The following is a 57,671-nucleotide window of genomic DNA, read 5'->3' as shown; positions in this document are numbered from 1 at the left end:
ACCCACAGATCACCGCGCTGATCGCGGCCTGCGACGACGCGGTGACGCCCCGGTCCATCACCACCCTCCCGGTCGGCCTGACCTGGCCGTCGCCGCCGGGCGTCACGCTGGTCGGCGATGCCGCGCACCTGATGCCGCCGACCGGGCAGGGCGCCAACATGGCGCTGCTCGACGGCGCCCGGCTCGCTCTCGCGCTGGCCGCGCACCCGCACGACCTTCCCACCGCCGTCGAAGAATACGAACGCGAGATGTTCGAACGCACCAGCGCTGCCGCCCGGATGTCCGCGGAAATGAAGGAATTGCTAATGTCACCGGACGCCGCCCAGAAAATGCTCTCATTCTTCCAACCCGGCTGACGATGACCAGACAACAGGCCGCAAAGGCACGCCCTTGTCTACCGGGAGCTGTACGTGCAGCAAGAATGGTTCGCCGATCGCGAACGGATGGCGCGGGCCGGGTTCGGCGACGATCATGCGGTCGCCACCAAGCCCCGGCCCGATCGGCGCGAAGAGCAGGTGCAAGTGCCGTTACCGGCCCCTCTGCCAGCGTCACTCTGCGGACAGTACGGCGTCCCAAAGCCGTGGTACCACCATCTCCGACAGCACGGAATCGGTCGCCGCGAAATTGAGAAGAATGCCGAGATCGGCCTGCGCTAGACCGCGGAACAGGTCCTCCCCGCCGATGGCGGCGCTGGCGTCCAGCTGGCTCCTCTCGCCTTCGGGAATCGCCGCGAGACAAGCGTCCAGCCGATCAAGGGCGCTGAAGGCGAGGACGAACTTGATCCCCGGCAGATCGGGGATCTCCAGCCGGAAGGGACGACTGCTGCCCTCCGGCGGCGTCCATTTGACGACGAGATAGTGGCCGAACTCTCGCATGACCCGATAGCGGTGGAGGATCTCTGCGGCGCCTTCTTGAGAGGTACCGCGCAGGCGGGTCTCAAAGGCGATGCCATGCGCCCACAACCTGAGCGCGGGGAAACCTTCCCGCGTGATCCCCATCCGCTCGTCCTCGGGCCCGAGAGGATTGATCTCGATCGAGCCCAGCCGGTCGTCGAGGCTCGCGAAGAGTTGGTGCCCAGGGACGCCGCCGACATAACCGCCCGCCCCGCCTATCCGGAAGAACCGTACGTGCTCCTTGGCAGTGAAGATGGCCATGTTTCCCTCAAGGACGCCGGCCTGCGGCATAGCCTCGAGCGGCGCGCCCTTGACACCGGCGGCGCGAGCCACTGCAGCGGGAACGTACCAGTCCTGGTGCTCCACGAGGCCGCGGGCCAGGGTGGCCGGCGGTACGGCCGTCCGCTGCCGAATCAGGGTCTCCACAGCGTTCGTCATCGTTACCTCACGCGCGGTCGGCGGCCTGGATGTTTCCTGGCTTACACCCAGATACGACCGTGTTCGGTGATCTCCGGTTCCGCACCCTGACGGAAATCCTCATCGAGCCTCCACCGCGTCTTTCAGGTGAGCTTGATGGTGGTGTCCAGCGAGCCCTCATGAGGAATCCGCAGGACGTGGATGAGGCGTTCGCCGTCGCGGAAGTACGTCGACGCGCCGTGCCGGAGAGTAGCCGGCCGAGCCGTGCCCCAGCGGATGGCGATCACGATGTTCCCACGACGCAGATCAAGGCCCGTGGCGGTTGCGCTCGTGTCGGTGCCGTACGTCGCGCGGGTGCCGTCGGTGAAGGTCACCTTGTCGGTGGGGTGCAGGATCAGGGGGATCTGTTCGGTGGCGGCCGACGTCGCCCGCACTGAGCGGCGTACGGTGGCGTGGTCGATGGTCACGTCGGTTCGGACGCTCGAGCTCGCCGTGTGGTAGCGGATCCCGAACGTACCCTCGCCGTGCGAGTGTTCGCCGGTCCAGGCCGTTCCGCCCGGCACGCCGTCGAAGTACTCGGCGGGCTGGTTAGCCGCAGCGTCCGCGTTGCCGTTGCTCAGCACCGTGGCCCAGCAGCCCTCGTTGCTGTCGTTGACCGAGTGCACCACCATGCCGGCGGTGGGGTGCCACAGGAAGGTCAGGCCGGTACGGGTGCGGGTCGTCGCGCGGGTGCCGAAGTAGCCGCCGAGATAGAGGCCCGGACGCCGGACGTACAGGAAGTCCTGTCCCAGGTCGCTGCGCCGCTCTACGAAGTGAGTCGTCTTCAGGTACGGCAGCTCCGCGACGGCCTTCTTCTTCTCTTTTCTGGTCGGGAACCTCTCGCCGTAGATCGCGTGGGTGAGGATGCGCGGCGAGGTGTCCTGCTTCTGCAGCGGTGGTACCGGCGCCGGGTCGGCCGCCCACGCGGCACGCGCGGCGGCGAGGTCCTCCCGCGCGGTCATGAACGCGCCCAGCGCGGGAACCTCCGGCACGAACAGCGAGTTCAGCGCGGTCCGGTCGGGGTCAGGCCGGACATCGTCGTAGTAAATGCTGCTGGTACGCGTGGACGGGGCGATGTTGGCGATGTAGCCCGAGCCGTCGGGCTCGCGGACCAGGTTGTAGCCGAGCCAGTCGGCGAAGGCACGCGCCATCGACACGAACGTCTTGTCGCCGGTCTGGTGATAGGCGTCGGCCGTCTCGGGCAGCATGACTTCGAAGTTGTAGTTCATGTCCATGCCGCGCTGCTCGATGAAGAACCCGGCGGGGCTCTGACCTGTGCGGGCGAGTCGCGCGATCGCGTCCGTCAGGCGCCGCCGCAGGAACGAGTCGGGGTCGAGGTTCAGCGCGAGGGACGCGCCGGCCAGTCCGGCGGTGGCCTGGTTGGCGTACGCCAGAGGTGTCTGCCAGATCGCGGTGGTGGCGGGATCCAGAAACCAGGTCATGGCGGAGTGCAGAGCCGTCCGGATCTGGACCTGGCGCTCGGGCAGGACGTGGGCCTTCCGCAGGATGCCCAGGGTCTTGCTCAGATACCCCATGGCGAAGCCGGTGGCCGGCATCGAGTGCTCGCTGCTGGAATACTCCGGCCACGAGCCGTCCGCGTGCTGGAGACCCAGGTAGTGGCCGAGGGCGGCGTCCAGGGCGGCGAGCAGCGTGGGGTTGCCGGCGTACGGGTTCCAGCGCCGGGCGTTGGCGTAGAACCAGCTCAGCGTGTGGACGTGCTCCTGGACACGAGCGTTGTACGGCGCGGCGGGCGTACGCCACCAGCCGCCGGCGAAGAAGCCGTCGTCGTCGATGTCGTCGACCATCGGCGCGAGGGTCACCAGGTACGGGGCGTAGCGCTGCTCGGCCGGGGCGAACAGCCTGCGGTTCGGCGCTCCCGGCGGCAGCGGCGGCACGTCCGGCAGGGAGCCCGCCGCCGTGGCGCCCGCACGGCTCGCCGGAAGTGCGGCGAGCAGGGCCGCTCCACCGGCCGCGGCGAGCATGCTGCGGCGGGTCAGGGGGGACGTCGAGGGCAGGGGAGGGTGCGGTTTCACGGAGGATCGACTCCTTGGGGAGGGGGTACTTCCGGGATGCGGTGACGTCGGGTGGTCGAGGCCGGCTATTCGAGGCCGGTGTGCGAGTCGAGGCCGGCTATTTGAGGCCGGTGTGCGACAGGCCTTCGATGAACTGCCGCTGCGCGATCACGAAGACGATGATCACTGGGATGGCCGTGAGCGAGGCCGCGGCCAACTGCACGTTCCACATCGGCCCGCCGTACGAGTCGACGTACTGGGTGAGCGCCTGGGGCAGGGTGAACTTCTCCGGCGAGGAGAGGTAGACGATCGGCTCGAGATAAAGATTCCAGCTCTGCAGGAAGGTGAAGATGGCGACCGCGCCCAGCGCGGGGCGCGCCAGCGGCAGCGCGATCCGCCAGAAGGTGGCCGGCCGGCCCAGCCCGTCGACCTGCGCGGCCTCCTCCAGTTCCTTCGGCAGGACCAGGAAGAACTGGCGCATGATGAAGGTGGCGAGCACGCTCGGCGCACCGAAGATGGGCACCAGGATCAGCGGCCAGTGCGTGTTGGTCAGGCCCCACCGGTGGAACATCTGGAACAGCGGCACGATGGTGACCTCGCTGGGGATCAGCAGGCCGACCAGGATCACGAGGAACAGCGCGTTCGCGCCGCGGAACCGGATGCGCGCGAACGCGTACCCGGCGAGTGAGGAGACCGCCATCGTGCCGATGGTGACGACGATGGCGATGTAGAGGCTGTTGACGTACTGCCGTGCGAACGGCTGGAGGGTGAAGACCTTGCGGTAGGCCCCGGCGTCGATGGTGGAGGGGAACAGCGACGGCGGCGAGGCGAAGATCTGACCGACCGGCTTGAGCGACGAGGTGACCATCCACCAGGTCGGGAAGATGAACGGGACGCACAGCACGCACAGCAGCCCGTACAGCGCGGTCTTACGCCTCATGGAAGACCCACCTCCTCCGAAGGCGCCACTGGAGCAGCGTGAGCAGAAAGACGATCGCGAACAGCAGCACCGCGAGGGCCGACCCATAGCCGAACTGATGGAACTGGAAGGCCTGCTGGTACAGGTAGTAGACGAGCACCGTGGTGGACGTGCCCGGTCCTCCCTGGGTGAGGACCGCGATCTGGGCGAAGACCTGCAGCGAGCCGACCACGGTGATGATCGAGGTGAGCAGCAGTGTCGGGCTGATCAATGGCACGGTGATGGAGCGGAACCGCCGCCAGGCCCCCGCCCCGTCGAGCCGTGCCGCCTCGTACACCGACGCGGGTACGTCCTGGAGGGCCGCGAGGAACAGCACCATGTTGAGGCCCACGTTCTTGAAGACCTGCACCACGATCACGGAGAACATGGCCCCGCCGCCCGTGCGCAGCCAGTTGGGGCCGGTCACGCCGACCACGGACAGCAGGCCGTTGATCCCGCCGTTCTTCTGCAGGAGGAAATTCCACACGATGGTCCACGCCACCAGCGAGACGACCACCGGGGAGAAGAAGAGGACGCGGAAGACCACGGTGCCGCGCAGCCTCTGGTTGAGCAGGACCGCCAGGAGGAGGGCCAGGGTCAGGTTGACCGCGACCAGCCCGGCGGAGAACAGTGCCGTCGCCGTGAGTACTGAGGGCAGCTTGGGGTCCTCGGCCAGCCGGCGGTAGTTGTCCGCGCCGACGAAGTCGAACGTGCCCGCCAGCACGTTCCACTCGTTCAGGCTGTACCAGACCATCATGCCGAGGGGCACCAGGACGAAGATCACGCTGCCGATGAGCTGTGGCGCCACGAACAGGTAGCCGACGAGGTGGTCGCGGCGCCGGGCGGTCCAGAACGGTCCGGCCTTTCGGGTGGCGCTCGGACGGCCGGTGACGGCCGTACGAGCGGGGGTCCGAACCGCCATCACTTGGCCAGCAGCGGCTGGATGGAGCCGCACACCGAGGCCATCACCTTCGGCACGTCGGCCGTCGGCTGCCACAGCGGATCGAGTGAGGCACGCACCGTCTGGGCGATTTCGGCCTCGCCGGTGTGGTTGGGCTTGACCCGTCCCTTCGCGATGCCGTCGATGACGATCTTCTGGAGCTGGTCGGGTTTGAGCAGCGGGTTGCTCTTGGCCAGGGCATCGGCCGTCAGCAGCGGCGTTCGCGGCGGCGGGAAGTACTGCGCGAGCTTGGCGGAGTTGGCCGGGTCGGTGAAGAAGGCCAGGAAGTCCGCAGCCGCGTTCGCGTGCCTGCCCTTCTTCAGCACCCCGATCCCGCCCTGGCCGATGACGTTGTAGGCGCCGTTCGGCCCGGTCGGAAGCGGGACCAGGTCCCAGTGGAACCCCGCGCCCTTGAGGAGGGCGGCCCGGCTGATCTGGGTGATGGTCATGGCGGCGTCGCCGGCGAAGAAGTCCGGCGACGTGCCAGGGCCGGGTATCGCCTTCTGGTCGAAGATCGCCTTGTGCAGGAAGGTCATCGCCTGGACCATCTGGGGCTTGGTGAAGCCGCAGGTCTTCCCGTCCTCGCTCCACGCCTCGGCGCCCCAGCCGCCCCACACGGTGGCCAGGTTGTCCCACGCCTTGTAGTCGAAGTCGCGGACCACCAGGCCCGCCTTGCCGGTCCGCTGGTGCACCGCGGACGCGGCCGCGATCGCCTGGTCCCAGGTCCAGCCTGCGGCGGGGGGCTTCTGGCCGGCCTTCTTGAGCAGGTCGGTGTTGACGAAGACGCCGAAGGGCGACGTGGAGAACGGGTAGGCGTAGAGCGTTCCGTCCTGGCGCCACAGCCGGGTCGGGCCGGCGGCCAGGTCGCCGTACTGGTAGCCGGGGTACTTCTTCAGCGTGTCGTCGAGCGGACGCAGCGCGTGGGAGGCGACGAAGTCGGGCGCCGTGTTCTCCAGGATCCAGGCGAGGTCGGGCGGGTTGCCACCGGCGATCTGCGTGGTCAGCGCGGTGCTGTAGTTCTCCACCGGCAACGGGTCGAACTTTATGGAGACGACGTTCGGGTGAGCCCGGCGGTACTCGTCGGCGATCCCGTTGAACAGCTTGAGATGGTCGGCGTTGGCGGTCCAGACGGTCATGCGCAGCGAGATCTTGCCGTTGTCCTGGCCCGACCCGCCGCCCCCGCAGGCGGTCAGGCCGAGCAGGATCGCGAGCCCGAGGCTCAGCAACCTGGTGATCTTCATTGGGGGGCTCCTTAGTAGCCGGCGATGTCCGGCCAGTGGAGTTCGACTCCCTGGGCCTCGAGGCGGGCCTGGAAGTCGGTGAGCAGGCCGGGATCGTTGCGGACCGCCCTGGGCGTGGTCCCGCGATCCAGGCAGAAGGCGGCCAGCACGCCGGCGGCCTCGCCGATGTTCCATTCGACGGGGTGCAGTCGATAGCAGCCGTTGGTGATGTGCGTGGTGCCGAGGTTCTTGCCGGCGGGGAGCAGGTTCTCGACACGCTGGGGTATGAGCGCGCCGAGGGGGATCTCGAACGGGCTGTTCGCCACGTCGAGGTAGTTGTCGCCGCCTGTCGTGGGATGCAGGTCGATGCGGTACATCCCGATGCCGACCGAGTCGGGGTAGCGCACGGCTCCCTTGTCGCCGCGCACGGCGACCGACAGGTCGTGCTCGACGATGGTGCGTTCGGCCCGGATTCGGCGGCTCTCCCTGATGTACGGTGCCTGCGCCAGCCCGTCGGATGACCCCGTGACGTCACCGCGCAGCCGTAGGCCGGGGAAGCCGGTGCCGCCGTCCGGGCGCGGCGCCTCGGTCTGCAGCCAGTAGAACACGCAGAGGGACAGCTCCCTGACTCCCCGGAGGTGCCGGTCCGCGTCGTCGGTCTCGAAGACCGGGCCGAGGAGGTAGTCGATCAACGGCCAGTTGACCAGCGTGATGTCGCTGGCGTATACCCCCTCGGTGAACAGCCGGCGAGCGGCGATTCTGCGGAAGGTCCACAGGTTCCCGTCCCCGGGGTTGCGCCGCTGATCGGCCCGTACGGCCAGGGGATCGTCGTCCGGGTTGGGGGTGAAGCTCCGCTCGGTGATCTCCAGCGTGCGGGGATGGGGTGAACGCCAGCCGAGCAGGTTGCCGCCCCAGAACGGCGGGGCGTAGTCGCGCCAGAACGCGTAGTTCGGCGGTCGGTCGATGGTGTGGTCGCCCGGCACGTGGTCGATCGCGAAGCACGCGGAGACCGCCTGCATGTTGAGCGGCTGCGCCTTCGCCGGAGCGCTGGGTTCGCCGGTGTCGGACTCCGCCTCGAACCCGGTCACGTACTCGGTACCTGTCAGCGGCAGCAGTTCCCCGGTCTCGGTGGCGTCGAGGATGTACGGCGCGGAGATCGTCGTCTCGCCGCCGCCGTGCCGGTGGGCGACCCGTACCGCCGTCACCCGGTCCCCGTCGGTCTCCGCCGCGACCGGCCGGTACGGCTGCAGCACGAGAAGCCGGCCGCCGCCTCGATAGGGCGCGAGCATCGCCTCCAGCACGGCCACGGCGACGCGCGGCTCATGGCAGAGCGGGCTGACCCAGCCGGCCCCTGGATTGAGCTCACGCCACGCACGGGCACGGTCGGTGAGCGGGAAGTGCTTCCGGTAGAACGCGCGGATTCCGTTCCGCAGCTCCCGGTAGCCGGCGGTGACGCCGAAGCGCTCGACCCACGTGTGCTCGTCCGGGGGAACGGCCTGGCTGGTGAGCTGACCGCCCAGCCAGTCGTACTCCTCGGTGAGGACGACACGTCGTCCCGCGCGCAGCGCGGCGAGAGCCGCCGCGACTCCGCCGAGCCCTCCCCCGACGACCAGCACGTCGGTCTCCATCTCGGCCAACATGGCTCCTTTCACGTCGCGGGGCCGCTGAGCGTCGAGCCCTCGACCGGTTCGCAGGGCAGCAGTCGCTGTACGAGAGGGCCGCCCTCCAGCAGCCCGGTCAGGACCTGGACGGCCTGCCGGCCCATCTCCCGGCGCGGGATACGGAAGCCGGTGAAGTCGATGTCGGTGGGCGCCGGGCGCGTCGGGTCGCCCAGGGTCACGATCGACAGGTCGGCCGGTAGGGAGACGCCACGCCCGAGGGCCTCGTCGGCGATGGCCACCGCGTCGGCGTACTCCTCGGCGAAGACGGCCGTGACCCCCTCCAGGGCGTCGAGCAACTCGGCCGGACCGCCGGCGGTCGGGCGCACGTGCCGTACCGGCAGGTCTCCCGCCGCTTCGAGAAAGCCGCTCATCCGGTCCGCCAAAGACTCGGCTCCTTCGCCATGGCCGAGGTAGGCGAGGCGGGTATGTCCGAGTGCCCTGGCCCGTTCGACGAGGGCGCGGACGGCCGGGCCGTAGTCGGCCCCGACGTACGGCACGGGGCCGCCCGCGTCGTCGCGCCGTCCGACCGAGACGAACGGGAAGTTCTCCGAGACCAGCCGGGCGAGCTCATCGCGGTCCAGAGAACGGCCGAGCAGGATGCAGCCGTCGGCGAGACGAAGGCGGTTGGCCTCGTGGTAGATGCGACGCCGCCCGTCGATGACCGGCACGCTGGTCAGCAGCAGCAGGTCGCAGCCCAGCCTCTCGGCGCACTCCTCGATGCCGACCAGGAACGGATGGTAGAAGTCGGCCGTGGCGCTGGGGAAGACCGGCTCATACGTGAAGACGCCGAGGATCCGGTTGTGCCGGTCCACCAGACGTCGCGCGACGGGATCGGCCACGTATCCGGTCTCACGGATCACCGAGAGCACTCGGTCCCTCGTCTCCGGAGGGATCCGTGTCTCTTCGCTGGACCGGTTGTTGAGCACCAGAGAGACGGTCGTCTGGCTGACCCCCGCGAGCTTCGCGATGTCACGCTGGGTGATGCGTCTCGACGCCGCGTCCGACATCCGATCCCCTCTGCTAATACGTATTAAGCTGGCCTAATCAACGGATCCTGGAGGATGGCGACTGACCGCGTCAAGGGCGCTAATGCGAATTAGCATTCGGATGCGCTATTGACCACCCGATCACTGAGGGTCGAGACTCGCCGGGAACTCGCACTTCGAGCAAGGAGGCCGGCGATGCCCGACGTGCATCTGGACCCCGAATTGGCCGCGGGCCTTTCCGCGGCACCGGTCCGCCCGTTCGACGCGTCCGGGGTCGGGTACGAGGACCTGCCGGCGATCCGGAAGGAGCGCACGGCCCTCGTGGTTCCCGAGGTGTCCGACGAGCGGATCACCATCACCGAGCGCCACGCCCCGGTCCGGCTTCGGATCTACCGCCCCGTCGATCTGCCGGGGATTCTTCCGTGCCTGTACTGGATCCACGGCGGAGGCATGATCATGGGAAGCGTCAAGGCGGACGACGCCCGGCTCGTCGAGTACGCGCTCGCCGTCCCAACCGAGTTCCACCTGTACCCCGGCGCCTGCCACGGCTGGGACTCCCTCGTTCCCGACGCGAAGCTCAGCCGCCGCGCGGTGCGGGAGCGGATCCGGGCCCTGCGCGAGCGCATGGCCCCCTGACTCGGCGCGAGTGTCACCGGGAGGCCTCATGGGCCTGATGATCGCCGGGTAGGCGCCGTGTTACTCGGGACGGCGCCGCCGCGTGAGGTCACAGGTACAGGCCGGGTCGCCCCTCGGTCGTGTCGGGGGCGTCCGCTTCCGGCAGGTCCTCGACGCGGAGGACGCCGATGTCGGTGGCGCTCAGGTCCGTGGCGCCCGGGTCCGTGGTGATGCGCTCGGCCTGGCGGCCGATCGTCGCTTCGAGCAGGTTCCGGATCATACGGCCGTTGCCGAACGACGGGCCGCGTTCCGTACCGCGGAGGCGGCCGGCGATCGCGTCGCGGACGTCCGGTGCGAGGGCGAAGCCCTCCTTCTCCGCCATTGACGCGAAGATCGCCACGAGCTCCTCGTCCGAATAGTCCGGGAACTCCAGTCGTTTCGGAAAGCGCGACGCGAGACCCGGGTTGTCGTCCAGGAACAGATCCATCTCTTCCCCGTAGCCAGCGACGATCACCACGAGGTCGGCACGGTGGTCCTCCATCAGTTTCACCAGCGTGGCGACCGCCTCGTGGCCGAAGTCCCACGGCGACTCACGTGGGGTGAGCGTGTACGCCTCGTCGATGAACAGCACTCCGCCGAGCGCGCGCTCGACCACGCCGGTCACCTTCGCCGCCGTCTGGCCGATGTAACCGGCGACGAGATCGGCGCGCGCGACCTCGACGAGATGACCGGACGACAGCAGGCCGAGATCGGCGTAGACACCGGCGAGTACGCGGGCGACCGACGTCTTGGCGGTTCCGGGCCTGCCGGAGAACACCAGGTGCCGGGCGGGCGCGTTCACCGGCAGGCCGGCGTCCCGGCGCAGGCTCTCGCTCCGGACCTCGGCCACCAGCCGCCGTACCTCCCGCTTGACGTCCGTCAGGCCGATCATCGCGTCGAGTTCGGCGATCGGGTCGACGGGCGGCCCGGTGCGTATGCGGCCGCTCAGTGTGCCGGGGATGTCCTCGGCGCGGAGTTCGGCGGGGTCCGCGTCCGGTACATCGGCCAGGCGGCGGGACTGCAGCGCGGACGCGCGTTCGAGGACGTTGCGCATGAGCCGAGCGTTGCCGAAAGAGCGTCCCCGCGGCTGCCGGCGGATGAGCCCGCGGACCTTGTCCGCGACGCCCTCGCCGAGCCGTAGGCCCGCCTCATCCGCCTGGAGCTCCAGTATCTCGATCAGCTCGTCGTCGCCGTAGTCCGGGAAGCGCACCGTCGTGGGGAAGCGGGAGGCCAGGCCGGGGTTGGCGGACAGGAAGTCGAACATCTCCGCCTCGTACCCGGCGACGACCACGGCGAGGTCGTCGCGGTGGTCGTCCATGAACTTGAGCAGTTCGGTGATCGCCTCGGGGCCGTAGTCCTCGTGGCTGTCCGACCGGGCCAGGGAGTACGCCTCGTCGATGAACAGCACTCCCCCGAGCGCCTGCTCCGCCAGGCGCCGGGTCTTGACCGCGGTCTGGCCGAGGTACTGCCCGACCAGGTCCGAGCGGGTCGCCTCCACCAGGTGGCCCGACGTGAGCAGGCCGAACCGCTTGTAGATGCCCGCGAGCAGTCGTGCCACGTGAGTCTTGCCGGTTCCCGGGTTGCCGGTGAACACCATGTGCCGGGCAGGCGCCACGGCGCGCAGGCCCGCCTCTCGGCGCTTGCGCGCCGCCTCCGCCTGGTCCAGCCAGAGCTCGATCTCCTGCTTGACCTCGCCGAGCCCGATGAGGGCGCGGAGTTCGGCGAGCGGGTCCGTGTGGACGCCGTCGGCGACGAAGGTGGCCGGGACGTCCGCCAGGGTCACGGCCGGCCGGGTTCCCGGCGTCGTACGGGACCGGACCTCCTCGAGGATGGTCTCCGCGAGACCGTGGGCCAGCCGGGCGTTGCGCAGGTTGCGGACCGGCGCCGTACGGGCGAGGAGCGCGCCGGCGGCGGTCGCGGCGTCCGGATCGGCGGTGCCGCCGCGCTGCTCCACCGCCCGGCGGAAGAGCTCGGCGTACCCCTCGGCGGTGAACGGGCGGGTGCGGACGACCTGGAACCGCTGGAGCAGGCCCGGGTTGACCTCCCGCAGCCGTTCGTCGCCACGCGTCTCGGTCAGCGCCACGACGTGCAGGTCGTCGTAGACGTCGAGGAGCCGGTGCAGCTCCTCCATCACGGCACTGCCGTTCTGCGGCTCGTCGGCCAGGGCGTCGAGGTTGTCGATGATGACGAGGCGTTCGCCGCGTGAGTCCCGTACGGCGACGTGGAAGGCGGCCACCGCGTCGCTCTGCCCCGAGTAGATGGCGTCCGACATCCAGAGCGGGCCGTCGGCCAGCCCGCGGCCGCGCATGATCCGCTCCACTTCCTGCGCCGCGTCGTGTTTTCCGGTGCCGTCCGGGCCGGCGATGAGCAGCCGTACCGGGCCGGAGCGCGCCTCGCCGATCGTCCGCAGCATCGCGACGACGTCCGGCTGTCCGATCAGCGCGGTCCCGTACTCGGCGGTCTCGGCGGTCGCCTTCGCGGGTGCTGCGGCGCCTCCGGCGCCGAACCGGGCGGCGAGCGGATTGGAGACGACGCGCCGCGGCCGGAACAGCCGGATCTGGTCGTAGGTGAAACCGCCGACGGGAACGCCGTACTCATCCGGGTCGGCCGGTTCGTCGGGAAGGCCGTGCACCGCGCACACGAACCGGATCGCCATGTCCAGCCAGGCACGGCACGCGTCGGCCTGCCCGGCGGCCAGCCCCTGTGCCAGCCAGGTGCGGATCCGGCCGGACCAGTCCTCCGGCTCGACCTCCGCGAGCACCTCGGTCACCTCCGCCGTACGGGCGCCGAGCGCGACGGCCACCTCGGCGGGCACGGCGTCCTGTCCCATCGCCCGCAGCAGGCCGGCGACGCCGTAGCCGGGCGGTCCCGGCAGCGGCACGACGTCGCGGAGATGGTCGTGCGTGGGCAGGAGCCCTTCACAGACCCAGCGGAGGTGGTCGATCGGGCCCGCCAGCTCCGGCAGCCCGCCGAGGATCTCCTCGTCCGCGGCCGCCGCCCACTGCTCACGCCGGTCCTCGGGCGGGCCGGCCGGATCGTACGGCGCCGTCTCGTACAGGCGGAGCAGCGCCTGCCGCCGCGACTCGACCGGTTCGAGGCCCGCGAAGGCGGCCACGCAGTCGCGGGCCAGCTCGCGGGCGGTCGCGTGGTTCTCGACGAACCACTCGCCGTCGCGCAGATCCCACTGGTACGGCGGACGCCACGTCGTGACGGACGCGCCCCAGATGTCGGGCTTACGCGCCGGGGCGCGATCCAGCCACCGCCCGAAGATCTCGGCCTCCACGTCGGCCCGGTTCCCGGCGCGTACCGCGCCGACGCCGAGCAGGTACTGGAGGATGCTCAGCATCTCCTCGCGCACCAGGTCCGGCCGGCCACCGGCCCGTTCGTCGCCCATCAGGGCCTCGGCCCTGGCGGCGATCTCCTCGAACGTGCCGTCCGGCACCCGCCAGGGCCGGCCGTACGCGTACAGGTCGAGCACCGGCTCATCACCGAGCAGGATCTCCAGATGCTCCGGCAGTCCCAATTGCGCCCGTCTCCCCAGTGATTCGATGTGCCGCCGCTGTTCTACACCACCAGCGGACCGGGCCGGTCGGGACATTCGATGGCGAGGATCGCCCCGGTGCTCTCGTCATCGGTCACGCGACATCGCCTTTACCCGATGATCAATCGTCCGACCTTGTTGGCGGTGAGCTCGGCGAACCAGATCGACCCCGCCTGTTCGTTGTTGATGTCGCAAGGGCTCGACAGCGACGACGGGGTCGCGTAGGTCACGACCTTGTGCGTCGCCGGGTCGAAGCTCGCCATGCGGTTGCCCAGCCCGACGCTCCCGGCGAAGTTCAGCGGGAAGTACAGCCTGCCGTCGCTGCCGGTGACGATCGGGCCGGGAATCGGGAGCGGGTTGCCGATGCTGACGCCGTTCAGCAGCCCGCTGAGCAGACCGTGCACTCCGAGGAGTGGATATTCGGCGATCTTGCCGGTGGCGGGATTGATACGGGCCAGTTTCATCGCCCGTTCCTCGGTGACCCAGATGGCGCCGTCGGGACCGGTCGTCACGCCGAGCGGGAACGACAACGGCGTCGGCATCGTGTACGCCTTGACCGCCTTGGTGTCGACGTCGATCGAATAGACCTTGTTCTCCAGCGGCATGTCGGTGACCATGGTGCGCCCCGGGCCGGGTTTGATGATCCCGAACAGGGCCTGCTCCGCCCCGGCCGCCGTGGGCAACCGGTACTTGGTCATCCGGTGAGTCGCCATGTCGACGCGTCCCACCGCGTTCAGCCCACCGAGTGTGAACCACATCGCGCCATCGGCGCCTTTGCTGATGTCGTTCGCCAGACCGAGTCCGGTGTGGAGGGGCAGCCCGAGCGCGGTCGTGCTGAGAGCGCCGGCCCAGGGCAGCGGCAGTTCCCGCATGGAGCCGGAGTCGGGATCGATACGGAGCAGGCTGTTGCCCGTGACCTCGGTGGACCAGATCGCCCCGTCCTGGCCGAGCTCCTCACCGCCGGGCACCGACAGCGGCATCGGCGTGTTGAACTCGGTGAACCGCCCGGTCTTCGGGTCCATCCGGGCGAACTGCCCGGCGAGGTACTGCTCGACCCAGAGCCGACCCCGGCGGTCGAACTCCACCTCACACGCGCCCGAGATCGGCCCTGTCGGCAGCGGCCCGTACTCGACCACATGGCGGACGGCGGCCCCTGCGCCGGCCGCGGGCCGGAACACCGCGGCACCGGCGAGGACGGCGACGCCGAGTCCCCTGAGCAGCGGGCGTGCGGCCCTCCGCAGTGAGGGACGCGGACCCGTGGCGACTTGTTGCATTCCTGTTCTGTTCCTGTCGGTCGAGCGCCGGTCTAGTGCCTGGCGACGTAGGCGGGGGGGAACGTGACGGGCAGGGCGGCCAGGCCGCACATCTACATGGACGGCCGCCAGACTAGATCTTCGGGTGCGACCACGAGCACCAAGTCCGGGAATCGGCCCAAAAGGACCTCGACGGCCGCCTGAGCCGCCGATCAGCGCCGGCTGTCGTTCCTTCTGCCGTACCGGTCATCCATGAGGGCTTGCACCGGCCACGTGGTCGACAGGAATTCCGTTGCTCCGGGACAGGGCCAGTTGGGTGCGGCTGACGCACCCTGTCTTGGCGAATATGTGCGTCAGGTGCTTCTTTACCGTATCGACGGTGATATGAAGCTCGCCGGCGATTTCGCCGTTACTGAGACCTTCGGCTATCAGATCGGCGATCTGCGACTCTCGCTTGGTAAGTGCTTGACCATTCGGCACAGGCTGGTGGCGAGTGAGGTGCTGTTGAAGCAACGGCGCGAGCTGACGTCCCAGCTTACCCAGGATGGCCCGTTCCAGACTTCGCGCGATGTTTTCTTCGAAGGCCACCACAAGATACTCGGCGCCAACGACCCCCGCGTCAATGCGGACGGCGATTGCGTCGACGATGTCATGGCGTCGCCAGAAGCGCTCGATGACGAGACGCTCCGGCTCGCTCGCACCTTTCAGCTCACTCATCGCCACGACCCCATGCGACCGGAGTCGAGCCTGCACGCATGCGAGACTTAGCGGATCTCGGCCATATGCAGCGCAATCAGCGGAATCCGGCGACAGGGAGAGTTTATCGATCGACGCGCGGCGAATCGTCGCCTTCGTCCAGGCGAAGTGTTGCGCCAGTGAGATGAGTAGCGTTTTCCTGAAGCCGTGAATGTCTGCAGCCTCTATTACGTCATCCAATACCGCAAAGAGGCGGCGGTAATCGGCAGGCTGGAGCGGGTCGACATCGCATACCCGGGCCGGGCCTGCCACCGACGTCGTGGACATGTCCCGAGGATCACATGCCGCATGACCCTCGGCATCCGGAAGAAGCCTTACATCGGACCTTAGATCCGGGCCATGCCCCCTTAGCCGAGCCGGCAGCGGCTGTGGGCACACCGACCGGCCAGGCAAAGGTGATCATCCGCGCTAGCCGCTCATACTGGTGCGGCCTAGCAGCGTGAGGGCGAGTTGCGTCCGGTTCGCGCAGCCAGTCTTTGACATTGCACGAGTTAGATGCTTTTTCACGGTATCGACCGTGATGTGCAGTCGCCTGGCGATCTGCACGTTACTCAGCCCGCTGGCGACCATCCTCGCCACCTGCTCTTCACGACCCGAAAGACCCGCCGGCACCGGGGAGGAGTCGCGCAGCCGGGAGAAATGCCTGTCGAGCCAAGGACCGAGGTAACGGTTCAGATGCCCCATCATGGCCCGGTCGTGTTCGCGCAGCGCGCTTTCGTCATCAAAGTAGACGCATACCAGCGCCGCCCCGCCCGCCTTGCCGACGATACGACCGTTCAGAATATCCGCGATCCGGTGTCGGTGTAGATATCGTTCAACGAACGACCATTCATGGATCGTCGAGCCGCCCTCCAGATCCCGGAGTGAGATATAACCCTCCCGATCGAGCAAGCGGCCGGCCGTGGGCGTTTTGAAGGGGTTCCGCATATACCAGCGATCGAGATACTCCTCCAGAAATATCGAGGAGCGATTACTGTGGAAATGATTAATTGCGACGGACCGCTCAGGAAAGCCGCCCAGGTCTGCAGGTATATCGACGATCAGAGAGTCGGTCCAACTCAAATGTGACGCCAGCGACTCCCGGAACTGCTCAAAGAAGTGTGCCTTCCCGGCCACGTCGGCTAGATCTTCGAGAACGGCGAACATGTTGCGGTAATCCGCCGGTTCCAGTGGAGATGCGCTTCCAGAGTGACGCATCAGCCCGAGCCTCGCTTCCATATGGATGAAAGGGCCGCACTGAAGCCTCTCATGCGACAGCTCCTCCGCTGGCGATGAAGGACCTGGTGCTTCAGAATGCAGCCCAATATTCCACGAAGGTGGAAGGTTCGAGCTGGACCCGCCGGCGTCGGCTTCGCATGGTGCTTCGGGAGGAGGCACCCCTCGCCGCGCGGCGGGGGAACGGGCGCATCCATGAGTGGTCCCCCGTCAACATCTGAGGCTGAACCGGAGCCGGGCCGCTGCGGCGGGCGGCCGTTGACCCATACGGTGGTCGGGACATCGCCATATCCGGAGGAAGCATGGGGCGAACGCCTGCACGATCGTTCGTCGGCAGACGCCGGGAGTACGAGGTGCTCGCCACCGCGCTCGACGGAGTCGCCATGGGCGATTCGCGGGTAGTCCTGGTCAGTGGCGAGGCCGGCGTCGGCAAGACGCGGCTGGTCGAGCGGTTCGCCGACGCGGCTCAGGACCGGGGCGTTCTGGTCCTGTCGGGTGCGTGCGTGGCATCCGGGCAGGATGGGCTCCCCCTCGCCCCGATCCTCATGGCGCTCCGGAGACTCGTCGGCAGGATCGGGCGGGACCGGTTGATCGCGTTGTGTTCCGGGCTGCCGGAGCTCGCCCGACTGCTTCCCGAGCTGGGACCCGCCTCGGCCGGAGGCGCACCGGCCGGCCAGGCCAGGCTGTTCCACCAGCTCGCCGTGTTCGTCCAGCGCCTCGGCACCGACCAGCCCGTTGTGATCCTGGTCGAGGATCTTCACTGGGCCGACCGGTCGACGCGCCTGCTGCTCGACGTGCTCGCCCGCAACCTGCGCGACACCCGCGTTCTCATCATCGCGACGTACCGCACCGACGACCTGTACCGGGGTCATCCGCTGCGGCCGTTCCTGGCCGAGTTGAAGCGCGTGGAAGGCGTCCGGCACATCGACCTCGGACGCTTCAGCCGCGCGGAGACCGCCGAGCTGATCGCCGCCGCGCTGGGCGAGCGGCCGTCGTCCGCGCTCGTCGATCGGGTCTTCGATCGATCCGGCGGAAACGCGTTCCTCGTCGAGGAACTCGTCCGGGTGGAGCGCAGCGGAATGACCTTCAGCCTCGATGATCCGCTACGTGATCTCCTCACCGGTCGGATCGAATGCCTTCCCGATCTCCCGCGTCAGGTGATCAGGCTCGTCGCGATCGAGAGGTCGCGCGTGTCGCACCAGGTCGTCGCCGCGGTGGCCGGTCTGCCCGACGAGACGTTGCTCGAGGCGTTGCGGGCGGCGATCGACGCGCACGTGCTCGTCGCCGACGGCGACGGGTACGACTTCCGGCACGCGCTCGTGCGTGAGGCCCTGGTCACGGGCCTCCTGCCGGGTGAGCGCATCCGCCTGCATCGCGCGTACGCCGTCGCGCTCGACGGCCGACCGGACCTCCTGCCGCCGGAGCAGCTCCCGAGCAGCCTCGCGTACCACTGGGCCGGTGCCGGGGCGCCGGAGCGCGAGCTGCCGGCCCTGTTGCGGGCCGCGGCCGTCGCCAAGAGGCTGAGCGCGCACGCCGAGCAGTATCAGCTGCTCCGGCGGGCCCTGGACCTGTCGGCTCAGGTTCCGGACGAGGTGGACCGGGGCGATCTCGAATACGAGGCGTCGGACGCCGCCTGGCTCGCCGGAGAGCACGAGCAGGGTCTGGTCCTCATCGAGCAGGCGCTGGCCAACGTCGATCGCGCCCGGCAGCCGGAAAGAGCCGCCCTGCTGCTCGCACGCCGAGGCAGGCTCCTGATTCGCCTCGGTCACGCCGATGCCATACCGGCGCTGGAGGAGGCCGAGCGGCTGGTACCCGAGGGCACCTCCGTCGCCCGCGCGACCGTGCTGGAGATCCTTGCCTCCGCGCTGACCAGTCGAGGCGACGCCGCTCGCGGATATGAGATCAGCGAGGAGGCCGCGCGGATCGCTCGTACGGTGGGCGACGACGAACTCCAGGTCGCCGCGCTGACGACGCAGGGCACCGCCCTGGCCCACGACGGCCGGCACGAACGCGCGGTGGCCGCCTTCGACGCGGCACGTACGCTTGCCGGGAGCCGCAACGACCTGCCTGGACTCGCCCGCGCCGGCGTCAACCTCTCCATGGAGTTGTGGGCCGTCGGCCGCTACGCGGAGACGGTCACCGTCGCGCGCGAAGGGCTGGCCGCCGCACGCGGAAGCGGGCTTTCCGCCACACTCGGCGCCTTCCTGGCCGCGAACCTCGGCATGGCCCTCTTCTCGATGGGGCTCTGGGATGACGCCGACGCTGCCACGGCGGAGGCGCTGGAGGCCAATCCGAGCGGGGTCTTCGCCGCGTATCTGCACCTGCTGCGCGGTGACCTCGCGCTCGCACGCGGGCACTTGGCGGCGGCCAAGCGGTGCCTGGCGTCGGCCGCCAGGGACTTCGGCCCGGACTTCGGTCTCGACGACGGTCTTCTGCCGATGGCCCGGCTGGACGCGGAGATCGCTTTTCGGGAGAACCGGATCGGCCACGCCCGCCGCACGGTGGCCCGGGCACTCGGTACGGCGCGGGTACGCGGCCAGCTCGCGGTGCACGCGTGGGCGCTGGTGACCACCGGCGCGATGATCGAGGCACGGTCACGGAAGCCCATGCACGCCTTCGAAGAACCGCACGAGGCCGAGAACCTCACCGAGGTACTCGGCTCGGTCACGGCCGAGCTCGCCACCGGCGCGCCGCCGTGGCGGGCGCATGCCGAGCAGTTCGCCGCCGAGATGGACTCCCACGGCACGACGAGCCCGCTCTGGCACGACGTCGTGGCGGCGTGGGAGAAGGCGGGCAATCCGTACCTCGCGTGTTATGCGCGGCTACGCGCCGCGGAGGCGACCCTCGCGACGCGAGACGACCGCGACGCACGAAGATTGCTCGTGGCTGCCGCGAGCCAGGCCCGTGACCTCGGCGCGAACCCCCTTCAGAAGAAGATCGAGGCGCTGGCCCGCAGCATTCGTCTTCCGCCCTTCGAGGTGTCCGAGACGTCGGCGAAGGCGCCGAAAGCCGACCTGCTCGGTCTCACGTCGCGCGAAGCGCAAGTCCTCAGACTGCTGACCGAGGGCGAGTCCAACCGGGGCATCGGCGTGCAGCTGTTCATCTCCGAGAAGACGGCCAGCGTCCACGTCTCCCGAATCCTCGCCAAGCTGGGCGTCACCAGCCGAGGTGAGGCCGCGGCCACGGCACATCGCCTGCGACTGTTCAACGAGGACTGACGCGGCACCACGCGGTGCCGTAACGATCGGTCACTGCGAGTCGGCTGTTCGGGAACCGCGGACCGCCGCCGCGCGTCGGTCTCTTCGTCGAGCCGGCGAGCAAGGGTCGTGTGCCTGCCCGACAACGACGCTGAGGTGCCGCCCGGCCTGGGGCATCCGCGCGTGGCTCGGCCACCGCCAAGGCTCACGCATCATTGAAAGGACCGCTGTCCCGACGCCCACCGCTCAGGAGCAGACTCAGGTTCGACTGCGCCATCGCCACATCGGGAGGAAGCGAAGCATGGGGCAGACACCCGCCCGGTCGTTCATCGGCAGACGGCGCGAATATGAGACGCTCACCACCGCACTCGACCGAGCCGCAGGAGGCAGCCCGCAGGTGGTGCTGGTCGGTGGCGAGGCGGGTGTCGGCAAGACCCGGCTGGTCGAGCGGTTCACCGACGCGGCCGAGGACTCCGGCGCGCTGGTCCTGTCCGGTGCGTGTGTGAAGTCCGGGTTGGAAGGCCTCCCGCTCGCACCGATCATCATGGCGCTTCGCGGACTCGTCGACCTGGTCGACGTGGACAGGCTGATCTCGTTGTTTCCCGGCCTTCCGGAACTCGCGCAGCTGTTCCCCGAGCTGGAACTGGGCCCTGCCGCAGAGGCGCCCGCCGGTCAGGCCAGGCTCTTCCACCAGTTCGCCGTGTTCGTCGAGCGGCTCGGTGCCGACCGTCCCGTGGTGATCCTCGTCGAGGACCTGCACTGGGCGGACCGGTCGACGCGCGCACTCCTCGACGTCCTCGCGCGCAACCTGCGGGACACTCGTGCGCTCATCGTCGCGACGTATCGCACCGACGACCTGTACCGGGGCCACCCACTGCGGCCGTATTTGGCCGAGTTGAACCGCGTGGAAGGCGTCCAGCGCATCGAACTCGGACGTTTCAGCCGCGCGGAGACCGCAGAGCTGATCGCGAGCGCGCTCGGCACGGAACCGTCGCCCGCGTTCGTCGATCGGATCTTCGATCGATCCGGCGGAAACGCGTTCTTCGTCGAAGAGCTCGTCCGGGTATGGCGCAGCGGGATGTCCCCCAGCCTGGACGACTCTCTGCGTGACCTCCTGGTCAGCCGGATCGAGCGCCTCCCCGAACCCGCGCAACGGGTGATCCGGCTCGTCTCGATCGAGAGGTCCTGGGTGTCGCACCAGGTCGTCGCGGCAGTGGCCGATATGTCGACCGAAGCGCTGCTCGATGCACTGCGCTCGGCCATCGACGCGTACGTGCTCGCAGCGGACGGCGAGGGGTACGACTTCCGGCACGCGCTCGTACGGGAGGCGGTCGTCGACGAGCTCCTGCCGGGCGAGCGCATCCAGCTCCACCGCACGTACGCCCTCGCGCTCGAGGGCCGGCCGGAACTCCTCCCGCCGGAACACCTGCCGAGCAGTCTCGCGTACCACTGGGCGGGCGTAGGTGAACCGACCCGCGAGCTGCCCGCCCTGTTGCAGGCAGCGGCCGTCGCCAAGGCGCTGAGCGCGCACGTCGAGCAGTACCAGCTGCTCCGGCGCGCGCTGGACCTGTCCGCTCACGTTCCGGAGGGGGCGGACCGGCACGAGCTCGAGTACGAGGCGTCACACGCGGCGTGGCTCGCCGGCGAAAATGAGGAGGGTCTCGCCCTGACGGAACAGGCTCTGGCCAATGCCGACCGCGCTCGGCAACCGGAGAGAGCCGCGCTGTTGCTCGCACGCCGTGGCAGGCTCCTGCTCCGCCTCGGCCATCCCGACGCCGTACCGGCCCTCGAGGAGGCCGCGCGGCTGGTGCCGACAGGCACGTCCGTCACCCGTGGCACCGTGCTGGAGATTCTGGGCTCCGCGCTGACCGATCAGGGAGACGCCACCCGCGGAAGCGAGGTGAGCGGGGAAGCCGTACGGATCGCTCGTGCGCTGAGAGATTACGAGCTCCAGGTCGCCGCGCTGACGACGCAGGGCACCGCGCTCGCCTACGACGGCCGGCACGAAGGCGCCGTGGCCGCGTTCGAGGCGGCGCGTGCGCTCGCCAAGAGCCGGGGCGACCTGCCGGGGTTGACCCGCGCATCCGTCAACCTCTCCGTCGAGCTGTGGGCCGTCGGCCTCTACGCGGAGGCCGTCACCGTCGCCCGTGACGGTCTGGACGCGGCGCGCAGGAGCGGCCTCTCCGCCACTTCCGGCGCCTTCCTGACCGCGAACCTCGGTATGGCCCTCTTCTCGATGGGACGCTGGGATGAGGCCGCGGCCGCGATCGAATCGTCGAGAGGACGCGCCGACGGTGTCTTCGTGGCCTATCTGCACCTGTTGCGCGGTGACCTCGCGCTCGCACGCGGCGACCTGGCGGCGGCCAAGGGGTACCTCTCCCTGGCTTCCAGCGAATTCGGCCCGAACTTCGGCCATGACGACGGTCTCCTGCCCATGGCGCGCCTCGACGCGGAGATCGCGCTTCGGGAGAACCGGATCGATCACGCCCGGCGTACGCTGGCGCGTGCCCTCGACGCGGCGCCGGTGCGCGGCCAGCTCGTCGCGCACATATGGGCGTTGATCACCACTGGCGCGATGATCGAGGTACGGGCACGGGCGCGCCTCGGCGCATTCGCGGAATCTCCCGAGGTCGAGAGCCTCGCCGAAGTCCTCTCCTCGGTAGCGGCCGACCTTCCGACCGACACGCCGCCATGGCATGCCTACGCCGAGCAGTTCGCCGCCGAGCTGGACTCCCTCGAGAGGGTCAGTCCGGCCTGGCACGGTGTCGTCACGGCGTGGGAGAAGGCGGGTAATCCCTATCTCGCGTGTTACGCGCGTGTACGCGCGGCGGAGGCGGCCATCGCGATACGCGACAACCGCACCGCCCGGGGACTGCTCACGTCCGCCGCGAAGGAGGCCGGTGACCTCGGCGCCGGATTTCTCACGGAGGAGATCGACGCACTGGCCCGGAGCGCGCGCCTTTCGATCTCCGATGCGTCCGACGCACCGGAGGAGACCCGGCAAATCGACATGCTCGGCCTCACACCGCGGGAGGTGGAAGTGCTCAAGCTGCTGACCGACGGTCACTCCAACCGGGATATCGGCACAAAGCTCTTCATCACCGAGAAGACGGCCAGCGTGCACGTCTCCCGGATCCTCGCCAAGCTCGGCGTCACCAATCGTGGTGAGGCCGCGGCCGTGGCGCACCGCCTACGGCTCTTCGACGGTTGAGTGGCATCAGCCCTGATCGCTGGCCGGTGGGCCGCTAGGGCGCTATGGCCGCCCGTGCGCCGCGTGCGCCCAGACGTCCAGCAGGCGACCCGCGGATCCCCCGATCGGGCCGACGGCGTCGGCCAGCGTGGCCGCGTCCGGAAGATGCGCGGACTCGATCGCCGGTACCGCGTCCGCGGCGTCGTCGATCGTGGACGAGCACACCGAGAGCAGGTAGTCGGGCACGGTCAACGCGGGATCGCCGCACGATCTGCGACAGGTCCGGCACCAGCTGAGTCAGCCGCCGGCCACGCCGCGCGGCCTCGGCCAGCAGCGGCTTGACGTGGTAGGTCCCCCACGGTTCGTTCGTCGCGATCAGTACGCGGAGCGGGCGTGGCCGTGACGAGGCCCACGCCGATCCGCCCAGCCCGACCACTCCTGCGGCACCGACAACGCCCCCGAGCACGACCCGGCGCGACAACGCGGCGGCGTTCGGTCCTCCTTCGTCACCCATTCGCGACACCGTAGGGGCCCAGCCCGGCCAAGCGGTTAACGGCCTTGGAACCAGCAGTGATCACAGGCTCCACGACGACTCGCCGCCGACCGGGCCTTCTGACCGGATCGCCGCTCACGCGGCGGTGGTCTGGGCGGTCAGGAACTGCTCCCAGGTTTCACTGCCGGTGGGCTCGCCCAGGGTGATGTTGGCGCCCGACCGGTAGGCCTTTCCGACCTTGCCCGGGACGTGGACCGGGAACCGCATCCGCCGCTTGCCCACGGCGGCCAGGTAACTCCGCTGAAGCTCTTCCAGCGTGTAGACGCGCGGTCCGGCCAGGTCGGGGACGCGGCCCGCCGGCTCGTCCAGGGTCAGCTCGGCCAGCCGGGCCGCCACCTCGCGGGAGGCGACGGGCTGCCAGCGGATCCCGCCCGGCGCCAGCAGGACCGGCGCCTTCGCCATGGCCCGTACGGTCTTCAGCGTCAGGTCGTGGAACTGCGCGGCGCGCAGGATCGTGTGCGGGATGCCGGAGGCGGCCACGATCCGTTCCGCCTCCGCCTTGCGGGCGAAGTAGCCGACCGGCACGGTGTCCGCGCCGATGACCGAGATGAGCACCAGGTGTTCCACGGTGCCCGCCCGCTCGGCCGCGTGGACCAGGTTCCGGGTGGCGACGTCGTCGCCCTTGGGCCCTCCGGCCAGGTGCAGGACGGTCCGTGCCCCGTCGATTGCCTTGTCGAGGCCCTCCCCGGTCATCAGGTCGACGGCCACGTACTCCACGCCGTCGCGCGGCTCCCGGTCGTGCCGGCTCAGCACCCGGACCGTGTGCCCGGCCTGCCGAAGGAGCGGGACCACCTGCGAGCCGAGAAGTCCGGTGCCGCCGGTGACCAAAGTGGTGGTGGACATCTCCTAATCTCCCTTTCTGGAGGTTTCGGTGCAACATGGCTACGACCCGGCCGGGCTCAGGAATGTGACACGGTGATCCAAGATTTTTCGTCGCTCGACAGGTTCGAGGCCGAGAGGCCCCGGCTGCGGGCGCTCGCCTACCGGATGCTCGGCTCCAGCGCCGAGGCGGACGACGCGGTCCAGGAGGCCTGGCTACGGTTCGACCGGACCGACCTGTCGCAGGTGGAGAACCTGGCGGCCTGGCTGACGACCGTGGTCAGCCGCGTCTGTCTCAACCTGCTCCGCACGCGGCAGACCCGGCACGAGGAATCGCTGGAGAGCTTCACCTCCGACTGGCTCGGCGCGGCCGACGATGACCGGATCCCGCAGGAGGAGGCCGAGTTGGCCGACTCGGTCGGGCTGGCGATGCTGGTCGTACTCGACCGGCTGAGCCCGGCGGAGCGGATCGCGTTCGTCCTGCACGACATGTTCGACGTGCCCTTCGACGACATCGCGCACATGATGGAGCGCAACCCCGCCGCCGTCCGGCAGCTGGCCAGCCGGGCCCGCGCCAAGGTCCGGGGCACCGGGGCGCAGGCCGCGGATCCGGCCCGCCGGCGTCACGCGGTCGAGGCGTATCTGACGGCGACGCGGACCGGGGACTTCGAGGCGCTCCTGACCCTGCTCGACCCCGAGGTCGAGCTCCGCGCCGACGCGACGGTCACCGGCGCCGGCAGACCCCTCACCCTGCAGGGTGCCCTGGCCGTGGCCAGAAGCGCCATCGAGGCGGTCCCCCGCGCCCGCTTCACCGCCGTCGCCCTGGTCGACGGCGGCCCGGCGCTCGTCATGGCCCCACTCGGCCGGCTCTCGCTGGTCATCCAGTTCACCTTCGCCGGAACCGCGATGACCGCCATCGACATCACCGCCGACCCGGACCGCCTCCAGGCCTTCGACGTCACGCTGGGCTGAGCCCTCCGCGCTGAGTCAGGAGGCTCCCGCACCGACGCCCGCTCCTGCAGCGAATTCCTCGCCCTCACCGGACTGTCCGGCTGACGGGTCTTTAACTTCATCCGTACGCATCCCCATTGTCCTGTTACGAGCGGACGAGAACGAGGGAAGTCACCATTACCTCCGCCCGGTATTTCGTCATGCGATCGCCAAGTATTTGACGTGATGCGGGACTCCGCGATTAACGCCCGCCTATGGCGTGCAATGCCAGGAACGCCCCAACAGATCACGCGTTAGGTCAGAGTGCCGGTCAAGCGTTGATATATACCTGTTTGTTGGTATTGATTCCTCGAGTCGAGCAAGGTGACATGGGACGGGCGATAGGCCGTGAGCTTGGTCGATCGCCCGACGTGTCGGCGCAACGCCGCGCCGAGAACGACTCAGGAGAGGCAGGCTTGATGAAGCTTTCCAAGAAGATGTCGATCGCCATCTCCAGCCTTGCATTCGCGGGGACCGCCGTCTTCACCGCCGGAACCGCCCTACCGGCGAGCGCACAAACCGTATCCGTCGCACCGCATCAGGTCGGCATCGCTCCGACCTTCGGCTGCTTCGGCGGATTCTTCAGCAGTTGCGGCGGCCTCTTCGGCTTCCATCGCCACTTCTTCTTCGACGACTGCGATTGCGACTGCTGATCCACCGGTCGGCAGGCGGCCGAGGACGGCTCCCGTCGAGTTGAGCCGACACTCAAAGAGGCTCAGCCAGGGTCCCGCACCAGCACGTGCGGGACCCATCCGCGATTGGTGGACTCTCGCTCTGGAACGGGTCAGAACGCCTCGTCGAGGCTGACCGTCCCTTCGACGGCGACCTGGTAGGCCGAGACTCGGCGTTCGAAGAAGTTGGACAGTTCCTGGACGTCCTGCAGTTCCATGAACGGGAACGGGTTGGCGGTGCCGTACCGCCTCGGCATGCCGAGGCGAGCGAGGCGCTGGTCGGCGACGTTCTCCAGGTAGGCGCGCATGTCGGTGGCGGTCATGCCGGGCAGGCCGTCGCCGCACAGGTCGTGGGCGAAGGCGAGTTCGGCGGCGACGGCCTCCTCCAGCATCGTCGTGACCTGCCCGGTCAGCTCCTCGTCGAACAGGTCGGGCTCTTCGGCACGTACGGTGTCGACGACGCTGAAGGCGAACTCCATGTGCATCGACTCGTCGCGGAAGACCCAGTTCGTGCCCGAGGCGAGGCCGTTGAGCAGGCCACGCGAGCGCAGCCAGTAGACGTAGGCGAAGGCGCCGTAGAAGAACAGGCCCTCGATGCAGGCGGCGAAGCAGATCAGGTTGAGCAGGAACGCCCGCCGGTCCTCCCGGGTCCGCAGCCGGTCCGTCGCGCCGAGGGAGTCGATCCAGCGGAAGCAGAACTCGGCCTTGTCGCGGATGGAGGGGATGTTCTCGACCGCGGCGAACGCCTTGACGCGTTCGTCGTGGTCGGGCAGATAGGTGTCGAGCAGGGTCAGGTAGAACTGCACGTGCACGGCCTCTTCGAACAGCTGCCGTGACAGGTACAGCCGCGCCTCGGGCGCGTTGAGGTGGGTGTAGAGGTTGAGCACCAGGTTGTTGGCCACGATCGTGTCACCGGTGGCGAAGAAGGCCACCAGCCGGTTGACCAGGTGCAGTTCCTCGGGTGTGAGCCGGGACAGGTCGGCCAGGTCCGAGTGCAGATCGACCTCCTCGACCGTCCAGGTGTTGCGGATCGCCGCGCGGAACCGTTCGTAGAAGGCCGGGTAGCGCATCGGCCGCAGGGTCAGGTCCATCCCCGGGTCGAGCAGGCTCATGAGGTCCTTTCCGTTGGAGGTGTGATCCAGGCTCACTGGCAGGCCTCGCAGGTCTCGGGGTTCTCCAGGGAGCACATGAGCGCTTCCTGGACAGGGGCGACGGTCGTCTGCGCGATGCGGGTGGCCGGCCGTGACCGCAGGTAGTACGTGGTCTTCAGGCCCGACCGCCAGGCATAGGCGTACATCGAGGACAGCTTCCCGATGGTCGGGCTCGCCATGAACAGGTTCAGCGACTGGGACTGGTCGATGTAGGGCGTACGCGCCGCGGCCAGGTCGATCAGCGCCTTCTGCGGGAGTTCCCACGCGGTGCGGTACAGGCTCCGCAACTCCTCGGGGAGCTCCTCGATCTCCCGCACCGATCCGTCGGCACGCTTGATCGCGTCACGCACCCGCGGCGTCCACAGCCCGCGCGCCTTCAGATCCGCCACCAGGTAGGTGTTGATCTGCAGGAACTCCCCCGACAGGGTCTCGCGCTTGAAGACGTTGGACACCTGCGGCTCGATGCACTCGTAGCAGCCGGCGATGGAGGCGATGGTCGCGGTCGGCGCGATCGCGACCAGCAGTGAGTTGCGCAGCCCGACCTCCCGGATCCGGGCCCGCAGAGCCTCCCACTCGACGGCGTGGACCGGGTCGGTGTCCGGCCAGTGGTCCGGGTGCAGGACGCCACGGGCGGCGCGCGTCTGGTCGTAGGAGGGGTGCGGGCCGTAGGTCGCGGCCAGCGCCGCCGACTCCCCGTAGGCCGCGAGCGCGATCTCTTCGGCGATACGGGTGGACAGCGCGAGCGCCTCGGGTGAGTCGAAGGGCAGCCGCAGCCGGAAGAACACGTCCGCCAGGCCCATCACGCCGAGCCCGATCGGCCGCCACCGCCGGTTCGCCTTCGCCGCCTCCGGCGTCGGGTAGAAGCCGCGGTCGATCGTGCGGTCCAGGAACCGCACCGCCGTACGCGCGGTCGCCCGCAGCCTCGCCCAGTCGACCCCGTCGTCGGTCACGTGGGCGGCGAGGTTGATCGAGCCGAGGTTGCACACCGCGGTCTCGGCGTCGTGGGTCACCTCGAGGATCTCGGTGCAGAGGTTGGACAGGTGCACGACGTTGCCGGGCTCGGCGGTCTGGTTGCAGGCGCGGTTGGCGGCGTCCTTGAACGTCATCCAGCCGTTGCCGGTCTGGGCGAGGGTGCGCATCATCGCCCCGTACAGCTGCCGCGCCGGGACCTGCCGGACGAACCGGCCCTCGGCCTCGGCCGCCCGGTACGCGCGGTCGAACTCCTCGCCCCACAGGTCCACCAGCTCCGGCACCTGCTTGGGATCGAACAGCGACCAGGTCGCGTCCGCCTCGACCCGGCGCATGAACTCATCCGGCACCCAGTTCGCCAGGTTGAGGTTGTGCGTACGCCGCGCGTCCTCCCCGGTGTTGTCCCGGAGCTCGAGGAACTCCTCCACGTCGGCGTGCCAGGGCTCGAGGTAGACGCACGCAGCGCCCTTGCGTCGGCCGCCCTGATTCACCGCCGCGACGCTCGCGTCCAGCGTCCGCAGCCACGGCACGATCCCGTTGGAGTGCCCGTTCGTGCCCCGGATCAGCGAGCCCCGGCTCCGCACCCGGCTCCAGGAGATCCCGATGCCGCCGGCGTACTTGCTCAGCCGGGCCACCTGGCCGTACCGCTCGTAGATGGCCTCCAGCTCATCGCGCGGCGAGTCCAGCAGGAAGCAGGACGACAGCTGCGGGCGGGCGGCTCCGGAGTTGAACAGCGTCGGCGAGCTCGGCAGGTACGCCAGCCGTGACATCAGGCCGTACAGCTCCGCCGCCTCGGCCACGCTCTCGGCCAGCCCGCAGGCCACCCGCAGGAAGAAGTGCTGCGGGCGCTCCAGCACCTGCCGCCTCGTCGGATGCCGCAGCAGGTACCGGTCATAGATGGTTCGCAGCCCGAAGTAGGTGAACCGGTCGTCGGCGTCATGGTCGACCAGCGCGTCCAGCGCCGCCGCGCTACGGGCGACGAATCCTGCGGTCTGCTCGTTGAGCAGCCCCTGCCCATGGGCCGCCGCGACGGACTCGGTGAACGTCACCGGCCCGGTCTCCTCCGCGATCGACCGGGCGAGCAGCCGGGCCGCCACCGTCGAGTAGACCGGGTCGGTGACGACCAGCGCAGCGGCCCGCCGTACGGCCTCGGCCAGATCACCGGCTCCGGTGATGAGCAGCGGATCGGCCTCCGGCAATCCGGCGCAGACGCGCTCGATCTCTGCCGCGAGCGTGGCCTCGGGGGCCGTGGGGGGCGCGATGAGCTGTTGTGTCACGGTGCTCTCTCCTCGTGGGCTTCACCCTCGCGAGAAGACGCGCACGGACGACAAGGCTCCGCCGCCGGCCCTCCCACGAGGCCTGGACGACCGCGCGCTCCCGCGCACGGGTCGCTGGCAGGTCTTCGGACTCGCGGGCAGCACGCCTTCAGGCGCGTCCTACTGGCCGTCGCTTCCCGGGCCCGATCGAGCCCAGTGCTGTTGACGGCGGTCGTTCCCACTCACCGCTGCGGGGCAGTCCCGGCCTCTCACCGGGTTCCCTCTTACGACACCCGCCACATGATGCACAGGTGAACCAGCAACACGAGAACCATACATGTAGTGGCGATTGAAACGCATCACCACCAGATATTGGGTGTGTCGGGTAAGGAGCAGCGCAGCGCGGGCATGCCGAACGGCCCCCGGCGGTGATCCGCCGAGGGCCTTCAGGAGGTGTGGCCTACGCCGTGACCGGTGCCTGCGCGGTCCGGGGGCCTTCGGCCGTACGGGCGAGCAGCCGTTCGGCCATCGGCGCGAAGCACAGGCCGATCGCCGCCCACATGATCGCCTGCGCGGCCACCGAGTACAGGCGGAAGGAGAACAGCACGTCCGCCGGGAACCCCGGATAGACGATCTGCCCCTGCTGGTTCTTCAGCGGCAACGGTGTCTCCGTCGCGTGCCGGCCGTACTCGTGGACGTTCGCCGACAGATGCCCGAACGAGGGAAGCACGAACATCACGACACCGAGCGCCGCAACGCAGGCCAGCCCGGCCAGCAGCGTCGCGTTCCAGTTCCCGAAGCGGGGCTTGAGCTTCTGGCCGAGCCAGACCGCCAGGATCAGGAACGCGATGGCGAACCCGACCATCAGCAGGAACAGGCCGCCTCGGTCGCGGATGGTCTCGTGGTGACCGATCGCGGGCGGGTCGGCCGGATACTTGGCGAAGGGGATCAGGTAGAACCCCAGGAACCCGCCGAGGGCGACCAGCAGCGCCAGCGTCCGCGGCCGCAGGTTCCCCGTGCGGCCGCAGGCCAGGATGTAGGCCACCGCGTACAGACCGCCCATCGCGGCACCGAACAGGATGACGCCGACGCCGATGCCGACGTTCGCCTGGATGGTGCGACTGAAAATGTCCGGGTGGGCGGCCTCGGGCGTGATGCCCGCCGCCTTGTCGAGCATCGCCTGAGCGGCGTCCCGGCCGCTCTCGTAGTCGACGGCCGCCTGAATCTGCGGCTCGGCGAAGATCCGTGCGAAGACGAACGCGAGGATTCCGCCGATCGCGCCCACGAGCAGCCCACGCAGGATGAATCGCCGTTCCACGGCGTACTCCTTGAATTGTGGTGTCGCGGGCCGGATCAGTGGCAGGGGAATCCGAGGAGGTGCCGGGCGTCGTGAACGAACTCGTGAATGGCCATGTTGTTGCCGAAGACCGAGGTCGCGCCCTGGTCGACGCCGATGAAGTAGTACACGGCCAGGCCGAACAGCACGGTGCCGAACAGCCACAGTGCGGCCCGAGTACCGGACACCACCACTGGGGTCGTACGGGGAGCGGGCAGCGTGGTGGGGGTCGTCATGTCACAGCCTCCTCTAGGGATCCAGCGTCCCTGTCACGGGTGGAGCGCCTCGATGGCCGAGGGTCTGACTCTCCGACTCAAGGCCGGAACACAGTGGCGCGACCGTGCCGGATTTGCACCGGCTTCCTCTTACCATCACGTTCGTCCGGATCGTACGGCGAGAATTCGGCACCGTCAACGTCGCAGGAGGTCACCAGCCCATGACCGTTCGGCTCGCGCTCATCGCGCACGCGGCCACCCGCGCCACCCGCGAGGCCCGATTCCCCGACGACGAACCCCTCGACACGCACGGCGCCGAAGCGGCCACGGCCGCCGCGGTAACGTTGCGCCGTGTCACGGCGGCCTACTGCGGACCCGAGGAACGCTGCCGTCAGACCGCCGACGCGCTCGGCCTCGACGCGGCGACCGCGCCCGTCCTGGCCGACCTGAACGCGGGCACCTGGCGAGGCAGGAGCCTCACCGAAGTGGAGGCGGACCACCCCGCCGACCTGTACGCATGGCTGACCGACCCCCACGCGGCCCCGCACGACGGCGAGTCGCTGTCCGCGCTGATCGCCCGGGTCGCGCAGTGGTTGACCGAACTCCCCACCGACGCCACCAGGGTCGTGGCCGTCACCCACCCCGCGATCATCCGCGCCGCCGTCCTCCACACGCTGGGCGCCCCACCCGAATGCTTCTGGCGCCTCGATGTGACCCCCCTGTCCCAGACCTGGCTGACACGCCACGGCGGACGCTGGCAGCTACGCGAGACCGGTCACGCACTATGAGCGGCGTGCGCCCGCGCGGCCGGCGAGGAGTTCGGCGAGCAGGTTCTCCCATTGCCCGGCGATGGTGGTGACGTCGTAGCGGGCGGCGGCCTGGTGGGCGGCCGCGCCCATGGCACGACGCTTGGCGGGGTCGTCGATGAGTTCGCCGAGGGCGTCGGCCAGTGCGTCGGTGTCAGCGGGTGGTACGAGGAGTCCGTCGCGGCCATGGGTGATGATCTCGCGGGGGCCTTGTGGGCAGTCGAAGCTGACGGCCGGGACGCCGCAGGCGAAGGCCTCGATGATGGTCATGCCGAAGCCTTCGAAGGATGAGGACAGCGCGAGAACGGATGCCTCTGCGAAGGCGGCGTAGATGTCGCTGGTACGGCCCATGAACGCGATGTTGTCGCCCAGGTCGTGCTGCGCGGCGACGGCGCGCAGTTCGCCGAGTTCGGGTCCGCTCCCGTACAGGCGCAGCGTCCAGTCGGGATGGGTGGTGCTGACTTTGGCGAAGGCCGTGATGAGCCGTTCGTAGTGCTTGACCTTGGCCATGCGACCGGCCGCGGCGATCACCGGGGCGTCCAGGCCGGAGGTCGGTTTGGTGCCCGCGGGCAGCGCGTTGGAGATGGCCTGCAGGCGTGTGGGCGCGTCGGCGAGGAAGTCGGCGTAGGCGCGCCGGTCGGCCTCGGTGAGGGTCACCAGGGCGTCCAGGCGTGGGTACCAGCGGCTCATGTGCTCCCGCAGGCCTGGGCGGTGCGCGTCCAGATGCAGGTGTTCTTGGCCGACCACGACGACGTCGCGCGGGGCGAAGCGGGCGGCCAGCAGGTTGAAGGCCGGGCGAGTGGTGATCAGCACATCGGTGTCCAGCCCGCGCAGGGCCCGCCACATCTCGTAGTCGCCGCGCAATGTGACCTCTGACCAGAGCCTCTCGCCGCGGGGCACCAGCCGGCTGTTGTGCCGGCTCAGTCTCGCCGCGAACCGACCGGGACGTACGCCTTTACGCAGGTCGATCAGCGTGCGGACGCTGATGCGGTCGTCGATCGGAAAGAACGGGTCATCCCGCCGCCGATGCAAGGTGATGATCTCGATGTCGTGACGCATCGCGAGGTGGTTGGCGAGGGTGAGGGTGGCGCGGATCGTGCCGCCCATGCCGTAGGCGGACTCGAGAAGAAACGTGATCTTCATGCGCGGCGTCTCCAGGGGGTGTCGGGGCCGGGCCTCCGCCTCGCCGGTGCTGCAAGATGGCGATCACTTCGAGGCGGCTTATCCAGACCGCTGTGACCAGCGGAAATATCTACTATTCAAATAGTATGACCGCGATAGTACTACTGGGTTCGTAAACGGCCTCGCCGGGATGATCGACCGATTCGCCGCGCCGCGTCCGCATCTGTCCGAATTTGGGACGAACTATTGACCCATCGCTACCCCGTCTTTACCCTCGGGGCCACCTGTCCTGATGAGCAGGAAGGCGTCCCATTCAGTGGAACCTTCGGCATGGTCAACTCGCGGTGGGGCCTGATCATCCCGCCCGCAGCCACGCCGACCGGCGTGTTCCTGCTCCGGCAGTACATGCCGACCATCCCGGACGAGCTGATCGAACAGGGCCGCATCGACGGGGCGGGCGAGTTCCGCATCTTCCTGCGCATCGTCGTGCCGCTGTGCAAGGCGCCGCTCGCGGTGCTCACGATCTTCTCGGTGCTGTGGCGGTGGAACGACTTCCTCTGGCCGCTCATCATCAGCCAGTCGCAGGACCACTACACCCTGCCCGTCGCACTCGCCCAGTTCGCGAACGAACAGGTCGTGCCCTTCAACTACATCCTGGCGATGTCGGTCGTCAGCATGCTCCTGGTGATCCTCATCTTCCTGATCATGCAGCGGAAGATCATGCAGGGCATCGCCGCGACCGGACTCAAGTGAGGACACATGGATCGCACCGTTCACCCACTGGACGAGCGCGGCACCGTACGCGACTGGCTCATCGCCGGCGCGTGGAGCGAGCCGGCCGACGACCTGCATGAGGTACTCGCCGCCGACGGATCCCCCTGGGGGCCGGACGGCCGGTGGGTGCTCACCAACGGACCCGACGTCGCGCCGCTGAAACGCCGCCTGTACGAGCGGCGGCCCCTGCCGCGCGACCAGGACCTGCCCGAGGTCGTCGAAGGCGACCCCGTCTCGTACGCCGGGCCGACCGGCGTCGTCCACGAGGACCGCTGGCGGCGCGTCCACACCGGCGCCGACGGCCTCGTCGGCTGGAGCCGGTTCTGTTTCACCCCCGAGTACCGCCTCGCCCTCGCCTCCTGCGTCCTGGAGGTCGACCAGGCCGAACGCCGTGTCCTCCGGCTCGCCTGCACCGGCCCGTCCCTGCTCTACGTCGACGGCGACTGTGTGTTCGCCGACGACACCGTCACCTACATGGAGCCCGCCGAACACGACATCCAGGTCCGGCTCCCGTCCGGCGCGACCACGATCGTCGTGGCGTCCTGGCAGGTCGCCTTCCGCGAATGCCGCCAGGTGCTGCGGCTGCGCGTCGACGGCCTTCCCGTACGGGTCGTCGTGCCGAGTCCGGGCGCGGACGAGCGGGCCGCCGCCGTCGCCGAGCAGGTCCTCGAAGCGGTCGCCACCCCGACCTGGGGAGACACGTCCGACGAGGTCGCCATCACCGGCCCGCCCGGCGCGGCCCTGCGGGTCGGCTGGGACGGCCGGACCGCGCGGCTGCGACTCGACGAGCACGGCACCGCCCGGCTGTCCCTCGCGGCCGGCGCGCCCGTCGAGGAGCACACCAGCGCGCAGGACGCCGGCAACGCCTCGATGCTGTCGACCGGCGAGGTCACCCTCCGCGTCGCGCTCGACGATGACCGCGCCCCCGTCTTCCGCGAACTGCCGGTCGCCGTACTGCCCCGCGAATACCGCGGCGAACCGGTCGGCGTGGGCGAGGAACCTGCCCGCCGGCGCGGCGGGTTCCTCCCGTTCTCCCTGGCCGGTCGCACCGCCCTCGTCACCGGGTCGCGTAGCGGCATCGGACATGTCCTGGCCGTGGACGGCGGCTGGCTCGCCCGCTGACCGAGATGGAACCGCGTCAGTCGGCGTAGTCGGTGGCCGGCTCGGTGTCGTACCGGTTCATGGCCTCTATGGTCGCCTCCGGGGTCAGCGTCCCGCCTCGCTCGATCATTTCTCGGAGGTCACGGAAGTACTGCACGTACAGGTCGGGGGTGAAGGTGTTCAGCAGCACCAGCGGCTCGTCGGTGGGGTTGGCGAAGGTGTGCGGAGCACCCGGCGGGATCATCGCGAGGGTGCCGGCCGGTGCGTCGTACGTCGTGGTGCCGACCGTGAACCGGGCCGTACCCGAGACCACGTAGAAGCCCTCGTCGTGTCGGCCGTGCCGATGCTGGGGCGGGCCGTCGGTGTGCGGCGCAACGGTGATCTCGCCCATTCCGAGGCGGTGCCCGGTGGTGCTGCCGTCCTCCAGGATCCGCATGGTGGTGGGTCCCAGCTGCACGACTTCGCCGCCATCGCGGCCGACGATCGAAACCTTGGCGCCGACTCGGCCGACCCGGCCGAGCGCGTCGCCTTCGCCTGCGAGTACCAGGCAATCGGAGGATCCTCCGGTTGTGCTAGCCTCCGCGTAGCGGAGGCCCCTCCGCATCGATGATGCTACGCCATCGACGAACGGGAGCGTTCTCATGAGCACAGCCGGAAGCGCGTCGAAGGCCCCGGGAGGCAACGCCACGCTCGCGGGACGCCGGGTCGCCCGGATCGGTTTCGGGGCGATGCACCTGGCGGGCGGACACGGCCGCCCAGCCCCCGAGCCCGAGTCGGCCGCCGCGATGGTGCGCTCCGCCGTCGACGAGGGCGTCAACCACATCGACACCGCGCAGTTCTACGCCGCCGGCCGGTGCAACGAGCTGATCCGCGACGCCCTGACGCCGTATCCCGAGGACCTGGTGCTGGTGACCAAGGTCGGTGCGGAACACGACGACCAGGCCGGCCTCGTCCTGGCCCAGCGGCCCGAACAACTGCGCGCGGGTGTGGAGGCGAACCTCGCCACCCTGGGCGTCGAGCGGCTGGACGTGGTCAACCTGCGCCGCGCCGACGCTCCGCCCGGCCTTCTGGCCGAAGGCGACCAGGTCGTCGACCTCGACAGCCAGCTCGCGGAGCTCATCGCCCTGCGGGACGAGGGCAAGATCGGCGGCATCGGACTGAGCAACGTCAGCGCCGAGCAACTGCGCCACGCCCTGCCCGCCGGGATCGCCTGCGTGCAGAACGCCTACAGTCTCCTCGACCGCGCGAGCGGGCCGGTGCTGGACGTGTGCCGTGAGCACGACATCGCCTGGGTGCCGTTCTTCCCGCTCGGCTCGGCGTTTCCCAGCGTTCCCAAGGTCACCGCGCATCCGGCGGTGATCGAGACCGCCGCGTCCCTCGGGGTGACACCCGCGCAGGTCGGCCTGGCGTGGCTGCTCGCAACCTACGCGCACACGTTGCTCATTCCGGGCACCGTCGACCCCGCCCATATGAAGGAGAACGTCGCGGCGGGCGACGTCCTCCTCGACCGGGAGACCATCGACACCCTCGACGGCATCGCCTCGTCCGCCGGGTAACGACTACCCGGCGGACGAGACGCCTGCGCGGGAACCCGCCTTACGCGCCGGCCGCGCCACCGGACCGGCGCAGCGCGAAGACGGCGGCGCCCAGGGCGAGCAGCCCGGCCACCAGACCGGCGGCCCCGAGCGCGGTACCCGTGCCGTCGCCGCCGTTCTTCACGATTCTCGTCGTCTGCGCCGTGGTGGTCTTGGCCAGCGTGATCGACGGGGCCGGGTGCTCCGGTTCGGCGTTCCCGCTCGGCATTTCGATCCAGCGCACCACGTGGGTCTTGCCGCTGTGGTCGGTGTACGTCTGCAACGCCTTGAAATACAGTTTCGCGGTGTCGGTGGGCAGCGGGCCCAGGGAGATGCCGAACTGCTGGAACTGCCCCGGCTCGATCTTCCCGCCGGACCAGGTGATCTGGGTGACGGCCTCGGTCAGTTCACCGCCCTCGACCTTGATCGGTTTGGGCAGGCGGCCCTTGACCGACTCGACCGTCCAGCCGGGCACCGGCTGCACCGACACCGAGGCGATCGGGTGGTCGGTGGGCAGGAACAACTGCACTTTGGTCGTGTCGGCGTCGGCCTCCTCGTTGGGGACCTTGACGCCGAAGGTGGCGTAGCCGCCCGGTTCGGCGATCTTCGGGTTGACGGTGACGTGTGCGGCGGCGGGCAGGGCGAGCGCGACGACGGTGGTCGTGACGATGCCGGCGCCGGTCAGCAGGCGTCCGGTGGCGCGTGGGAAGGACATGATGCTCCTCGGGAGGACATGCGAACAGGGAACGCGACCACGGCCCGTTCCCTCATCCCGCGAACATCCCGGTCACCTCTTGCGGGTGAGACCGGGTGAAGACGGCGCCGCGACACGTACGAGCGTCGCGGGCACCGTTGAGGGCCGTGATCACATGAAGGCGTTTGTAAGAAGACCGGCGCCCCGAGGAGGGCCACGCCGTACGAGGACATGGCGCAGGGCGGCCACGACCGGCCGTGCCTCGTCCTCACCCCGCCGGTCCGCCGTACCGCGCGGACGCCGGTCCACCACGACGTCGGCGAGCACCAGCAGGGCGAACACCCGCAGCGCGGGATCGAGCAATGCCTCCGCGACCAGGTCCAGTGCGCGCCACAGCGCTCGTTCGCCGGCGTACAGCCAGAGCGCCACCAGCACTCCGGCGAGCGCGTGCGCGCCCGTCATGCCCAGGCCGGACGTGCCGCCGCCCTGGCTCATCGTCACGGTGTTCGCCACATGATGAACACCGCCGTGCATCGTCATGGCCGGCCGGCCCGGAGCCGTACCGGAATCCGGTGAGGCGCACCAGGTGAACCACAGGTGCAGGCAGGCCTGCGCGACCTCGACCGCGAGCAGGATCCACCAGGCCGGCCGCCGCCGGTCGGCCAGGCAGTAACCGACCGCGGTCAGCGCCGCCAGTGCCGCCCAGCCGGCCCAGGCCGGCGCCGGACGCGAGGCCATCAGGTCGTGCCCGGCCAAGGACAGCACGACGCACACCGCGGCGAAGACCCCGGCGCGCATCAGGCGGAACCACCCAGGGGGACGCATGACCTCACCAACAACTACAGCGTGTAGTACACGGACCCTACACCTCGCGCCGATCAGCTCACCGAGGTGCCACCCAGAGCCGCCGGCCTGCCGTTCCGCATACGACGCAAGGAGAGGCCGCCATCGAGGGCGGCGGAACGATAATCTGGTTCGCGGAACCTGGTTCGCCGATGACGAAAGCACGGACCGGTCATGATCCAGTCAGTGCAACGCGCGGCTCAGATCCTGCGCGAGCTCGCGGCGACCGGCCCGAGGCTGGGCGTGACGGAGCTCGCGGAGCGGATCGGGGTCGCCAAGCCGACCGCCCATGCGCTGCTCCGCACGCTGGAGACCGAAGGGCTGGTCGTGCAGGACCCCGAGTCCAGCAAGTACGCCCTGGGGCCCGGGCTGGTTCGACTGGGCAACGCCTATCTCGACGGTCACGAGCTGCGCACCCGGTCCATGATCTGGGCCGACGCGCTGGCGACGCGGGTGAACGAGGCGATCTGGGTCGGGGTGCTGACCGGTGATCATGTGCTGGTGGTCCACCACGTCTTCCGGCCCGAGGGAGCGGTCCAGATCCTGGAGGTCGGGGCCACGATCCCCTGGAACACGTGCGCGCTGGGCAAGGCGATCGTGGCGTTCGGGCCCGAGGCCACGGAGACGGAGCTCCTGGGCGGTGAGCTGGGCGTGCTGACCGGCGCTAGTGTGAGCGACCCTGAGGCTCTCGCCGAGCAGTTGGCGGTCGCGCGGAGCGTCGGGTACACGATCGAGGATCAGGAGTCCGCCCTGGGCGACGCCGGTGTCGCGGCACCGGTGTACGTCCGCTCCGGCGATGTCGCGGGCGCCATCGGCGTGGTCGGGCCGGTCGAACGGCTGCTGTCCGAGTCCCGGCGGGAGGAGATCGCGGTCGCGGTGCGAGAGACGGGGCGCAATCTCTCTCGGGAGCTCGGAGCCACCCGCGGCCATACCCGGCGTGCCGGCTGACCTTTGTCGTACGGTGCCAGGCCTGGACGCCGGTGAACGGCGTTCGTCAATGGTGAATCGCCTTCTGGCCTCCCGGTGGACGTCCGGTGAGGTCAGCCGATGCCGTATTCCGCGGCCCACACGGCGGCGACCTGGGTTCGGGAGGTGAAACCCATCTTGTTCAGGATGCGTCCGACATGGCCTTCGGCGGTGCGCGGGGCGATGACGAGGGTGCTGGCGATGTCCTTGTTGCTGAAGCCTCGCGCGACGAGCTCCGCGATCTCGCGTTCCCGGCGGGTGAGGGCGCCGGCGACGCCCGTTCGAGCCTGGTCCGCCGTTTCGGGCTCGGTGGGCTCTTCATCCCGGGCTCGGGCGATCGCCTGCTCGGGGGTGAGCCGTCCGCCGCGCGCGTGTGCCGCGGCGAACGCGTCCTGGCCGAGTGCTCGCCTGAGGCCGATCTCGCAGTCGGTGTGCGCACGCGCCACCGGTCCGAGTCCCGGCAGCGATGCCCCGGCCGATCGCCAGAGGGCGTCCGCGGCACCCAGCAGCTCGGCCGCGTATTCATGCCGATCTTGATCGGCGGCGATCCAGCTCAGCGCTTCGACGCAGTGCGCGAGGCCCAGGCGCTCCGCGGGGACACGCGGCGTACGCAGGGCCTGGCGGATCACGCCGGTCGCGGCCCGGGCGTCACCGCGTCGCCACAGGTCCAGACCGCTGATCCATTGCGCGTCCCGGCGGGACCATCGGGCACCGGCCGACTCGCACATCTCCTCGCATTCACGGCATAGAGCGGTGGCCCGGGCGTCGCCCATGAAGACGGCGGCCGTGGCCAGGTGCAGCAGCGTGGTCCACGAACGGCCGTGGTCGCCCGTGGCGCGGTAGTAGGCCAGCGCCCGGCTCAGGAGCGCGCAGGCGCGCGGGTAGTCCTCCTTCAGCACCGCCGCCAGACCGGTCAGCTGGACCACGCCGGCCAGCTGCGCCTGGTCGTCGAGCCGCTCGGCCAGCTCGCGGCACTCTTTCAGCAGCGGCGTCGCTGCCGGGAGGTCGCCGCGCCGCAGGCACAGCCAGGCGTCGGCCCACAACGCCCTGGCCCGTGCGGCGCTGGGAGAGGGATCTGCGGCGAGGGCCCGCTGCAGCAGGCGGTGGCCCTCGCCCAGAGAGGAGAATGACAGTGGATGGCTCCACAACGCGGCGGCCATCTCCAGGCTGGTCCGCTCCTCACCCGGCTCGTTCAGGCAGGACTCCAGCACCGCGGCCCACTCGGCCTCTTCGCCGGTCATCCGGTCGAGCCATTCGACCTGATGAGGGCCGAACCACTCGGCTCCGGCCTGCTCGGCGAGGTCCCGGTACCACTCGCGGTGCCGCCGCCGTACGGCCTGCTCCTCACCCGACTCGACCAGCCGGTCCTGCCCGTACCGGCGCAGTGCCGTCAGCAGCCGGTACCGCGTCCGGGAGCCGTCGGCCTCCCTGCCGAGGATCGACTTCTCCACCAGGCCGGCCACCGCCTCCAGGACGGCGTCGGTGAGGATGCCGTCGTCGCATATCTGTTCCGCCGTCTCCAGATCGCATGCGCCGGAGAAGACCGACAGCCGGGCCCATAGCGTCCGTTCCTCGGCCGAGCACAGGTCGTAGCTCCAATCGATCAGCCCGTGCAACGTCTTCTGGCGCGGACTCGCGACCGGAGAGTCGCTGCGGAGGAGCCGGAAGAGCTGATCCAGCCGATCGACGATCTGCTCCACCGACAGCATCCGCGTCCGCAGCGCCGCGAACTCGATCGCGAGCGGGAGGCCGTCCAGCCGATGACAGAGCCTCGTCACCGCCGCGGCATTGGCGTCGGAGACGGCGAACTCCGGCACGACCGCCGACGCCCGCTCGCTGAACAGGCGCACCGCCGCGTACCGCAGCACCGTGTCCGCCGACGCCTCATCGGTCTCCGGCACGGGAAGCGACGGCACTTCCAGGACATGCTCCCCGTTGGCGCGGAGGAGCTGCCGGCTGGTCGCCAGGATCCGCACATCGGTCGTCAGGCACAGGAGATCCCCGACCAGAACCGCGCACTCGTCGATCAGGTGCTCGCAGTTGTCCAGCACCAGCAGCATCCGTTTTCCGGCGAGATGCCGCGCCAACCCGGCCGAGTCCTCGACGTTCCGGAGGCCGAGAGTCTCCGCGACCATCCGTACGGGCGACTTCGGTGTCTCCGACGCGACCAGGTCGACGAGCCACACCCCGTCGGGGAACGCTCGCCGGGCATCAGTCGCGACGCTCAACGCCAAGCGGGTCTTGCCCACGCCGCCGACGCCGGTCAACGTCACCAGACGGCCGGCGCCCAGCAGCTGCTTCACCTCGGCGAGTTCGCGCTCGCGGCCGATGAAACTCGTCATCTCCGTCGGCAGGTTCCCCACCGGTCGGCCCGTTACGGCTGTACGCATTTCTTCTCCACGTCGGCAGATCGTCCGATCTCCTCTGGCCGGCCAGGACATATGCCCGATCGCCACCGATGAAATGGCCGCCGGCCTGCCGCCTGTGCGTCGTTGCGGGAAGCAGGAGATCATCCGCTGCCGATCTTTGCAGCGGCTCGACCGCCCCGCCGGACATCGGGGGTGGGGACGGTCGGCTGGTTGTAATGAACATCAATCTAGAACTCTGAATTCGGTTCATCAATAGCGAACGGCCTGCGGATTTCATCCGCTCTCAGCATGCGAGACAGATGCCGGACCGCTGCTCTCCGATGCTCTTACGGGGAGGTCACCGTCCGAGACGCCGACACGCCGGTCGGCTTCGGGGCTCCGAACTCGGTTCAGCATCCATGAACCGGCTTCTGATCACCGGGTCGACGAACGTCATGGTCCACAGCGGGCCGCCGCTTCGGCGGCCACTATCCTCGGTGGCCACCCGGCCATCCCGTTGCCATGACCCTTAGCCTGGTCGGTAACGATGTCACCAGACTCACCGCCCTGGACAGCGAAATGGACATCGAGACGACCTTGGCGTGGGTGCAGGGGATCACCGCGGCGATATACCGCGATGCCGACTATCTCACCCGGCTGGACGCGGCCATCGGCGACGCCGATCATGGCGTCAACATGCAACGCGGCTTCTCCGTCGTGCGAAGCACGCTCAATGGCAAAGAATTCAGCACGGTAGGGGAAATTCTCACTAAAACCGGTACCGCGTTGTCGTCGAGCGTCGGCGGTGCGGCGGGCCCGCTGTACGGGATGGCGTTCCGCGCCATCGGCAAGCAGCTCACCGAACCGAGCGTGACCGCCGAACAATTGCTCGGAGCACTGCGGGCCGGTCTGGAGGCGGTTCAGAAACTGGGTGCCGCTCGCCCCGGGGACAAGACCATGATCGATGCCTTCGGTCCGGCTGTGGAGGCGTTCGAGAAGGCCGTGCGCGGCGGAGCCGCCCTCGGCGCGTCCGCCTCCGCCGCCGCGGACGCCGCGGAAGAGGGCATGCGCGCCACCATCCCAATGATCGCCCGCAAGGGCCGTGCGTCCTACCTCGGGCCCCGCAGCCAAGGCCACCAGGACCCCGGCGCCACCTCCACCGCGCTCATCTTCCGCGCGCTCGCCGAGGCGGTGGCACCCTGACGCTCGCCCCCTGGGCGGTCACCGCTCCCGCCACCGCTGTGCCGGACGTGATTTACGCTGTTGTACGAACCGCTCGCACGAGCGAGCGTCCGCTGAATCCGCAGGTCGCGGAGCCGGGGACCCACCGCATCATCGGGGTGAATCGGCACATCGTGCCGTAGGGCAGCTTCCACGCCCGAACCCGTCAGCTAACCCGGTAAGCGGCATGGAAGCCGAAGGAGTACCCCTGTGTCCGCTCGACATCCCCCTCCGTCCGGGCTGAAGCACGCGGCGCTCAAGGCCGCGATCGCCGGTATCACCATCGTCGGTGCCGCCGTGGCCACCGAGCTCTCCGTGAGTGCGGCCCCGCACTTCCGCGTCCCCGTCTCCACGGTGGCCGACCACGATCCGGTCCCGGACCTGGACACCGTGCTCAGGCGCATGATCGTGCTGAAGGGTCACCCCGAGACGGCCTCCGCCGCCGACGTGCTGAAGGTCGCGCTCTCGCAGGTCGGCACGACGGCGGACGCCGCCGGGGGCACCAAGTTCAACCAGTGGTTCATGTCCACCTCGGCCGCCCAGACGGGCGCCCAGCGGTACGGCGGGAAGATCAGCGACTACGCCGACGCCAGTTGGTGCGACATGTTCGTCTCCTGGGTCGGCGCGCGGGCCGGCGCGCCGGGCATCGGAGTCGACGCGTTCACGCACACCCACGCCCAGTGGTTCCAGCAGCGGGGCCGGTGGGGCGCCGTCCCGAGGCCCGGCGCCGTCGTCTTCTTCTCCTTCTCGGGCGACAAAACCGTCGGCGGCATCGAACACGTCGGTCTCGTGGTCAAGGACGATCACGACGGGACGATCGAGACCATCGAGGGCAACACCGACAAGGCCGTCAAGATTCGCATCCGCCCCGTCTCCGAGGTCGTCGGGTACGGCTACCCGGACTACCTCCGATAGCTCCCTACGGGGGCGCGGCGCCATGGCGCGTGGGTGTTCCGGTCGCGTTCCCGGCGGCGGTGGTCGCGTACTCGCGGATCTACACCGGCGCGCCATCCCGGCGACGTGGCCGCCGGGGCCGCGGCGGGCGCCGCGATCGCGCTCGGGATGCGCGGTATCCGCGGTGCGATTGCCGAGCACCCTGCGCGGGACGGCCGGCTGTGGTGAGAATGGGGCCATGGGCAGGGTCGCGTACGGCGTCGCACTCATCGTCCTCACCGCCGCCACGGCATGCGGCTCCGGCGACGGGTCGAGAGCGGACCCCCGTTCACCCGCGCCGAGCGGCGCCGCCACGAGCGCGTCGGCGCCGGCGCGTACGGCGGTGTCCTGGCCGACGTACCACGGGTCGAACGACCGTGCCGGGTACGCCGCCGGATTCCCCGCCCCGCGTACGCTCGCGGACGCCTGGACGGCGCGGCTCGACGGAGCGGTGTACGGGCAGCCGGTCGTCGTCGGCGGCACGGCGTACGTCGGCACGGAGAACGACACCGTCTACGCGCTCGACCTGGCGACGGGGCGGCAGGTCTGGAAGCGGCACCTGGGCACGCCCGTGCCGCAGTCGGCGCTGCCCTGCGGGAACATCGACCCGCTCGGCATCACGGGGACGCCGGCGTACGACGCCGCGACGCGCACGGTGTTCGTCGCGGCCGAGACGACCGGCGGGCGCCACACCCTGGTGGCGCTGAACACCGCCGACGGCCGCGTGCGGTTCACCCGCGGCCTCGACGTCGCGGCCGGCCGCGAAAGTAAGGCGGAACAGCAGCGCGGCGCCCTCGCGGTCGCCGGCGGCCGGGTGTACGTGCCGTTCGGCGGGCTCGACGGCGACTGCGGGAACTACGTCGGCTACGTCGCCGCGTACCAGACCGACGGCCACGGACCGGTCGCCTCGTACGCCGTTCCGACCAGCCGGATGGGCGGCACCTGGGCGCCGTCCGGCCCGGCCATCGGCGCGTCCGGCGACGTCTACGTCGCCGTGGGGAACGGCGCGAGCGTCGGCGGGCCCTACGACGGCAGCGACTCGGTGCTGCGGCTGTCACCCGACCTGTCCCGCCGCTTGTCGTACTTCGCGCCGAAGAGCTGGGGCGAGGAGAACAGCGAGGACCAGGATCTCGGCTCGACGGGCCCCCTCCTGCTCCCGGGAGAGCGGGTGCTCATCGCCGGCAAGACGGGCGACATCTACCTGCTCGACGCGCGCGACCTCGGGGGAATCGGCGGCCAGCACGCCTCCCTGCCCGGCTGCGTCTCCTTCGGCGGGATGGCCCGGTCCGGGTCCTCGGCGTTCCTGCCCTGTGAGAACGGCCTGCAGCGCGTCGACGTCTCCTCCGGCGGCGACCTGCGCCGGGTCTGGACCGCGCGAGCCGCCGTCAAGGGATCGCCGGTCGTCGGCGGCGGCGCGGTATGGACCCTCGACACCGAAGCAGGCGTGCTGCACGCCCTGTCCCAGTCCGACGGGAGCTCCATCGCCTCCCGGCGCGTCGGCACGGTGACCCGCTTCGCCTCCCCGACCCTCGCCGGGTCGCTCGTCCTCGTCCCCACGATGCAGGGGGTCACCGCCGTCGGCGTCCGCTGACACGGGCGACGGCCAAGCGGCGTGGGCCGGCGCCGGCCGTGTGAACCGACGTGAGCCGACTCGCCATCAGGGTCCGCTGACGCGGGCCGATGCGCTATCCGCGCCCGACGGGCCGCCCCGGGCACTCACGCGAGCCGACGGGGTGCGCCGGCGCCGGTCGGCGGGCGTGTTCAGCCCCGGCGGCGGCCGAGGAGCCGCTCGATCTCCCGCCTGTCGCGCTTGGTGGGCCGCCCCGCACCGCGCTCGCGCCGTGCGATCGGAAGCAGGGCCGCACGCGGGGGCGGCGGCGGGCTGTGGTCGGTGTAACACTCGACGGCGACGGGAGCGCCGACCCGCTTGCGTACGACGCGCCGCACCTCGACGATCCGCTCCCGTCCGGCGAGGCGGACACGCACGCGGTCACCGGGCCGTACGGCGGCGGCCGGCTTGACGCGCTCGTCGTTGACCCGGACATGCCCGGCCCGGCAGGCGGCCGTGGCCAGCGAGCGGGTCTTCACCAGCCGTACCGACCAGATCCACACATCGACCCGTACGGTCTCCTGATCCGCCGCCATGGGACAGACCCTACCCGGGTCGGCGGGAGCGGTGCCGAAACGGTCGTTTCGACACCGCGCTAACCGGGCATCATGCATTACTTGCCGTCGACCCGGGTAGTCAGGCGGACATGCGCACCGCCATTTTGGACGTCGGGTCCAATGCTGCCCATCTGAGCGTCGTCGACCTGGTCGCGGGCGGTCCGATCCGGACGGTCGCGTCCGTCAAGGAACCGACCCGGCTGGCCGGGGCCATCACGGCCGGTGGCCGGATCGGCCACGCGGCGGTCGATCGGGTGGTGGGATCGGTGGGCGCGATGGCACACGAGGCCGCGCGCGTCGGCGCCGTCGAGTTGATCCCCTTCGTGACGTCCGCGATCCGCGACGCCGCCAACCGGGAGGAGATCCTCGGACGCGTCGCCGCCGAGACGGGCGTCAAGCTGGGGTTCCTGGCCGGTCAGGACGAGGCGCGGCTGACATTCGTGGCCGTACGCGCGTGGTACGGATGGTCGGTCGGGCCGATCGTGCTGGCGGACATCGGCGGCGGCTCCATTGAGATCGCCACCGGGGACGGCGCCGAGGCGGACACCGCGCTGTCGATGCCGCTGGGCGCCGGCCGGCTCACGCGGGACCATCTGCCCTGCGATCCTCCGCGCGGTAAGCAGGTCGGGCGGCTCCGGGCGCACGTCGCGGACCGGCTGGCCGCCTACGGCGTCGACCGGCTGACCGAGGGGTCGTCCGGCCATCACGCGGTCGCCACCTCGAAGATCTTCAGTCAGCTCGCCAAGCTCTCCGGCGGGGCGAAGGCGGACGGCCGCCAGGTGCTGGAGCGGGCGGCGCTTCGCTGCCGGATCCCCCGCCTGGCCAGGCTGACGAGCGAAGAATGTGCCCGGCTCCGGGGCGTCTCGCGGTCCCGCGCCCGTCACATCCTCGCCGGTGCCGTCGTCGCCGACGAGATCATGAGCGCGCTCGGCCTGAGCCGTCTGGAGGTCTGTCCCTGGGCGTTGCGCGAGGGCATCGCGCTGCGCAGGCTGCGTCGGCTCGAGGCCGGGTTCGATCGGACGGACGACATCGCGCATCTCGTACGGCCAGTCTGCGCCGACCGGCCGCGCCTGCGCTTTGTCGAGGACACCGGTGCCTGCCAGGCGATCTGACCGACCACGGCCGGTACGGCCCGCCGCGTGACCGACCCGGACGGGCCGATCCGTCGACCTCGACCATCGGCAGCCGCCGACGCGCGTCCCGGCCGGCACCGGGAGGCCGCCGTACTCCCGGCGGTGAACAGGACGAGGGCCCCGCCGGGACGTCGCCCGGCAGGGCCCTCGATGTGTGTACCGGTGTGCGGGTCGCCTCTCGGCGAAAGGCACAACGCGGCTCCAGCCGAACGGTAATCCGCGAAGGCGATAGATGAGGCCCGGGGACACCAGGCACACCGGCCACGAGAGGTGTAACCGTTCCCTCGATGCTGTTTGTTCCCGTCGGCTCCCACGAATTTCGCCGGGCGGTCCCGCCGGGGATGCCGGCTCGGCCGGCCGCTCACAGGGCGATGACCGCCCCTCGGACGCCCCGTCGAGCGGCATGAGCCACGCGGCTGACCCTCGGAACCCGCGCACGGCCCCGCCCGGGCTCAAAGCACGCGCGGGGTCCACGCGTCAGGGCAGGTCGGTGCGCGGAGTGGCGAACACCATCCGGCCGCAGGTCTGGGACTGCGCGGTGCACTCGGTGCTCGACCATTCGGTCTGTCCCCAGACCAGGCCGGTGGCGTAGTCGTACGTCAGTCCCTCGGGATGCCAGGCCCAGCACTGGTGGGCCGTGCTGCCGGACAGACTGCACGAGGCGGCGCCGCCGCCCGACGTCGTCTGGCGCCAGATTCCGCCGCGGGCGTCCAGCCAGCTGTGCGAGACGTACCAGACCCCGCCGTAGGACAGGACTCCCTGGACGTCGCCGACGTAGCTCCGGTAGGAATCGGTGACCGGGACGGTCCCCGATGTGGCGCTGAGCAGGTAGCCGCTGCCGAGGGGATATCGCAGCAGGCGTCCGTGCAGGTTCGGGGTGTCATGGCCGAAGTACTCTCCGGCGACCAGCGTGTCGGGGCTCGTGCTGCGGTCGAGGGAGATCGAGGAGAGGCAGGCCGTGGTGGTGTCGTTCGTGAAGGCACGGGTGCCGTTGCCGACCCAGTCGGCCGCGCTGTTCCCGGCGGTGCCGTCGCCGTCGTTGTCGGCGACGGTGTACGACGGGTAGGTGCCGTCGGCGAACATCGTGCAGGTGCCGCCGGAGTAGGTGTAGTAGCCGATCTGCGGCATCACGTACTGGTAGCCGTAGGCGGCATAGCCGCTGCTCGTCTTGCCGATCGCGGACGATGAGTCGGTGGCCCGCAGGATGTTCGCCATGCTGAAGACGCGGATGGCGGTCGAGGTGTTGCCGACGCCGGTGACGAACAGCTTGTCGCCGTACCAGACCATGCCGCCGACGTGCGCCTTGGCGGCCGTGAAGTCGGTGCCGGTCGCGTTGGGCACCACGAGGTAGATCCATCGATAGGCGGGCGCGGCCGAGTTCGTGTAATCGACGAACGCCACGCGGGCGTCGTTGTAGCGGCCGGAGATCAGGCTCTGCCAGCCCGAGAGGATCACCTTGTACGCGCCCCAGGCGCCGTCGTCATCGGCGTCGCCCGAGGTGGTGATGCCCTGGGGGTGCCAGCCGTCGGTGGTGTCGTCGCCGTCGTCCCAGCACAGGGCGGTGGTCGCCGCCGGGGCGACCGGGCGAGCGGCCGACTCGGCGGCGGAGCAGTTCGCGGAGGTGAGCGGATGGTTGACGCTCGCCATCACCGCGGCGAACGTCGTCTCGGTCCCCATGGTGGTCTTCAGCGCGTCGGCGGCGCTCGAGGTGTCGTGCCAGACGAGTGACTGGCGTTGGCCGCTCAGCGCGGTGAGCGGACTGGCGTAGGAGGTGCCGTCGGTCGCGCCGTCGTCAGGCGAGGCCAGAGCCGATCTCATCGGAAGGAGCCCGGTCAGCGCGACGAGCAGGACGGCCAGGGTGCGAGCGATCACATCCTCATCAGATCATGTGATCTTCTAACTATCATCAGTGGTTTTACGCAATATCTTGCTCGAATGATTGTTAACTAATCATTGGCGAGCGTTAGATCGCGGGTCTGCGCTCCGGATCCGTCGCTGCGGACTTCTTCGGGCAACAGCAGGAGCGCCACCGCGGGCAGGCCGGCGACGAGGGACATCCCGATCGCCGCCGTGGTGATGTCCCCCTGCCTCAGCAGCGGCGTCACCAGCGCCGCGCCGATCGGCGGCGTGGCCTGCATCAGCGTCCGGAGCGTGCCGAACACCCGGCCGCGCATCCGCGCGGGCACGCGCTCCATCCGCAGCGACTGCGCCCACACGGTCATCGGCACGCCGCACAGCCCGACCAGCAGGAAGCCGGCCGCCACCGTGACCCGGTCGGGTACGGCGAGCACGGCGAGGAATCCGGTGGCCGCGGCGATCTGGGCCACCGCGATGGCCTTCACCCGGTCACGCCCCGGCCGCCAGGCCCCGGCGAGGACGCCGCCGAGGAGTTCGCCGGCCGACAGCGCCGCCAGCAGAAGCGCGAGCATGCCCGCCCCGCCCGGCAGCCGGTCCTTGGCCAGCCACGGTCCGGTCACCAGGACCAGAGCCCCTTCGGCCACGTTGAACGCCATGAACGCGAGCGTGGTGACGACCAGCACCCGGTCCCGTACCGGCCAGGTCAGGCTCTGACGACGTGTCGGCTTTGTCGCCGCCTGGGCGTCGACGGGGTCCCGGTACGGTCGCAACGGACGCCGGACCGTGCGCGCCGCGACGGCGAACAGCAGGTACGACGCCGCGTCCAGGGCCAGAACGTTCGGGGCGCCCATCGCCGCGACCAGGGTTCCGGCGAGCGCGTATCCGACGATGCCGGAGACGGCGTACCCGACCGACTCGAGCGCGTTCGCGGCGTCGAGCCCGGCCGCGTCGACCAGGTCGGGGATGGCGGCGGGCACGCCGGCCATGGGCACCATCTTCAGCAGGCCGTACACGGCCGCCACCGCGAACGGCAGCCAGGACGGCATCCGCCCGGCAGCGGCCGTGATCGGCACCGATGCCACGACGACGCCCCGGATCACGCTGTCGGCGGCCAGCACCGTGCGCTTGTCGAAGCGGTCGAGGACCGGGCCCGCCACCAGGCCGCCCACGAAGACCGGGGCCGTGGCGCACACCGCGAGCAGCCCGAGCAGCCCGGTGCCGTACCGGTCGAGCACCAGCCAGGACAGGGCGACCAGGGTCATCCCGTCGCCGACGGTCGACAGGGACGCCCCGAGCCATAGTCTGCGGAAGTCCCGCCCGGCCAGAACGGCCGCGTAGTCACGCACGTACATCCTCCCGATCGCCAGTCCGTGATCGCGTGTGCCGGAGACTCCCGGCTTCCTCCTACGACCCGGCGCTAAGCCGGCCTCCGACCGACCTCTGCCCCGCCGAGGCGACCGCCCAGAGGTGCTGGACGGCGTAGGACCGCCACGGGCGCCAGCGCGCAGCGGCCTCCTCTGCTCCGGTCCCCGGCGCTCCGAGCAGATCGAGGGCACGGCGGACGTGCGGATCGGCGGGAGGCAGAACGTCGGGGTCGCCAAGGCCGCGCGCCCGGATGTGGGCGGCCGTCCACGGATCGATGCCCGGGACCGCCCGGAGCAGGCGTTCGGTCTCCTCGCGGTCCGCGCCCGGGTCGAGGACGATCGCGCCTGCGGCCAGGCGCTCCGCCAGCCGCGCCACGACGCGGCCGAGGCGGTCCGGCAGCGCCAGACCGGCCGGGCCCGCCTCGGCGAGCGCGTCCGGGCTGGGGAAGACATGGGTCACGGCGCCCACCGGCGTGGGCAGGGGATGCCCGACCCGCCGGACCAGGCGTGCGGCGAGATCCCGGGTCGCCGCCACTCCGGCGTGCCGTTCGAGGACGGCGCGTACGGCGAGTTCGGCGGCGTCGGTGTGGCCCGGCACGCGCCGGCCGGGTGCGGCGGCGACCAGCGGAGCCAGCAGCGGATCCGCACCGAGGACGTCCGCCACCTCCCACGGGTCGGTGTCCAGGTCCAGGAGCCGGCGGCAGCGCGTGACCGCGGCGGACAGGTCCCGGAGGTCCTCCAGGCGCAGTTCGCAGCGCACGTGAAGCCCGTCGCCGCCGTCGCGCACGGTGACGACGCCGGCGCCCCGGGGAAGGCCGAGCGACCTGCGAAAGAAGCCGTCACCCGCCTCCTCCACCCCGGGTACGGCCCGCTCGGCCAGCAGGCCGAACATCTCGGCGAGGTCCAGCGGCGAGCGGTAGGCCAGGCGGAGGTCGATCGCGCCCGGGACGGGCGCCCCTCCTCCGGCGGCCCGCGCGGTCCGCAGACCCGTCGGGGTCGTCCCGTACGCCTGCCGGACCACATGGTTGAACTGCCGGATGCCGCCGAACCCGGCGGCGAACGCCACGTCGCTGACCGGCAGGTCCGTGCGTTCGAGAAGGAGCCGCGCCGTCTGCGCCCGCTGCGCCCGGGCGAGTGCCTGCGGTCCCGCGCCGACCTCGGCGACGAGCAGGCGATGCAGCTGGCGTTCGCTGTAGCCGAGCCGTGCGGCGAGCCCTGAGACCCCCTCCCGGTCGACCAGACCATCGGCGATCAGCCGCATGGCCCGGCCCGCCAGGTCGGCGCGGACGTTCCACTCCGGGGAGCCGGGAGCGGCATCCGGCCGGCAGCGCTTGCACGCGCGGAAGCCCGCCTGCTGCGCGGCGACCGCCGAGGGATAGAACCAGACGTTCTCCCGCTTCGGCATCACCGCGGGGCAGCTCGGCCGGCAGTAGACCCCGGTCGTCACCACGGCCACGAAGATCCGGCCGTCGAATCGGCGGTCCCGGCTGTGGAGCAGCGCGTACGCCTCCTCCTCGTCGATCACGCCGTCAACTCTGCCGACCGCCGACCCGGACCGCCAGCGACGATCGGACGTCGACATCCGGGCCCGACGTCGGTCAAAGGCGATCCGTGGCCGATCGTGACCGGCGACTCGTCAGCGAGTACGGCAGACGCTGATCGATCACCGCAGGCTCGCTCGGCCCGGGCGTCACGTCGTCATGACGGCGGGCGCGGGCGGGCGAAGACCCGCGAACAGGTCGTCCTCGGGGAGCGGGACCTCGACCAGGGAGCGGGCGAGGTGGTAGTCCTCGGTCGGCCACACCTCGCGTTCGAGGTCGCGGGGATGGGCGAAGAACGGGCCGTCCGGGTCGCTCTGCGTGGCGTGCGCGAGCAGTGCCCGGTCTCGTACGGCGAAATAGTCGGCGCAGGTCACGCGGGTGGTGATCTCCAACTTCGGCGCGGTGTCCGGCCACTCGTCCAGGACCGCTCCCATCGCCGAGGCGGTCCCTCGTGTGGTCATCGCGTCATGCAGCGTCTGGAACCACTCGCGGGAGAAGGCCGCCTGGTAGTACAGCTTTCGCGGCTGCCAGGGTGCACCCTCCCGGGGGTACCGGTCCGGGTCACCGGCCGCGTCGAACGCCGCCACGGTCACCTCGTGCGTCTTGATGTGATCGGGGTGCGGGTAGCCGCCGGTCTCGTCGTACGTGATGACCACGTGCGGCCGGAACTCCCGGATGAGGCGGACGAGCGGGCGTGCGGCGTCCTCGGTCGGCTGCCGGGCGAAGCAGCCGTCGGGCAGGGGCTCGCCGTCCGCCGGCAGGCCGGAGTCGACGAAGCCGAGGAACCGCTGGCGCACGCCGAGCACCTTCCGCGCGGCGGCCATCTCGGCGCGCCGCAGCTCGGCGATGTTCCGCCGGACCTCGGGCCGGTCCAGCCGGGGGTTGAGCACGTCGCCGCGCTCCCCGCCGGTGCAGGTGGCGACGAGGACGTCGACGCCTTCGGCTGCGTAGCGGGCGAGCGTCGCGGCGCCCTTGCTGGACTCGTCGTCGGGGTGGGCGTGCACGGTCAGCAGCCGAGGCGTCTCGTCCGGAGTGATGCGCAGGTTCACCTGTCTCCTCGAAGGTCGGCGGGCCCGCATCCGGTGCGGGCCCGCGGTCAGGGGGCGCGGCCGTCGGCCGCCGGGTTCATCGGGTGACGCGCAGGTTCATGTGCTCCCCTCTCTCAGCGTCGGGTCAGCAGCGCTCATCGGGTGATGCGCAGGTTCATGGCGCTCCTCTCGTGGCGTCCGGTCATGGCGTGCGGCGCTCATCGGGTGACGCGGAGGTTCACGTGCGCTCCTCTCTGCTGGCAGGGGTACGGGGCTTGGCGGAGAAGAACAGGGCGGGGATGATCGACAGCGCCGTCAGGCCGAGGGCCCAGGCGAAGGTGTCGCCGTACGCCGCTGCGGGGTTCGCCGGGTGATGGCCGAGCCGGCTCTGCAGGATGAGGGCGAAGACGGCCGTGCCGATCGAGCCGCCGACGCGGTTGACGACGTTGAGTGCGCCGGCCGCGCGGGGCGCTTCGTGCCGTTCGACGCTGCCGTACACCGCCGCCATCCCCGGCGCCATGATCGTGCCGATACCGACTCCGCGGACGAGCAGCGACAGGATGAGCAGCGGGCCTGCGGGGTCGGTCCCGAGCCGGGTGAACACCACGGTGCCGGTGAGGGCAAGGCCGATTCCGGCGAGGACGACGCCGCGGGCGCCGATCCGGTCGGACAGCCGCCCGGCGAAGAACGACGCCAGAGCGGTGCCGAGGGCCTGCGGGGCCAGGAAGAACCCGGCCTCGATCGCGCTCGCGTGCCGGGCCTGCTGGTCGTAGAGCGGCAGGAGGAGCATCGAGCTGTACAGGGACGCGCCGAGCAGGAAGGAGTTCGACGTGGCGGCGGCGAAGCCGCGCCGCGCGAACAGCCGCAGGTCGACGAGTGGGGTGACCCGGCGGCGCAGGGCGTGTGCCCCGTACGCCGTCAGCAGCGCCGCCGCGCCGGTGAGAGCGGCGACGACGCGTCCGGTGCCGAAGCCGCCGGCGCCGCCGGCCGCCGCGAACCCGTAGACGAGGGCGGCCAGCCCTGGTGAGAGCAGGGCCAGGCCCAGCACGTCCAACGGCGCGCGGGTGGCGGTGTGCGGGGTGTCCTTCGGCAGGACGCGTGACGCCAGCAGCAGTGCGATCGCGCCGATCGGCAGGTTGACGTAGAACATCCAGCGCCAGTCGAGGTCGGCGACGATGAGGCCGCCGAGCACGGGCCCGATGACCGGCGCGAAGGACACCGGGATGATCAGGATGCTCATCACCCGGCCGATCCGGGACGGACCGGCCGCCTGAGCCATGATCGACTGTCCGATCGGCTGCATCATGCCTCCGCCGATGCCCTGGAGGACCCGGAAGGCGATCAGCGCCGACGTCGACCAGGCTAGGCCGCACAGCGCCGAGCCGGCGACGAAGAGCCCCACGGAGATCATCCACATCCTCGTGCCACCGAAGCGGTCGGTCATCCAGCCCGAGAGCGGCATCACCATGGAGATGGCCAGCAGGTATCCCGTGGACACCCACTGGACGGCCGAGAGCCCGCCGTGCAGGTCACGGGCGATCGCGTCGATGCCGACGTTCACGATCGTCGCGTCGAGCCCGGCGAGGATCGCCCCGAGGATCAGGACCGCACCCATGCGCAGCAGCGCCGGGTCGAGCGGCTCCGGGCGGGCGGCGCGAGCCTCCGCCGCCACCGTCGTCTTCGTGCCGTTCACCGGCGCGCGCTGGATCAGCATGCATCCCCTCCAAGAGCAATTCACTATGTCGGACCTAACGTTAGGCGCGACCGATGAATAGGTCAAACCTAAAATTAGGTCGGACACACTCAATCGCCTAGGATTGGCTCATGGGCGCTGACACGCTGGGCCTGCGGGAGCTGAAGAAGAGACGGACCCGCCAGGAGATCTCGAACGTCGCGACGCGGATGTTCATCGAGCGAGGCTTCGACGAGGTGACGATCGCGGAGGTCGCGGAGGCCGCCGGCGTGGCGAAGATGACCGTGACGAACCACTTCCCGCGCAAGGAGGACCTCGTCCTCGACCTGCACGAGGAGATCGTCGCCGCCCCGGCCCGTACGGTCGCCGAACGGGCCGCAGGCCAGTCCGCCCTCGCCGCACTGCGCGAGGACTACTTCGCGGGCCTGGCGCGACACGACGCGATGATCGGCTTCTCCGGCCCGGAGTTCGCCCGCATGATCACGGGAAGTCCCGCACTGCGCGCCCGGCTGCGCGAGCTCCAGGAACAGCGCGAGGACGCCCTCACCGAGACGCTCGCCGCCGAGACCGGCGCAGCGCCGGACGACATCATGCCCCGGGCGGCGGCCGCACAGCTGACCGCCGTCCACCGGGTGCTGTTCCAGGACGTGCTCCGCCGCACGCTGGCGCGTGAGGACGACGAGACGATCGCCGCCGCGCTGGGCGATGCCGCCCGGCGGGCGTTCGGCCTCCTCGAGCCGGCACTGGGCGGCTACGCCGTGCGCTGACGCCGGAGATGCCCCAGGGGCAGCGGGTCGCCGTCCGCTCGCCCTTGAGCATGCTCCGGATGAGTTCCGACCGTCGGCGGACCTCGGATGACAGATCCGATCTCCTAGCCTGCCACGGCAATGAACTCATGCGCCGAGCCACGAAAACGCCCAAGTTGGGGCCGATGGCGGCCAGTAAGGATCCTTGACCAACTCCTGAATAGATCCTATGTTTTGGCCAGCCTCCGGACCTTCCGGCCCACGGCGAAGGAGTCTCCCGCATGCCCCGCCGCCGCCTGTCGGCCGCCCTCCTCGGGCTGGCCCTCCTCACCGGATCCACCGCCCTGGCGATCACCGAATCCGTGGCCACCCCCGCCCACGCGCTGGACGACGGGCTGGCCCGGACCCCGCCGATGGGCTTCAACGACTGGAACGCGTTCGGCTGCAACGTCGACGAGAAGCTCATCACGGACACCGCCGACTACTTCGTCAGCTCCGGCCTCAAGGACGCCGGCTACACGTACGTCAACATCGACGACTGCTGGGCCGCCCACGACCGCGACCCGCAGACCGGGCGTCTCGTGCCGAACCCGCAGACCTTCCCGCACGGCATCAAGTGGGTCGCCGACTACGTCCACGCCAAGGGCCTGAAGCTCGGCATCTACACCAGCGCCGGGACGCAGACCTGCGCCAAGACCATGCCGGGTGCCCTGGACCACGAGGAGGTCGACGCGCAGACGTTCGCCGACTGGGGCGTGGACTACCTCAAGTACGACAACTGCAACAACGAGGATCGGCCGGCGCTCGAGCGGTACACGAAGATGCGCGACGCGCTGAAGAAGACCGGCCGGCCGATCGTGTTCAGCATCTGCGAGTGGGGCCAGAACAAGCCCTGGGAGTGGGGCAAGGACGTCGGCCATCTGTGGCGCACGACCGGCGACATCAGCGACAGCTGGCCCTCCCTGCTGAGCATCTTCAAGCAGAACCTTCCGCTCGCGCCGTACGCCGGTCCGGGGCACTGGAACGACCCGGACATGCTGGAGGTGGGCAACGGCGGGATGACCGCCCGGGAGTACCGCTCGCACTTCAGCCTCTGGTCGATCATGGCCGCCCCGCTCCTCATCGGCACCGACCTGCGCAAGGCCACCCCGGAGACGCTGAGCATCCTCACGAACAAGGACGTCATCGCCGTCGACCAGGACCCGCTCGGCACGCAGGGCACGGTCCTGTCCGGCGACAACGGGCACTGGGTCCTCGCCAAGCCGCTGAAGAACGGCGACGTCGCCGTCACGCTGTTCAACGAGACCGACACGACGGCGACCTTCGGCACGACGGCGAGCGCCCTCGGCCTGCCGAAGCGGACCGCGTACGTCCTGCGCGACCTGTGGACGCACAAGGACGCCGAGACCGCCGGGGCCGTCTCCGGGGTCGTGCCGGCGCACGGCACCGTGATGTACCGCGTCCGGCGGGACTCCCGGGCCTGGGCGTTCCAGCCGCCCGCGGCCGCCTTCGGGCTGGACCTGCCCTCCGCGGTCTCCGGCATCCCCGGCACCATCACCCCAGCCGGGCGCGCCTTCACCGCGGACGTCACGACCACCAACCTCGGCCGCGCGCCGATGCTGAACGCCCGGCCCTCCCTCGGCCTGCCCGCCGGCTGGAAGGCCGAGCCGGTCGGCCGTACCGGCGCCGCGATCCTGCGCACCGGCGCGACGCTGAAGAGCCGCTGGCGCGTGACGCCGCCGACGTCGGAACCGCCGGGCGCCCGGTCGCTCACCGCGCGCCTGTCGTACGGCCTGCCGGGGACGCGGCTGTCACTGGCGGAGGACCTGGTCGTGCCCAAGCCGGTGCCCGGCGGGACGACCGACCTGGGCGCGGACGACTGGGCCACGGCCCACAACGGGTACGGGCCGGTCGAGCACAACATGTCCAACGGAGGCGCCAAGCCCGGCGACGGCAAGCCGCTCACGATCAACGGCACGGTGTACGCCAAGGGCCTGGGCACGCACGCACCGGCCGAGATCGTGTACTACCTGAACGGCCGGTGCACCTCCCTCACCGCCGACGTGGGGGTGGACGACGAGCGCGATCCCCGGCCGGTGGCGGGTCAGAGCACCGTGACGTTCGAGATCTGGGCCGACGGCACGAAGGTCGCCGACAGCGGGCTGCGGACCTGGCAGGACGGCGCCGTCCACCTGTCCGGCGGGCTGACCGGCGCGTCGTACCTGCGGATCGTCACGACCATCGGCGGCGACACCAACAGCTACGACCGTGGTGACTGGGCGATCCCCGTGCTCACCTGCGGAAGCTGACATGAGCGACAAAACGACGCCCGGGGACGGCGGGCTGTCGCGGCGGCGGTTCTTCGGCACGACGGCGGCGGCGTCGGCCGGGGCGGTGCTGACCTCGGCCCCGGTCCCCGGCCCGGCCACTCCGGCCGCCGAGGACGGCGCCGTCGACGTCGCGGTCACGGTGAACGGCAAGGCCGAGAAGCTCCACGTCGACCCCCGCGTGACGCTCCTGGACGCGCTGCGCGAGCGGCTCGGCCTGACCGGCACGAAGAAGGGCTGCGACCGGGGGCAGTGCGGGGCGTGCACGGTGCACGTCGACGGCCGCCGCGTCCTGTCCTGCCTCACCCTGGCAGCGACGGCCGACGGCCGGAAGGTCACCACGATCGAGGGCCTGGCGCACGGCGACGGCCTGCACCCGGTGCAGCGGGCGTTCGTCGAGTGCGACGGGTTCCAGTGCGGGTTCTGCACGTCCGGCCAGATCATGTCGGCGGTCGCCCTCCTGAAGGAGACGCCGACGTCGACAAGTTCCACGCGGGTGTCTCGGCCATCTCCGAGCTGCTCTCCCAGCACTCGGACGTGCC

General features: G+C 70.2%; 46 protein-coding genes and 3 riboswitches (1 of these 49 running past the window's edge). Of the genes, 18 read left to right on the top strand and 28 right to left on the bottom strand.

What is annotated here, in order from left to right:
* Positions 1-356: the final stretch of an FAD-dependent monooxygenase gene (locus AB0I04_RS38260; RefSeq protein ID WP_360896322.1), read on the top strand. The gene continues 754 nt to the left of window position 1, outside the view; 356 of the gene's 1,110 nt are visible here — the last part of the coding sequence; its start codon lies off the left edge, out of view; its stop codon occupies positions 354-356.
* Between the two features lie 192 nt (positions 357-548).
* On the opposite strand, the gene AB0I04_RS38255 is transcribed toward AB0I04_RS38260, so the two are convergent.
* The 7 genes from AB0I04_RS38255 to AB0I04_RS38225 form a co-directional block, all read right to left on the bottom strand.
* On the bottom strand, positions 549-1,331 hold the full coding sequence (locus tag AB0I04_RS38255) for a hypothetical protein (protein ID WP_360896319.1): 783 nt from the start codon (positions 1,329-1,331) through the stop codon (positions 549-551).
* Positions 1,332-1,453: 122 nt separating this feature from the next.
* Positions 1,454-3,382 carry a hypothetical protein gene (locus AB0I04_RS38250; protein ID WP_360896316.1) on the bottom strand — a complete coding sequence of 643 codons (1,929 nt, stop codon included), beginning with the start codon at positions 3,380-3,382 and terminating at the stop codon, positions 1,454-1,456.
* Positions 3,383-3,479: 97 nt separating this feature from the next.
* Positions 3,480-4,301: a carbohydrate ABC transporter permease gene (locus tag AB0I04_RS38245; protein WP_360896313.1), complete on the bottom strand. Its 822-nt coding sequence runs from the start codon at positions 4,299-4,301 to the stop codon at positions 3,480-3,482.
* A complete protein-coding gene (locus AB0I04_RS38240; protein WP_360896310.1) occupies positions 4,291-5,241 on the bottom strand; it encodes a sugar ABC transporter permease in 951 nt (316 codons plus the stop codon). Before AB0I04_RS38240 ends, AB0I04_RS38245 begins: the two co-directional genes overlap by 11 nt.
* The gene (locus AB0I04_RS38235) at positions 5,241-6,500 is read right to left on the bottom strand and encodes a sugar ABC transporter substrate-binding protein (protein ID WP_360896307.1); all 1,260 of its coding nucleotides are present in this window, start codon (positions 6,498-6,500) and stop codon (positions 5,241-5,243) included. Before AB0I04_RS38235 ends, AB0I04_RS38240 begins: the two co-directional genes overlap by 1 nt.
* A gap of 11 nt (positions 6,501-6,511) precedes the next feature.
* On the bottom strand, positions 6,512-8,119 hold the full coding sequence (locus tag AB0I04_RS38230; RefSeq protein ID WP_360896304.1) for an FAD-dependent oxidoreductase: 1,608 nt from the start codon (positions 8,117-8,119) through the stop codon (positions 6,512-6,514).
* Between the two features lie 8 nt (positions 8,120-8,127).
* Entirely contained in the window at positions 8,128-9,147 is a 1,020-nt protein-coding gene (locus AB0I04_RS38225) for a LacI family DNA-binding transcriptional regulator (RefSeq protein WP_360896301.1), read from the bottom strand.
* Positions 9,148-9,321: 174 nt separating this feature from the next.
* Here AB0I04_RS38225 and AB0I04_RS38220 point away from each other — a divergent pair, with 174 nt between their 5' ends.
* Positions 9,322-9,762 carry a hypothetical protein gene (locus AB0I04_RS38220; protein ID WP_360896298.1) on the top strand — a complete coding sequence of 147 codons (441 nt, stop codon included), beginning with the start codon at positions 9,322-9,324 and terminating at the stop codon, positions 9,760-9,762.
* An 88-nt stretch (positions 9,763-9,850) separates the two neighbouring features.
* On the opposite strand, the gene AB0I04_RS38215 is transcribed toward AB0I04_RS38220, so the two are convergent.
* From AB0I04_RS38215 to AB0I04_RS38200, 4 genes are all read right to left on the bottom strand, one after another.
* A complete protein-coding gene (locus tag AB0I04_RS38215) occupies positions 9,851-13,303 on the bottom strand; it encodes an AAA family ATPase (RefSeq protein ID WP_360896295.1) in 3,453 nt (1,150 codons plus the stop codon).
* Between the two features lie 128 nt (positions 13,304-13,431).
* Complete coding sequence (locus tag AB0I04_RS38210) at positions 13,432-14,595, bottom strand: hypothetical protein (protein WP_360896293.1); 1,164 nt, start codon at positions 14,593-14,595, stop codon at positions 13,432-13,434.
* 225 nt (positions 14,596-14,820) lie between these two features.
* Entirely contained in the window at positions 14,821-15,597 is a 777-nt protein-coding gene (locus AB0I04_RS38205) for a LuxR C-terminal-related transcriptional regulator (protein WP_360896290.1), read from the bottom strand.
* Between the two features lie 141 nt (positions 15,598-15,738).
* Positions 15,739-16,476, bottom strand: a complete 738-nt coding sequence (locus AB0I04_RS38200) for a helix-turn-helix transcriptional regulator (RefSeq protein ID WP_360896287.1) — start codon at positions 16,474-16,476, stop codon at positions 15,739-15,741.
* Between the two features lie 371 nt (positions 16,477-16,847).
* Between AB0I04_RS38200 and AB0I04_RS38195 the strand changes: the two genes are divergently transcribed.
* Positions 16,848-19,763, top strand: a complete 2,916-nt coding sequence (locus tag AB0I04_RS38195; RefSeq protein ID WP_360896284.1) for an AAA family ATPase — start codon at positions 16,848-16,850, stop codon at positions 19,761-19,763.
* A 280-nt stretch (positions 19,764-20,043) separates the two neighbouring features.
* The gene (locus tag AB0I04_RS38190; protein WP_360896281.1) at positions 20,044-22,953 is read left to right on the top strand and encodes an AAA family ATPase; all 2,910 of its coding nucleotides are present in this window, start codon (positions 20,044-20,046) and stop codon (positions 22,951-22,953) included.
* Between the two features lie 42 nt (positions 22,954-22,995).
* Here AB0I04_RS38190 and AB0I04_RS38185 read toward each other — a convergent pair whose 3' ends face one another.
* A complete protein-coding gene (locus AB0I04_RS38185; RefSeq protein ID WP_360896278.1) occupies positions 22,996-23,184 on the bottom strand; it encodes a hypothetical protein in 189 nt (62 codons plus the stop codon).
* Between the two features lie 376 nt (positions 23,185-23,560).
* Complete coding sequence (locus tag AB0I04_RS38180) at positions 23,561-24,328, bottom strand: NAD(P)H-binding protein (protein ID WP_360896275.1); 768 nt, start codon at positions 24,326-24,328, stop codon at positions 23,561-23,563.
* A 72-nt stretch (positions 24,329-24,400) separates the two neighbouring features.
* Between AB0I04_RS38180 and AB0I04_RS38175 the strand changes: the two genes are divergently transcribed.
* On the top strand, positions 24,401-25,276 hold the full coding sequence (locus AB0I04_RS38175) for a sigma-70 family RNA polymerase sigma factor (RefSeq protein ID WP_360896272.1): 876 nt from the start codon (positions 24,401-24,403) through the stop codon (positions 25,274-25,276).
* Positions 25,277-25,713: 437 nt separating this feature from the next.
* Entirely contained in the window at positions 25,714-25,947 is a 234-nt protein-coding gene (locus AB0I04_RS38170; RefSeq protein WP_360896269.1) for a hypothetical protein, read from the top strand.
* 131 nt (positions 25,948-26,078) lie between these two features.
* Here the strand turns inward: AB0I04_RS38170 and AB0I04_RS38165 are convergent, their stop codons facing one another.
* From AB0I04_RS38165 to AB0I04_RS38150, 4 genes are all read right to left on the bottom strand, one after another.
* Positions 26,079-27,113 carry a ribonucleotide-diphosphate reductase subunit beta gene (locus AB0I04_RS38165; protein ID WP_360896266.1) on the bottom strand — a complete coding sequence of 345 codons (1,035 nt, stop codon included), beginning with the start codon at positions 27,111-27,113 and terminating at the stop codon, positions 26,079-26,081.
* Positions 27,110-29,362: a ribonucleoside-diphosphate reductase subunit alpha gene (locus AB0I04_RS38160; protein WP_360896263.1), complete on the bottom strand. Its 2,253-nt coding sequence runs from the start codon at positions 29,360-29,362 to the stop codon at positions 27,110-27,112. The genes AB0I04_RS38165 and AB0I04_RS38160 overlap by 4 nt, the downstream gene beginning before the upstream one ends.
* A 98-nt stretch (positions 29,363-29,460) precedes the next feature.
* Positions 29,461-29,677: riboswitch (cobalamin riboswitch) on the bottom strand.
* A gap of 124 nt (positions 29,678-29,801) precedes the next feature.
* Positions 29,802-30,659: a CbtA family protein gene (locus AB0I04_RS38155; protein WP_360896260.1), complete on the bottom strand. Its 858-nt coding sequence runs from the start codon at positions 30,657-30,659 to the stop codon at positions 29,802-29,804.
* Between the two features lie 35 nt (positions 30,660-30,694).
* Positions 30,695-30,913 (bottom strand): CbtB domain-containing protein, encoded by a 219-nt coding sequence (locus AB0I04_RS38150; RefSeq protein ID WP_360896257.1) that lies wholly within the window; start codon positions 30,911-30,913, stop codon positions 30,695-30,697.
* Between the two features lie 39 nt (positions 30,914-30,952).
* A riboswitch (cobalamin riboswitch) is annotated at positions 30,953-31,084 on the bottom strand.
* 29 nt (positions 31,085-31,113) lie between these two features.
* Between AB0I04_RS38150 and AB0I04_RS38145 the strand changes: the two genes are divergently transcribed.
* Positions 31,114-31,680: a histidine phosphatase family protein gene (locus tag AB0I04_RS38145; RefSeq protein ID WP_360896254.1), complete on the top strand. Its 567-nt coding sequence runs from the start codon at positions 31,114-31,116 to the stop codon at positions 31,678-31,680.
* On the opposite strand, the gene AB0I04_RS38140 is transcribed toward AB0I04_RS38145, so the two are convergent.
* Positions 31,675-32,841 (bottom strand): glycosyltransferase family 4 protein, encoded by a 1,167-nt coding sequence (locus tag AB0I04_RS38140; protein WP_360896251.1) that lies wholly within the window; start codon positions 32,839-32,841, stop codon positions 31,675-31,677. The two genes, AB0I04_RS38145 and AB0I04_RS38140, sit on opposite strands and share 6 nt — an antisense overlap.
* A 309-nt stretch (positions 32,842-33,150) precedes the next feature.
* On the opposite strand from AB0I04_RS38140, the gene AB0I04_RS38135 reads away from it, so the two are divergent.
* Together AB0I04_RS38135 and AB0I04_RS38130 are read left to right on the top strand one after the other, a co-directional pair.
* On the top strand, positions 33,151-33,573 hold the full coding sequence (locus AB0I04_RS38135) for a carbohydrate ABC transporter permease (protein ID WP_360896248.1): 423 nt from the start codon (positions 33,151-33,153) through the stop codon (positions 33,571-33,573).
* 6 nt (positions 33,574-33,579) lie between these two features.
* Positions 33,580-34,716, top strand: coding sequence for a hypothetical protein (locus tag AB0I04_RS38130; RefSeq protein ID WP_360896245.1), 1,137 nt, complete (start codon positions 33,580-33,582; stop codon positions 34,714-34,716).
* Between the two features lie 16 nt (positions 34,717-34,732).
* Here AB0I04_RS38130 and AB0I04_RS38125 read toward each other — a convergent pair whose 3' ends face one another.
* On the bottom strand, positions 34,733-35,152 hold the full coding sequence (locus AB0I04_RS38125; RefSeq protein WP_360896242.1) for a cupin domain-containing protein: 420 nt from the start codon (positions 35,150-35,152) through the stop codon (positions 34,733-34,735).
* Between the two features lie 184 nt (positions 35,153-35,336).
* On the opposite strand from AB0I04_RS38125, the gene AB0I04_RS38120 reads away from it, so the two are divergent.
* The gene (locus AB0I04_RS38120) at positions 35,337-36,251 is read left to right on the top strand and encodes an aldo/keto reductase (RefSeq protein WP_360896239.1); all 915 of its coding nucleotides are present in this window, start codon (positions 35,337-35,339) and stop codon (positions 36,249-36,251) included.
* Positions 36,252-36,291: 40 nt separating this feature from the next.
* On the opposite strand, the gene AB0I04_RS38115 is transcribed toward AB0I04_RS38120, so the two are convergent.
* Both AB0I04_RS38115 and AB0I04_RS38110 read right to left on the bottom strand, forming a co-directional pair.
* A complete protein-coding gene (locus AB0I04_RS38115) occupies positions 36,292-36,984 on the bottom strand; it encodes a YcnI family protein (RefSeq protein WP_360896236.1) in 693 nt (230 codons plus the stop codon).
* A 150-nt stretch (positions 36,985-37,134) separates the two neighbouring features.
* Positions 37,135-37,788: a hypothetical protein gene (locus AB0I04_RS38110; RefSeq protein ID WP_360896234.1), complete on the bottom strand. Its 654-nt coding sequence runs from the start codon at positions 37,786-37,788 to the stop codon at positions 37,135-37,137.
* 192 nt (positions 37,789-37,980) lie between these two features.
* On the opposite strand from AB0I04_RS38110, the gene AB0I04_RS38105 reads away from it, so the two are divergent.
* Complete coding sequence (locus tag AB0I04_RS38105; RefSeq protein ID WP_360896231.1) at positions 37,981-38,754, top strand: IclR family transcriptional regulator; 774 nt, start codon at positions 37,981-37,983, stop codon at positions 38,752-38,754.
* 92 nt (positions 38,755-38,846) lie between these two features.
* On the opposite strand, the gene AB0I04_RS38100 is transcribed toward AB0I04_RS38105, so the two are convergent.
* A complete protein-coding gene (locus AB0I04_RS38100) occupies positions 38,847-41,114 on the bottom strand; it encodes a LuxR C-terminal-related transcriptional regulator (protein WP_360896228.1) in 2,268 nt (755 codons plus the stop codon).
* A 528-nt stretch (positions 41,115-41,642) separates the two neighbouring features.
* Here AB0I04_RS38100 and dhaL point away from each other — a divergent pair.
* From dhaL to AB0I04_RS38085, 3 genes are all read left to right on the top strand, one after another.
* Complete coding sequence (gene dhaL, locus AB0I04_RS38095) at positions 41,643-42,323, top strand: dihydroxyacetone kinase subunit DhaL (RefSeq protein ID WP_360896225.1); 681 nt, start codon at positions 41,643-41,645, stop codon at positions 42,321-42,323.
* A gap of 80 nt (positions 42,324-42,403) precedes the next feature.
* A riboswitch (cyclic di-AMP (ydaO/yuaA leader) is annotated at positions 42,404-42,540 on the top strand.
* Between the two features lie 11 nt (positions 42,541-42,551).
* Positions 42,552-43,256: a CHAP domain-containing protein gene (locus AB0I04_RS38090; RefSeq protein ID WP_360896222.1), complete on the top strand. Its 705-nt coding sequence runs from the start codon at positions 42,552-42,554 to the stop codon at positions 43,254-43,256.
* A gap of 217 nt (positions 43,257-43,473) precedes the next feature.
* Positions 43,474-44,865 (top strand): PQQ-binding-like beta-propeller repeat protein, encoded by a 1,392-nt coding sequence (locus tag AB0I04_RS38085; RefSeq protein ID WP_360896219.1) that lies wholly within the window; start codon positions 43,474-43,476, stop codon positions 44,863-44,865.
* 170 nt (positions 44,866-45,035) lie between these two features.
* Here the strand turns inward: AB0I04_RS38085 and AB0I04_RS38080 are convergent, their stop codons facing one another.
* Positions 45,036-45,419, bottom strand: coding sequence for a S4 domain-containing protein (locus AB0I04_RS38080; RefSeq protein ID WP_360896216.1), 384 nt, complete (start codon positions 45,417-45,419; stop codon positions 45,036-45,038).
* Between the two features lie 110 nt (positions 45,420-45,529).
* On the opposite strand from AB0I04_RS38080, the gene AB0I04_RS38075 reads away from it, so the two are divergent.
* Entirely contained in the window at positions 45,530-46,552 is a 1,023-nt protein-coding gene (locus tag AB0I04_RS38075; protein ID WP_360896213.1) for a hypothetical protein, read from the top strand.
* Between the two features lie 498 nt (positions 46,553-47,050).
* On the opposite strand, the gene AB0I04_RS38070 is transcribed toward AB0I04_RS38075, so the two are convergent.
* From AB0I04_RS38070 to AB0I04_RS38050, 5 genes are all read right to left on the bottom strand, one after another.
* The gene (locus AB0I04_RS38070; protein ID WP_360896210.1) at positions 47,051-48,445 is read right to left on the bottom strand and encodes a hypothetical protein; all 1,395 of its coding nucleotides are present in this window, start codon (positions 48,443-48,445) and stop codon (positions 47,051-47,053) included.
* 74 nt (positions 48,446-48,519) lie between these two features.
* A complete protein-coding gene (locus AB0I04_RS38065) occupies positions 48,520-49,776 on the bottom strand; it encodes an MFS transporter (RefSeq protein ID WP_360896207.1) in 1,257 nt (418 codons plus the stop codon).
* A gap of 58 nt (positions 49,777-49,834) precedes the next feature.
* Positions 49,835-51,319, bottom strand: a complete 1,485-nt coding sequence (locus tag AB0I04_RS38060; RefSeq protein ID WP_360896204.1) for an AlkA N-terminal domain-containing protein — start codon at positions 51,317-51,319, stop codon at positions 49,835-49,837.
* 165 nt (positions 51,320-51,484) lie between these two features.
* Positions 51,485-52,384: a mycothiol conjugate amidase Mca gene (gene mca / locus AB0I04_RS38055; protein WP_360896201.1), complete on the bottom strand. Its 900-nt coding sequence runs from the start codon at positions 52,382-52,384 to the stop codon at positions 51,485-51,487.
* Between the two features lie 217 nt (positions 52,385-52,601).
* Positions 52,602-54,077: an MDR family MFS transporter gene (locus tag AB0I04_RS38050; protein ID WP_360896198.1), complete on the bottom strand. Its 1,476-nt coding sequence runs from the start codon at positions 54,075-54,077 to the stop codon at positions 52,602-52,604.
* Between the two features lie 110 nt (positions 54,078-54,187).
* Here AB0I04_RS38050 and AB0I04_RS38045 point away from each other — a divergent pair, with 110 nt between their 5' ends.
* From AB0I04_RS38045 to AB0I04_RS38035, 3 genes are all read left to right on the top strand, one after another.
* Positions 54,188-54,823 carry a TetR/AcrR family transcriptional regulator gene (locus AB0I04_RS38045; RefSeq protein WP_360896195.1) on the top strand — a complete coding sequence of 212 codons (636 nt, stop codon included), beginning with the start codon at positions 54,188-54,190 and terminating at the stop codon, positions 54,821-54,823.
* Between the two features lie 260 nt (positions 54,824-55,083).
* Positions 55,084-57,111, top strand: coding sequence for an NPCBM/NEW2 domain-containing protein (locus AB0I04_RS38040; RefSeq protein ID WP_360896192.1), 2,028 nt, complete (start codon positions 55,084-55,086; stop codon positions 57,109-57,111).
* Position 57,112: 1 nt separating this feature from the next.
* A partial coding sequence (locus AB0I04_RS38035; RefSeq protein ID WP_360896189.1) for a (2Fe-2S)-binding protein occupies positions 57,113-57,671 on the top strand: 559 nt, incomplete at its 3' end.

Source organism: Actinoallomurus sp. NPDC050550, assembly GCF_040655075.1.
Lineage (GTDB): Bacteria > Actinomycetota > Actinomycetes > Streptosporangiales > Streptosporangiaceae > Actinoallomurus.
This window is presented reverse-complemented; position numbering and strand designations above follow the sequence as displayed.

Excerpts from the sequence above, each read along its gene's own strand:
- AB0I04_RS38255 (WP_360896319.1), bottom strand. The coding sequence starts at position 1,331 with ATGACGAACGCTGTGGAGACCCTGATTCGGCAGCGGACGGCCGTACCG.
- AB0I04_RS38245 (WP_360896313.1), bottom strand. The coding sequence starts at position 4,301 with ATGAGGCGTAAGACCGCGCTGTACGGGCTGCTGTGCGTGCTGTGCGTC.
- AB0I04_RS38240 (WP_360896310.1), bottom strand. The coding sequence starts at position 5,241 with ATGGCGGTTCGGACCCCCGCTCGTACGGCCGTCACCGGCCGTCCGAGC.
- AB0I04_RS38235 (WP_360896307.1), bottom strand. The coding sequence starts at position 6,500 with ATGAAGATCACCAGGTTGCTGAGCCTCGGGCTCGCGATCCTGCTCGGC.
- AB0I04_RS38230 (WP_360896304.1), bottom strand. The coding sequence starts at position 8,119 with ATGTTGGCCGAGATGGAGACCGACGTGCTGGTCGTCGGGGGAGGGCTC.
- AB0I04_RS38225 (WP_360896301.1), bottom strand. The coding sequence starts at position 9,147 with ATGTCGGACGCGGCGTCGAGACGCATCACCCAGCGTGACATCGCGAAG.
- AB0I04_RS38220 (WP_360896298.1), top strand. The coding sequence starts at position 9,322 with ATGCCCGACGTGCATCTGGACCCCGAATTGGCCGCGGGCCTTTCCGCG.
- AB0I04_RS38210 (WP_360896293.1), bottom strand. The coding sequence starts at position 14,595 with ATGCAACAAGTCGCCACGGGTCCGCGTCCCTCACTGCGGAGGGCCGCA.
- AB0I04_RS38205 (WP_360896290.1), bottom strand. The coding sequence starts at position 15,597 with ATGTCCACGACGTCGGTGGCAGGCCCGGCCCGGGTATGCGATGTCGAC.
- AB0I04_RS38200 (WP_360896287.1), bottom strand. The coding sequence starts at position 16,476 with ATGTTCGCCGTTCTCGAAGATCTAGCCGACGTGGCCGGGAAGGCACAC.
- AB0I04_RS38195 (WP_360896284.1), top strand. The coding sequence starts at position 16,848 with ATGGGGCGAACGCCTGCACGATCGTTCGTCGGCAGACGCCGGGAGTAC.
- AB0I04_RS38190 (WP_360896281.1), top strand. The coding sequence starts at position 20,044 with ATGGGGCAGACACCCGCCCGGTCGTTCATCGGCAGACGGCGCGAATAT.
- AB0I04_RS38180 (WP_360896275.1), bottom strand. The coding sequence starts at position 24,328 with ATGTCCACCACCACTTTGGTCACCGGCGGCACCGGACTTCTCGGCTCG.
- AB0I04_RS38170 (WP_360896269.1), top strand. The coding sequence starts at position 25,714 with ATGAAGCTTTCCAAGAAGATGTCGATCGCCATCTCCAGCCTTGCATTC.
- AB0I04_RS38150 (WP_360896257.1), bottom strand. The coding sequence starts at position 30,913 with ATGACGACCCCCACCACGCTGCCCGCTCCCCGTACGACCCCAGTGGTG.
- AB0I04_RS38145 (WP_360896254.1), top strand. The coding sequence starts at position 31,114 with ATGACCGTTCGGCTCGCGCTCATCGCGCACGCGGCCACCCGCGCCACC.
- AB0I04_RS38140 (WP_360896251.1), bottom strand. The coding sequence starts at position 32,841 with ATGAAGATCACGTTTCTTCTCGAGTCCGCCTACGGCATGGGCGGCACG.
- AB0I04_RS38135 (WP_360896248.1), top strand. The coding sequence starts at position 33,151 with ATGGTCAACTCGCGGTGGGGCCTGATCATCCCGCCCGCAGCCACGCCG.
- AB0I04_RS38130 (WP_360896245.1), top strand. The coding sequence starts at position 33,580 with ATGGATCGCACCGTTCACCCACTGGACGAGCGCGGCACCGTACGCGAC.
- AB0I04_RS38120 (WP_360896239.1), top strand. The coding sequence starts at position 35,337 with ATGAGCACAGCCGGAAGCGCGTCGAAGGCCCCGGGAGGCAACGCCACG.
- AB0I04_RS38115 (WP_360896236.1), bottom strand. The coding sequence starts at position 36,984 with ATGTCCTTCCCACGCGCCACCGGACGCCTGCTGACCGGCGCCGGCATC.
- AB0I04_RS38110 (WP_360896234.1), bottom strand. The coding sequence starts at position 37,788 with ATGCGTCCCCCTGGGTGGTTCCGCCTGATGCGCGCCGGGGTCTTCGCC.
- AB0I04_RS38105 (WP_360896231.1), top strand. The coding sequence starts at position 37,981 with ATGATCCAGTCAGTGCAACGCGCGGCTCAGATCCTGCGCGAGCTCGCG.
- AB0I04_RS38100 (WP_360896228.1), bottom strand. The coding sequence starts at position 41,114 with ATGACGAGTTTCATCGGCCGCGAGCGCGAACTCGCCGAGGTGAAGCAG.
- dhaL (WP_360896225.1), top strand. The coding sequence starts at position 41,643 with ATGACCCTTAGCCTGGTCGGTAACGATGTCACCAGACTCACCGCCCTG.
- AB0I04_RS38085 (WP_360896219.1), top strand. The coding sequence starts at position 43,474 with ATGGGCAGGGTCGCGTACGGCGTCGCACTCATCGTCCTCACCGCCGCC.
- AB0I04_RS38080 (WP_360896216.1), bottom strand. The coding sequence starts at position 45,419 with ATGGCGGCGGATCAGGAGACCGTACGGGTCGATGTGTGGATCTGGTCG.
- AB0I04_RS38075 (WP_360896213.1), top strand. The coding sequence starts at position 45,530 with ATGCGCACCGCCATTTTGGACGTCGGGTCCAATGCTGCCCATCTGAGC.
- AB0I04_RS38050 (WP_360896198.1), bottom strand. The coding sequence starts at position 54,077 with ATGCTGATCCAGCGCGCGCCGGTGAACGGCACGAAGACGACGGTGGCG.
- AB0I04_RS38045 (WP_360896195.1), top strand. The coding sequence starts at position 54,188 with ATGGGCGCTGACACGCTGGGCCTGCGGGAGCTGAAGAAGAGACGGACC.
- AB0I04_RS38040 (WP_360896192.1), top strand. The coding sequence starts at position 55,084 with ATGCCCCGCCGCCGCCTGTCGGCCGCCCTCCTCGGGCTGGCCCTCCTC.